This window comes from Pseudomonas nabeulensis (genome assembly GCF_004682045.1).
GTDB classification, from domain to species: Bacteria; Pseudomonadota; Gammaproteobacteria; order Pseudomonadales; family Pseudomonadaceae; genus Aquipseudomonas; species Aquipseudomonas nabeulensis.
On sequence record NZ_QUZT01000001.1, the window covers coordinates 1 to 56096 of the forward strand.

Sequence of the window (56096 nt, forward strand, 5' to 3'; positions counted from 1 at the left end):
CCCTAGGGGGAAGACGATAAATTTCCGAGCGATTCAATGCATCTAATTCATTGATCGCAGCTGGCCGTAACACGCTACTTACTTGATATCGCGGCGTTGCAAAAAAAATATATGCAACCGCAAGCAGCGCGCACACTCCGACTACCAATGCGATTAGTCGCTTTTGATGCCAGATAATTCTTACCAGCTCAGAAAGATCGGCTTCAACTAACGGAGAAACAGGAGGGATACGAAAGCTACTACTCACAACAAAAACCTGCCTTCAAAGAGAAACTGCGGGCTCGTTATGCAGACCAGATTGTGTATTTTTTATACTAATTAGATGACCGCAAAAATCCAGCGTCGCTGCCAAATCTTAAGCGCACAAAATGCCCGTTATCGAGAACAGATTTCATTTTGCCATCTCTCTGACATATTGCAAGCCTTGACAAATCTGTAGGGCAAATCCTAAACAGCGAGGAGTAGCCCTACAAGATGCGCCCGCACGGTATAAAAATCACAGGAGCCAGCGAATACTCAACGAGTCCGACCGGGTTACTGGATTTGCGAGCCGCAGACTGACGAAACAGCGCTTCGAGAAAAAGGCATGCCCTAGGAAATTTATCTGACAGACGGCGCCAATTTTCTTACTGGCCACCTTCATAAATAAGAGGCAGGAAGCTCTAAACGCGCGCCGTAGGAGCGAGTGTACGACGCCGCTTACGCACCATCGCGTTCAACAGCGGCCCCATCAGCATTCCCACAATCAAAGCCATAATCACAAACACCGATACTGGCATCTGCCTGGTAGCAAAGCCAAAGAAAGACAAAGTGGTGACCTGTTGGTTTTCCAGCACAAACGCTAAAACCACCAGCGCAACTACCAGCACCGCCAGCATAACAACAACGCGCTTAATGCCACGCATAACCCCCTCCCCCCAACAAAAACTCAGACGCCTTCTTCCTCTTCTTCATTCACCCGGTCCCGCAATTCCTTCCCCGGCTTGAAGTGAGGAACAAATTTCCCATCCAGGCTAACCGACTGGCCCGTCTTTGGATTACGACCCACACGCGGCGCACGGTAGTGCAGCGAAAAGCTGCCAAACCCGCGGATCTCAATGCGGTCCCCAGTCGCCAGGCACTGGGACATTTGCTCAAGCATGGTCTTGATAGCCAGCTCCACATCTTTGGATGAGAGCAGCCCTTGATGGGTGACAATTCGTTCGATCAACTCCGACTTCGTCATATTTTTCCCTTCTTTTTCAAGCAGCTAGGAAAAGCGCTTCGAAGGTTTTAGCATGACTTGATGAATTTGAACAGTCCGACGGGCAACTTATCTACTGGATAAATGGCGCAGCGCCACATCCTCAATTACAGATCACCAACATGGTGCGAGTCACTGCGCCGGCGGGGTTCCAGCCGAAGAGGTAGTCGCCCTCTTCATCCTTGGCATCACTGGAACGGGTGATCACTTTATAGCCCTGCATTTTGCACTCGCGGGCGGCGCGACTCTCGCACTTACCCCAGTTGTTGCCCAGACCTGAGCAATCGATCTCGATACCACTCACACCATGCCTGGCGTGAGTCTTGGCGCTGGTGGCAGCGCACCCTGCAAGCATTACGACCACGAATACAACGATAAGCCTGTTCATTCAGATCCTTATTGAAGCCACATCACGAGAACCGTTTTTATGAAGACTATATTCAGTTCTGACACTGAACTGTAATCCTTGGTTCTCGGTTGTTGATTCAAGGAATTGCAGGCACAAAAAAGGGCGACCGAAGTCGCCCTTTTTTAGCCTTACAGAACTTAGTTCTGTTTAGCCATTGCTTCGCGCAGCAGGGAGGCCATAGTGGTCTCGCCTGGAGCAGCAGCTTCCGGAGCAGATTTCAGGCTCTGGATGGCTTCTTTCTCTTCAGCATCGTCTTTCGACTTGATGGAGAGTTGGATTACACGGCTCTTGCGGTCAACGCTGATGATCTTGGCTTCTACTTCCTGGCCTTCTTTCAGAACGTTGCGCGCGTCTTCAACGCGGTCACGGCTGATTTCGGAGGCTTTCAGAGTCGCTTCGATATCGTCGGCCAGAACGATGATGGCGCCTTTGGCGTCAACTTCTTTCACGGTGCCTTTAACGATTGCGCCTTTGTCGTTGTCCTGAACGTATTCAGAGAACGGGTCGCTTTCCAGCTGCTTGATACCCAGGGAGATACGCTCGCGCTCTGGGTCAACCGACAGGATAACGGTGTCCAGCTCGTCGCCCTTCTTGAAACGACGAACAGCTTCTTCGCCAACTTCGTTCCAGGAGATGTCGGACAGGTGAACCAGGCCGTCGATGCCGCCGTCCAGACCAATGAAGATACCGAAATCGGTGATCGACTTGATGGTGCCGGAGATTTTATCGCCCTTGTTGAACTGGCCAGAGAAATCTTCCCATGGGTTAGATTTGCACTGCTTGATGCCCAGGGAGATACGACGACGCTCTTCGTCGATGTCCAGAACCATAACTTCCACTTCGTCGCCGACTTGTACGACTTTCGAAGGGTGGATGTTTTTGTTGGTCCAGTCCATTTCGGAAACGTGTACCAGACCTTCAACGCCTTCTTCCAGCTCAGCGAAGCAGCCGTAGTCGGTCAGGTTGGTAACACGCGCGGTTACGCGAGTGCTTTCTGGGTAACGGGCTTTGATAGCAACCCATGGATCTTCACCCAGTTGCTTCAGGCCCAGGGAAACACGGTTGCGCTCGCGATCGTATTTCAGAACCTTTACATCGATCTCGTCGCCAACGTTGACGATTTCCGATGGATGCTTGATACGCTTCCAAGCCATGTCGGTAATGTGCAGCAGGCCATCCACGCCACCCAGGTCGACAAATGCGCCGTAGTCGGTGAGGTTTTTGACGATACCTTTGACTTGTTGGCCTTCCTGCAGGGATTCCAGCAGAGCTTCACGCTCGGCGGAGTTCTCTGCTTCCAGGACGCTGCGACGGGAAACGACAACGTTGTTGCGCTTCTGGTCGAGTTTGATGACCTTGAATTCGAGTTCCTTGCCTTCCAGGTGCGTGGTATCGCGCACAGGACGAACGTCGACCAAAGAACCTGGCAGGAACGCACGGATGCCGTTAACGTCGACAGTGAAGCCGCCTTTAACCTTACCGTTGATAACGCCCTTGACCACTTCTTCAGCTGCGAAGGCTGCTTCGAGAACAATCCAGCATTCAGCGCGCTTGGCTTTTTCACGGGACAGCTTGGTTTCACCGAAACCGTCTTCAACCGAGTCCAGAGCAACGTGAACTTCGTCACCGACATTGATAGTCAGGTCACCAGCATCGTTGTAGAACTGTTCCAGCGGGATCAGAGCTTCAGACTTCAGACCAGCGTGAACGGTTACCCAGCGAGCTTGGTAATCGATATCAACGATAACACCGGTGATGATGGAGCCTGCCTGAAGGTTCAGGGTTTTTAGGCTTTCTTCAAAGAGTTCCGCAAAGCTTTCGCTCATTTTAATTCCTGTTGATAAGGGCGAAGAATACGCCCATCTCCACACCCCAGACGGTGTGGGTCAGTTTCAGTTAAAAGAAGCCACCGCAGGACTATGACTGGTCCCCTGCGGCCTTCTTGATCACCCGGCGATATCGCGAATGGCGATTTCACTCAAGATGCGTTCCAGCACCTGCTCGATGGACAACTCCGTGGAATCCAGCTGTATAGCGTCAGCCGCCGGCTTGAGCGGGGCTACCGCACGCTGGGTGTCACGTTCGTCACGTGCACGGATCTCATCTAGCAGACTCGACAGACTAACACCATCGACTTTGCCCTTCAACTGCAAGTAGCGGCGGCGAGCACGCTCCTCGGCGCTGGCGGTCAGGAAAATCTTCAATGGCGCCTCGGGAAACACCACGGTCCCCATGTCGCGACCATCGGCCACCAGGCCCGGCGACTCCTGAAACGCGCGCTGGCGCTGCAGCAAGGCATCACGCACCGCGGGCAACGCGGCAACTTGCGATGCCCAGGAACCGACTTGTTCGTTACGCAGGTCATCGGTCACATCATCCCCTTCAAGGATGATGCGCTGAGGATGACCTTCCGTCGCGCCGACGAACTGCACATCAAGGTGCGCCGCCAGCAGCTTCAGGGATTCTTCGTTGGTCAGATCGACGCCATGGTTACGTGCGGCAAAGGCCAGCAAACGGTATAGCGCGCCAGAATCCAGCAGGCACCAACCCAGGCGCTTTGCCAGGATGCCGGCGATCGTGCCTTTGCCCGAGCCGCTTGGCCCGTCGATGGTAATCACCGGTGCTTTGATATTCACAATTGAGCCTCTTGGGCAACACGGATGCCGACTTGGGCACACAGTGTAAGAAAATTCGGAAAAGACGTAGCTACATTGGCGCAGTCACGGATGCGAATCGGTGCCTCCGCCCGTAAGGAAGCCACACTGAACGCCATGGCGATCCGGTGATCACCATGGGCATGGACCTCACCACCACCCATTACGCCACCCTCAATGATAATCCCATCAGGTGTCGCTTCACACTTAACCCCCAGCAGCAGCAGACCATCGGCCATGACCTGGATACGATCGGACTCCTTCACACGCAGCTCTTGTGCACCGCGCAATACGGTCCGACCTTCGGCACAGGCAGCCGCGACGAACAGCACCGGAAACTCATCAATCGCCAACGGCACCAACGCTTCTGGGATTTCAATTCCTTTCAACGCTGCCGCACGTACCCGCAGGTCAGCCACGGGCTCGCCGCCGACTTCGCGTCGGTTTTCCAGGGTGATATCCGCGCCCATCAGCCGCAGGATATCGATCACCCCGGTGCGCGTCGGGTTAATACCGACATGCTCCAGCAACAACTCAGAACCCTCGGCAATCGACGCGGCCACCAAGAAAAACGCGGCGGAGGAAATATCCCCCGGCACTTCGATATGCGTCGCCGTCAGTCTGGAACCGGACTCCACCGACGCCGTAGCCCCCTCCACCACCACCGGATAACCGAAACCACGCAACATGCGCTCGGTATGGTCGCGAGTCGGAGCAGGCTCGGTCACCGACGTTTTGCCTTCGGCGTAAAGCCCAGCCAGCAGCAGGCAGGATTTGACCTGGGCACTGGCCATCGGCATCGCATAGCTCACACCTTTGAGCACCTTACCGCCGCGAATGGTCAGCGGCGGGCGCCCCTCCGGTCCGGTCTCGATCACTGCGCCCATTTCCCGCAGTGGCTTGGCCACGCGACTCATCGGACGCTTGGACAGCGAAGCGTCGCCGGTCAATACACTGTCAAAGCTCTGCGCCGCCAACAAACCAGAGAGCAAGCGCATGGACGTACCCGAGTTACCGAGATAAATCGGCCCCGGCGCGGACTTCAAACCATGCAAGCCCACCCCGTGAATAGTCACGCGCCCATGGTGCGGGCCTTCAATGACCACGCCCATATCGCGAAACGCCTGCAAGGTCGCCAGGGCGTCTTCGCCTTCCAGGAAGCCTTCGATCTCGGTCACGCCGTCGGCCAGTGAACCCAACATGATCGACCGGTGGGAGATCGACTTATCACCCGGCACCCGGATGCGCCCGCTCAAGCGGCCGCCCGGATTGACGAGGAAGGTCAACTCTTCTGCGCTCACTGCGGTTTCCACGTAAGCCCGGCGCGCCAGGATCTTGCTGAAATGTTCACGCGCCATCCGCGCACGGGTGAACACGCCCAATAACTGATGGCCATCCCCGGCATCGACCGCATCACGCAAGGCGTCGAGATCACTGCGGAAGGTGTCCAGGGTGCGCAACACGGCCTCGCGATTGGCGAGGAAGATGTCGTGCCACATCACCGGGTCGCTGCCGGCAATGCGCGTGAAATCGCGAAAACCACCGGCGGCATAACGGAAAATCTCGAGGTTTTCGTTGCGCTTGGCCAGGGAATCCACCAGGCCGAACGCCAGCAGGTGCGGCAAATGACTGGTCGCCGCCAACACTTCATCGTGGCGCTCAACCTGCATATGCTCCACATCCGCACCCAGCTCGCGCCAGAGACGATCCACCACCGCCAGCGCTGCGGGGTCGGTCTGCTCAAGCGGCGTAAGGATGACTTTATGACGACGGAACAGCTGTGCATTGGAGGCTTCCACCCCACACTGCTCGGATCCGGCAATCGGATGCCCCGGCACGAACCGCGCAGGCATACCGCCAAAGGCCAGCTGCGCAGCACGCACCACATTGCCTTTGGCACTGCCGACATCCGTCAGGATCGCTTGACCCAGGTCCATCCCCGCCAACAACCCCAGCACCTTCTCCATCGCCAGGATCGGCACCGCGAGCTGGATCACGTCCGCGCCCTGGCACGCCAGCGCCAAGTCCGCCTCACAGCGATCCACCACACCCAACTCGACCGCCAGCTTGCGCGATTGCGGGTCCAGGTCCACACCGACCACTTCGCCACACAGCCCGCTTTCACGCAGGCCTTTGGCGAAGGAGCCACCGATCAACCCCAGGCCGACCACCACCAGGCGACCGATCATAGGCACAGCAGGTTGCAATGCAGTGACATCAACCACGAGCCAGAACCTTGGCCAGCGCCTCCAGGAAGCGGGTGTTTTCGGCCGGCAAACCGATGGTGATACGCAGGTGATTCGGCATGCCGTAGTTGGCCACCGGGCGCACGATCACGCCTTCGCGCAACAGGCCCTGGAACACTGGGGCCGCCACTTGGCCGAGATCGACGCAGATGAAGTTGCCTTTGGAGGGAATCCAGCCCAGGCCCAGTTCACGGAAACCGTCCTGCAACTGCAACATGCCGCTTTCGTTGAGGCGACGGCCTTCTTCCAGGTAGTCGGCATCCTTCACCGCCGCACAGGCTGCCGCCAGGGCGAGACTGTTGACGTTGAACGGTTGACGCACGCGGTTCAGCACATCGGCAACCACCGCAGTCGACAGGCCATAGCCCACCCGCAACGACGCCAGACCATAGGCTTTGGAGAACGTGCGCGACACCAGCAGGTTCGGGTAGGCCGCCAGGAAGTCCAGGCCATCGGGCAGGTCGCTGCCTTCGGCGTACTCGATGTAAGCCTCGTCCAGCACCACCAGCACGTGCTCGGGCACGTCTTGCAGGAAATCGTCCAGCGCTTGCGCGTCGAACCAGGTGCCGGTTGGATTGTTCGGGTTGGCGATAAACACTACGCGGGTCTGGGCGTCGATGGCTGCCAACATGGCCGGCAGGTCGTGACCCCAGTCCTTGGCAGGAATGACCCGTGCGTCTGCGCCAACCGCCTGGGTGACAATCGGATACACGGCAAACGCGTGCTCGCTGAACACGGCGTTCAAGCCGGGTGCCAGATAGGCGCGACCGACCAGCTCAAGAATGTCGTTGGAGCCGTTGCCCAAGGTGACCTGGTTCAGCTCAACCCGGCACTTTTCAGCCAACAACGACTTAAGGGCAAAGCCATTGCCATCGGGATAGCGAGTCAGTTCGGCCAGCTCTTCACGAATCGCCGCCAGTACTTTAGGGCTCGGGCCCAGCGGGTTTTCGTTGCTTGCCAGCTTGACGATCCTGGACGGATCCAGATTCAACTCACGCGCCAACTCGTCCACAGGCTTACCCGGGACGTAAGGCGACAGTTGTTGCACGCCCGGCTGTGCCAGGGTGAGGAAGTTGCCACTCATGTTAAAGCCTCACAAAACCGCTTTCGGGTAAGAGCCCAGCACCTTGAGTGCCACGGCTTCCTGACTGATTTGCTCCAGCACACCTTTGACCAGCGGGTCGCGATGGTGGCCAACGAAGTCGATAAAGAACACGTAGGTCCATTTACCGCTGCGCGAAGGACGCGTCTCGATGCGTGTCAGGTCAATCCCGTTATCGTGGAACGGCACCAGCAGTTCATGCAGCGCGCCAGGCTTGTTACTCATGGACACGATGATCGAGGTCTTGTCGTCGCCGGTCGGAGGCACTTCCTGGTTACCGATCATCAGGAAGCGCGTGGAGTTGTCCGGACGGTCCTCGATTTTCTCGGCCAGGCGCGTCAGGCCGTACAGGCTCGCCGACATATCCCCGGCGATGGCTGCCGAGTTCCACTCGCCCTTGACCCGCTTGGCCGCTTCGGCGTTGCTGGACACCGCCACGCGCTCGACATTCGGGTAGTGGGCGTCCAGCCACTTGCGGCACTGGGCCAGGGACTGGGCGTGGGAGTAGATGCGGCTGATGCTGTCGGTCTTGGTGTTCTCGCCCACCAACAGGTGGTGGTGGATGCGCAGCTCGACTTCGCCGCAGATCACCATGTCGTGTTCAAGGAAGCTGTCCAGGGTGTGGTTGACCGCGCCTTCCGTGGAGTTTTCCACCGGCACCACGCCAAAGTTCACCGCACCGGCAGCCACTTCACGGAACACTTCGTCAATCGCAGCCATCGGCTTGCTGATCACGGCGTGACCAAAGTGCTTCATGGCGGCGGCCTGGGTGAAGGTGCCTTCCGGGCCGAGATACGCCACTTTCAGCGGCTGCTCCAGGGCCAGGCACGACGACATGATTTCACGGAACAACCGCGCCATCTCTTCGTTGCCCAGCGGGCCCTTGTTGCGTTCCATCACGCGCTTGAGCACCTGGGCTTCACGCTCAGGGCGGTAGAATACTGGCACTTCGCCTTCCGCCAGGGACGCCATCTTCACCCGCGCTACTTCCTGGGCACAGCGCGCACGCTCACTGATCAGTTCCAGGACTTTCTCGTCCAGGCTGTCGATGCGTACACGCAGGGCCTTGAGTTCTTGCTCAGACATTAGCCGTGTTCCTTTTCGAACTCTGCCATGTAGGCAACCAGCGCGTTGATCGCGTGGATGTCGACGGCATTGTAGATAGAGGCGCGCATGCCGCCGACGGAACGGTGGCCCTTGAGGTTCAGCAGGCCGCGGGCGTCGGCACCGGCCAGGAACGGCTTGTCCAGGCGGTCGTCAGCCAGGCGGAACGGCACGTTCATCCACGAGCGGTCGGTCAGGTTGATCGGATTGCTGTACAGGCCACTGGCGTCGATGAAGTCGTACAGGGTGCGCTTCTTCTCTTCGTTCAGTTTGCCCATGGCCGCCACGCCGCCCTGCTCCTTGAGCCACTCGAACACCAGGCCGGACAGGTACCAGGCGAAGGCCGGCGGCGTGTTGTACATCGAGCCGTTGTCGGCCGCGACCTTGTAGTTGAGCATGGTCGGGCACAGCGCGCGCGCGCGGCCCAGCAGGTCCTCGCGGATGATGTTGACCAGGATGCCGCTCGGGCCGATGTTTTTCTGGGCGCCGGCGTAGATCATGCCGTACTTGGACACATCGATTGGGCGCGAGAGGATGTCCGAGGACATGTCGCACACCAGCGGAACGTCGCCGACTTCCGGCACCCAGTCAAACTCCAGGCCGCCGATGGTTTCGTTGGCGACGTAGTGGACGTAGGCCGCGTCCTTCGACAGCTTCCACTCGTTCTGACCGGGGATGGCGAAGTAATCGTACGGCTTGGCGGTGCCGGCGACATTGACGTTGCCGTAGCGCGAGGCTTCTTCGATGGCCTTCTGGCCCCAGATACCGGTGTCGATATAGTCGGCAGTGCCGCCTTCCGGCAGCAGGTTCAGCGGCAGCTGGGCGAACTGCTGGCTGGCGCCGCCTTGCAGGAACAGCACTTTGTAGTTGGAGGGGATGTCCAGCAAGTCACGCAGATCCTGCTCGGCCTTGTTGGCAATGGACACGAACTCGTCGCTGCGATGGCTCATTTCCATCACGGAGAGGCCTTTTCCATGCCAGTCGAGGAGTTCACCCTGCGCACGCTGCAGGACTGCTTCAGGAAGCGCCGCGGGACCGGCACAGAAGTTATAGGCTCTCTTGCTCACATCCAATCTCACTCTGATCTGGTGGGGCTGCAATCATGTTCGGCAACGACCTTTCTCTGGAGCGAACCCTTGTGGGAGCTGGCTTGCCTGCGATAAGGGCGCCTCGGTAGCACAGTGATACCGCGGCGCTGCCATCGCAGGCAAGCCAGCTCCCACATTGACCGCGTCCAGCCAAAGGACGTGTTATTTCAGAAGGGACAAACAACAAGGGGGCGAATCTTCATCCGCCCCCTGTGTGTCCGCTTATTCCTGCGGTTCTTCTTCGTCTGCGGCAGCGTCGAGTGTTGGCTCGTCGACGTTGTCATCGCCAGCGGCGATCACCTCGCCGTCAAATGCCTCGCCTTCCAGCTCCTCGCCTTCGACTTCCGACGGTTCCTGCACGCGCTCCAGGCCCACCAGCGTCTCGTCGCTGGCCAGCTTGATCAAGGTCACGCCCTGAGTGTTACGGCCCAGGCTCGACACTTCATCCACACGGGTACGTACCAGGGTGCCCTGATCGGAAATCAGCATGATTTCCTCGCCATCGAGCACCTGCACCGCGCCGACCAGACGGCCGTTACGGTCGTTGCTGACCATGGCGATAACGCCCTGGCCGCCACGCTTGTACTCAGGGAACTCGCTGATGGCGGTACGCTTGCCGTAGCCACGCGCCGAAGCGGTGAGGATCTGGCTGCCTTCTTCCGGGATCAGCATCGAAATCAGCTTCTGCCCTTCCGGCAGACGCATGCCGCGCACACCGCGGGCGGTACGGCCCATGGCACGCACGTCGGATTCCTTGAAGCGCGTGACCTTGCCACCGTCGGAGAACAGCATGACTTCACGCTCGCCATCGGTGATGGCAGCGGAGATCAACACGTCGCCTTCGTCCAGCTCAAGGGCGATCAGGCCCACGCTGCGCTGGCGGCTGAAGGATTCCAGCGGGGTCTTCTTCACGGTGCCTTTGGCGGTGGCCATGAAGATGAAGTGACCTTCGGTGTATTCCTCGACCGGCAGCATGGTGGTGATGTATTCATCACTGTCCAGCGGCAGCAGGTTGACCAGTGGGCGACCACGGGCGGCACGGGAGGCTTCCGGGATTTCGTAAGTCTTGAGCCAGTACACCTTGCCCTTGCTGGAGAACAGCAGCAGCGTGGTATGGCTGTTGGCGACCAGCAGGTGAGCGATGTAGTCCTCATCCTTCACGCCGGTAGCCGATTTACCTTTACCACCACGGCGCTGGGCCTGGTACGCAGCCAGCGGCTGGGTCTTGGCATAGCCACCGTGGGAGATGGTTACCACGCGCTCTTCTTCCGGGATCATGTCGCCCAGGGTCAGGTCGAGGCGCGCATCGAGGATCTCGGTGCGACGCACATCGCCGTATTCGGCGCGGATCACTTCCAGTTCTTCGCGGATCACTTCCATCAGGCGCACGGCGCTACTGAGGATGCGGATCAGCTCGCCGATCTGGTTGAGGATCTCCTGGTACTCGGCCAGCAGCTTCTCGTGCTCCAGGCCGGTCAGACGGTGCAGGCGCAGTTCCAGGATGGCCTGAGCCTGTTCCGGCGACAGGAAGTACTTGCCTTCACGCAGACCGTATTGCGGGTCCAGGGTCTCTGGACGGCACGAGTCGGCGCCGGCACGTTCAACCATGGCCACCACGGCGCTGGATTCCCAAGGCGTGCTGATCAGCGCTTCCTTGGCTTCCGATGGAGTTGGCGAGGCTTTGATCAGGGCGATCACCGGGTCGATGTTCGACAGCGCAACCGCCTGGCCTTCCAGGATGTGGCCGCGTTCGCGAGCCTTGCGCAGTTCGAAGACGGTACGGCGGGTGACCACTTCGCGACGGTGACGGACGAAGGCTTCCAGCAGATCCTTGAGGTTCAGGATGCGCGGGCGGCCGTCGATCAGTGCAACCACGTTGATGCCAAACACACTTTGCAGCTGGGTCTGGGCGTAGAGGTTGTTGAGGATCACCTCAGGCACTTCGCCACGGCGCAGCTCGATCACTACGCGCATACCGTCTTTGTCGGACTCGTCGCGCAGTTCGGTGATGCCTTCGAGCTTCTTCTCTTTAACCAGCTCGGCGATCTTCTCGATCAGACGCGCCTTGTTCAGCTGGTACGGGAGTTCGGTGATGACGATCTGCTGGCGGCCACCGACCTTGTCGATGTCTTCGATGATCGAACGGGCGCGCATGTAAATACGGCCACGACCGGTGCGGTAGGCTTCGATGATGCCGGCACGACCGTTGATGATCGCGGCGGTCGGGAAGTCTGGACCGGGGATGTATTGCATCAGCTCATCGACGGTCAGCTCAGGGTTGTCGATGAGGGCCAGGCAACCGTCGATGACTTCACCGAGGTTGTGCGGCGGGATGTTGGTGGCCATGCCCACGGCGATGCCGCTGGAACCGTTGACCAACAGGTTGGGAATCTTGGTCGGCATGACGGCCGGGATCATTTCGGTGCCGTCGTAGTTCGGCACCCAGTCCACGGTTTCTTTGTGCAGGTCGGCCAGCAACTCGTGCGCCAGCTTGGTCATGCGCACTTCGGTGTATCGCATGGCCGCAGCGTTGTCGCCGTCGACCGAACCGAAGTTACCCTGGCCGTCTACCAGCAGGTAGCGCAGGGAGAACGGCTGGGCCATCCGAACGATGGTGTCGTACACCGCAGTGTCGCCGTGAGGGTGATACTTACCGATCACGTCACCGACAACACGGGCAGATTTCTTGTACGGCTTGTTCCAGTCGTTACCCAGCTCGCTCATCGCGAACAGCACACGCCGGTGCACGGGCTTCAAGCCATCGCGCGCATCAGGCAGTGCCCGACCGACAATTACGCTCATCGCGTAGTCGAGGTAGGACTGTTTCAGCTCGTCTTCGATATTGACCGGGAGGATTTCTTTGGCCAGTTCGCCCATGAGAAGCCTGATTCCTTTTTCGGGTGAAACCTCGTCACATCCATATGGGACGAACGAAGCTCGCCGCTGCCGGCACGGTGCCTGACAACGACTTACGACAAATCAACGAGTTATGACACGGATCTGCACGTTTAAGGCCTCCCCTCGGGGCGGCCCTGGAAACCGCCGGATGTTATCACAATCGCCGCCACGCACCTATCCCCCTGATGCGCATGGAGCATAGTTAGTTGACGGGTGACAGGCTTGAGGGGGACGAGAGGGGCTCAGAGCTGGGTTGGGGTGGTTTTCCGGGGGCAGATCCGAGGGATTTATTGACCTTGAGGGCCAATCGGGGGCACGCCCCCTCCCACACTTGAATTGTGAATGCATTCAAAATGTGGGAGAGGGCTTGCCCCCGATAGCTATCTAACAGACACCAACGCCATCAATGCAGCCGCTTACGGCACATCAACCTGGCCAATTTGGCCACATCCGGCCGCTCGACAATGCCCTTTTCGGTCACGATCACATCGATCAAATCGGCTGGCGTCACGTCGAAAACCGGGTTGAGCGCCTCCACCCCCAATCGCTGCCCAACGATGTCCAGCAACTCGCCCGAGTCCCGCTCTTCCAGCGCGACGTCATCGCCAGTTGCCATCATCAAGTCAATGGTCGAACTCGCCGCCACCACCATAAAGCGCACCCCATGGTGCATGGAGCACACGGCCAGTTGGTAGGTGCCGATCTTGCTGATCACATCGCCATTGGCCGCAATGCAGTCGGCGCCGACAATCACCCAGGTCACGCCCTTGGCCTTGAGGATATGCGCGCCTGCCGAGTCCGCATTCACCTTGACCGGGATGCCCTCGCCCGCCAATTCCCAGGCCGTCAGCCGCGAGCCTTGCAGCCAGGGCCGGGTTTCGTTGGCGTAGACCTGCTCGACCATGCCTTCAAGGTAAGCCGCGCGAATCACGCCAAGGGCCGTACCGACGCCGCCCGTAGCCAAAGCGCCAGCATTGCCATGGGTGAGGATCGCCTGCGCGTTACCCTGGTGCTTGCGGATCAGTTCGGCGCCCAACTGGGCCATGGTGAGGTTGGCTTCGCGGTCGCTTTCATGAATCGCGATGGCTTCGGCCTCTAGCACCGCCAGCGGATCAGCGTGCTTCTTGACCCGGTCCAGACGGTCGCGCATGCGCTTCAGCGCCCAAAACAGATTCGATCCGGTCGGTCGGGTATCGGCCAATAGTGCGTAGTCCTCTTCCCACGCCGCTTGCCAGTCAACGCCTTCGGCAATTCGCTCGCGGGCGGCGATCACCAAGCCATACGCAGCACTGATACCGATGGCCGATGCACCGCGCACTGTCATCGAGCGGATGGCCGCAGCCACCTCATCAACCGTGGAGCAGGCGACCCAGCTTTCCCGGGACGGCAAGGCACGCTGATCGAGCAGGTGCAGCACGCCATCGCGCCAATCGATGGCCTTCACTTTCTCCGCAGCCAACAGCCGATCGCGCATTCCCTACTCCGCACTCATGAACAAAGCCGCCGATTATAGCGATCCGCCAGCCAGGACGCTCGGGTATACTTCGCCCTTCTTTTATAGCTGCCTGGGAAGAAGCCTTCGATGACCGCCACTGCCGCCCCGCTCGACTTGTTGCTATTGCCGACCTGGCTGGTACCCGTCGAACCTGCTGGCGTGGTGCTCAAGGAGCATGGCCTGGGCATCCGTGACGGGCGTATTGCCTTTATCGGCCCACGGGCGGCGGCGCTGAAGCTTTCAGCAACAGAAACACGCGAGCTACCGGGCATGCTACTCAGCCCCGGCCTGATCAACGCCCACGGGCATGCGGCGATGAGCCTGTTTCGCGGCCTGGCCGATGACCTGCCGCTGATGACCTGGCTGGAAAAGCACATCTGGCCCGCCGAAGCCAAATGGGTCGACGAGGCGTTCGTGCGTGATGGCACCGACCTGGCCATCGCCGAGCAACTCAAGGGTGGCGTTACCTGTTTCTCCGACATGTACTTCTACCCCAAGGTCGCCAGCGACTGCGTACACAACAGCGGCATGCGCGCGCAGATCGCGATTCCGATCCTCGACTTCCCGATCCCCGGCGCCAGTAGCGCCGATGAGGCGATCCGCCAGGGTATCGAGTTGTTCGGCGACCTCAAGCACCACCCACGTATCAAGATCACCTTCGGCCCTCACGCGCCATACACCGTGTGCGATGACAACCTGGAGAAAATCCGGGTGATCGCCGAGGAGCTGGACGCCGCGATCCATATGCACGTTCACGAAACCGCCTTTGAAGTGCAGCAAGCTGTCGAGCAGACCGGCGAGCGACCATTGGCGCGCCTGGGCCGCCTTGGGCTCTTGGGCCCACGCTTCCAGGCCGTTCACATGACCCAAATCAGCGAGGACGACCTGGCTTTGCTGGTAGAAAGCAACACCAGCATCATCCATTGCCCGGAATCGAACCTGAAACTGGCCAGCGGCTTTTGCCCGGTGGAGCGCTTGTGGCAGGCTGGCGTCAATGTGGCCATCGGCACCGATGGCGCCGCCAGCAATAACGACCTGGACCTGCTGGGTGAAACCCGCACAGCAGCGATGTTGGCCAAGGCCGTCGCCGGCTCTGCCACTGCACTGGACGCCCACCGCGCGCTGCGCATGGCTACGCTCAACGGCGCGCGGGCCATGGGCCTGGAGAACGAGATTGGCTCGCTTGAAGTGGGCAAGGCCGCGGATATCGTCGCCTTCGACCTGTCGGGGCTGGCGCAACAACCGATCTACGATCCGGTCTCACAGCTTATATATGCCACCGGACGCGATTGTGTGAAACACCTTTGGGTCGCCGGCAAGCAGTTGCTCGACGACCGGCAATTGACCCGCATAGATGAACAACAGCTGACCGCCACGGCCATTGCCTGGGGCCAGCGCATCAGCGGACACAGCGAATAACGAAGGTTTTGAACCCCTGAGTTCAGGACTGACAACCCGATTTATCAGATTTAGAGGATTCACCATGAGCAACGTCGACCACGCCGAAATCGCCAAATTCGAAGCCCTGGCTCACCGCTGGTGGGACCGCGAAAGCGAGTTCAAGCCCCTGCACGACATCAACCCGCTGCGGGTCAACTGGATTGACGAACGCGTCAACCTGGCCGGCAAAAAGGTGCTGGACGTGGGTTGCGGCGGCGGCATCCTCAGTGAAGCCATGGCCCAGCGCGGCGCTACCGTGATGGGTATCGACATGGGCGAAGCGCCGTTGGCCGTGGCCCAACTGCACCAGCTGGAATCCGGCGTGAGCGTGGAATACCGCCAAATCACCGCCGAAGCCCTGGCCGAGGAAATGCCCGAGCAGTTCGACGTGGTCACCTGCCTTGAGATGCTGGAACACGTGCCGGACCCGTCGTCGGTGATTCGCGCCTGCTTCCGCATGGTCAAGCCGGGTGGCCAGGTGTTTTTCTCCACCATCAACCGCAACCCCAAGGCCTACCTGTTCGCGATCATCGGCGCCGAATACATCATGAAGCTGCTGCCGCGCGGCACCCACGACTTCAAGAAATTCATCCGTCCGTCCGAGCTGGGCGCGTGGAGCCGTCAAGCCGGCCTGACCGTCAAGGACATCATCGGCCTGACCTACAACCCGCTGACCAAGCACTACAAGCTGGCCAACGACGTTGACGTCAACTACATGATCCAGACCCTGCGCGAGGAGTAAGCCTGTGAAGTTGCGAGCGGTTCTCTTCGATATGGACGGTACCTTGCTGGACACCGCGCCGGACTTTATCGCCATCTGCCAGGCCATGCGCACCGACCGCGGCCTGGCGCCGATCAACCCCGAGCATATCCGCGACGAAATCTCCGGCGGTGCGCGGGCGATGGTCGCCGTGACCTTTTCCATGGACCCGGAATCCCCAGGCTTTGAAGAACTGCGCCTGGAGTTCCTGGAGCGCTACGTCAAAGGTTGTGCGATCCACAGCAAACTGTTCGACGGCATGGCCGAGCTGCTGGAAGACATCGAGAAGTCCAAGCTGATCTGGGGCGTGGTCACCAACAAACCGCTGCGTTTTGCCGAACCGATCATGCAGCAGTTGGGCCTGGCCCAGCGCTCGGCGCTGTTGATTTGCCCCGACCATGTGAAAAACAGCAAGCCGGACCCGGAACCGATGATTCTGGCCTGCAAGATGCTCGACCTGGACCCCGCCAGCGTGCTGTTCGTGGGCGATGACCTGCGGGATATCGAGTCTGGGCGTGATGCGGGTACGCGCACCGCAGCGGTCACTTACGGCTATATCCACCCGGACGATAACCCGCGCCACTGGGGCGCCGATGTGGTGGTGGATCACCCGCTGGAACTGCGCAAGGTGCTGGATAACGCGTTGTGCAGTTGCTGATGGCGCACTGAATCTACAGACCAATGAAGATCCAATGTGGGAGGGGCGGCGCGACGGTTCGACTTGCCCCCGATAGCGGTGGGTCAGCCTGCACCTCTATTGCTGACAGGCCCTCATCGGGGGCAAGCCCCCTCCCACAGGGGACCTGTGCTGTTTCCAAATTGGGTGTTTGCAACCTGCTGAATTTTGTCGAGGCTATTTATGTTTGATTACTCCGCACGTCCAGAATTGCTCAAAGGCCGGGTCATCCTGGTGACCGGCGCCGGTCGCGGGATCGGCGCGGCGGCGGCGAAGACCTACGCCGCCCACGGCGCCACGGTATTGCTGCTGGGCAAGACCGAAGCCAACCTGGCCCAGGTGTATGACGAGATCGAAGCCGCCGGCCAGCCTCAGCCAGTGGTGATCCCGTTCAACCTGGAGACCGCCCTGCCCCATCAATACGATGAGCTGGCAGCGATGATCGAGAAAGAATTCGGCCATCTCGACGGCGTCCTGCACAACGCGTCGATCATCGGCCCGCGTACGCCAATCGAGCAGTTGTCCGGCGAGAACTTCATGCGCGTGATGCATGTGAACGTCAACGCGATGTTCATGCTGACCAGTACGTTGCTGCCGCTGCTCAAACTGTCCCAGGATGCGTCGGTGGTGTTCACCTCCAGCAGCGTTGGGCGCAAGGGCCGGGCGTATTGGGGGGCTTACGGCGTGTCGAAATTTGCGACTGAGGGCCTGATGCAGACCTTGGCCGATGAGCTGGAAGATGTTGCGGCAGTCCGCGCCAACAGCATCAACCCAGGCGCTACGCGCACCAGCATGCGCGCCCAGGCGTATCCGGGGGAGAACCCGACGGATAACCCGACGCCGGAAGAGATTATGCCGGTGTACCTGTACCTGATGGGGCCGGACAGTACGGGAATTAATGGGCAGGCGTTCGACGCGCAGTAGTCGGAACGCAGCAAGATTAAATGTGGGAGGGGGCTTGCCCCCGATGGCGGTGGGTCAGTTGAACAATTCTTCACTGACCCACTGCAATCGGGGGCAAGCCCCCTCCCACATTTGTATTGCGGTGTGCTTGAGGGGTTAGTTTTTTACTACTTCCTCGAGGGTAAAGCGGCCCAACGGGTTTTGCAGGAAGTTGCTGATATTGCTGCGCGAGATGTTGATGTACGGGCTGTAGTACAGGTCAATCCAGTTCACGTCCTGCTTCGCCAGCTTCTGCAATTCCACATACATTTGCTCACGCTTGACCGGATCGGCCTCGATGCGCGCTTGTGCCACCAGCTCCTTGACCTTGTCGTTCTTATAGCGGGTCATGTAGTTCTGGTTGGTGTCGTGGCCCAGCACGAACGTGGTTTTCTGGTCCGGGTCGAGGATGTCGTTGGTCCAGTACATCACCGAAATATCGTACTCACCGTCCACCAGCATCTGCCAGCTTTGGGTCGGGTCGACCTTTTGCAGGTTGGCGGTCACACCGACCTTGGCCAACTGGTCCTTGATGATCACCGCGATTTGCTCGTCGGCTTCGTTGCCGGCGTTGACCACATAGTTGAGCTTCAAGTCCTTGGCGCCGGCCTGCTCCAGCAGCTTCTTGGCAGCGGTAGGGTCGTACGGGCGTTGCAGGTTGTTGGCGTAGTGGTACAGCGAGCCTTTCGGGATGTAGGAATAGGCCACAGTGCCTTGACCGAAAGTGGCGGTCTTCACCAACGATTGTTTGTCGATGGCCATGTCCAGCGCTTGGCGCACCTCGGGCTTGGCCAACAAGCCGTGCTCGTGGTTGATCAACAGGTGATCTTCACGGGTCGATGGGTCGGAATGCACCACCACGTTCTTGTCTTTCTTCAGCTCTTCAACCCGGGAGAAAGGTACAAAGATCGCGGTGTCCAACTCGTTGTTCTGCACCATGCGCATGCGGGTATTGTCGTCGGTCACCGAGACCCACTCCACGCCGTCCAGGCTGACGTTCTTGGCTTGCCAGAAGTTCGGGTTCTTCTTGAGGATGACGCGATCGCCTTTGCGCCACTCGTCCACGGTAAACGCACCGGAAGTCACCGGGTTTTCCGAGTAGGCGTCTTCGCCCAGCTTGGTCATGGCTTTTTCCGACAGGATCGACACCGTCGGCGAAGCCAGTTGGGAAAGGAAAGCTACAGCCGGAGTCTTCAGCGTAACCACCAGGGTTTTCGGATCAGCCGCCTTGGCCGTGTTGATCAGGTTGAAGGGGTCAGCCCACAGCGAGGCCTTGTTGTCACGGATACGCAGCAGGCTGAACGCCGCATCGTCAGCGGTGATCGCCGAGCCATCCGAGAACTTCGCATCACGCAGCTTGAAGGTGTAGGTCAGGCCATCCTTGGAAATTTCCCAACTTTCTGCCAGCCCTGGTTCCATCTTGGTGCCCAGGTTATCCACGCGCACCAGGGTGTCGTAGACGTTGGCGAATACCCAGGTGTCGCGGTTTTGCGCGCTTTTGATCGGGTCGAACGTGGTGCTGTCTTCACGGCAGCCGATGGTCAATACACCGGCGGCTTGCGCCAGCCCAGCGGTGAGGGACCAGGCGGTCAACGTGGCGGCGGCAAGCAACTTCAAGTGGCGCGATTGCATGTCATAACTCCTTGTTTATAACGGCAGAAAGGTTCAACGGTTGTGCAAGCACGCAACTGTACCGATGCTCGTGCAGGAAATGGGTCGGCGGCAACACCACGGAACACAGGGTTTGCGCATGCCGGCAGCGCGGGTGAAAGGCGCAGCCTGTAGGCAAATTCAACGGGCTGGGGGGTTCACCCGGCAAAGGCTCTGTAGGCAATGGACGATGAGGATCGATCTCGGGGATCGCCTCAATCAATGCGGCGGTGTAGGGATGACGCGGCGCGGTAAACACCGCTTCCACCGGCCCTTCCTCGACAATCTTGCCCAGGTACATTACTGCCACGCGGTCGCACAGGCGGCGCACGATGGCCAGGTCATGGGCGATAAACAGGATCGCCAGGTTCATGCGCTGTTGCAGCTCCAGCAACAGATTGATGATTTGCCCCTGGATCGACACATCCAGCGCCGCCACGCATTCGTCAGCGATGATCAACCGTGGCTCAACCGCCAACGCACGGGCGATGCCAACGCGCTGGCACTGGCCGCCACTGAGGGAGCCGGGTTTGCGGCTGGCGAGTTCGGGGCGCAGCCCCACCAGGTCGAGCAACTCGTTGACGCGCGCCGGGATCTGCTGCGCCGTGACCTTGCGCTGTACCCGCAACACTTCGGCCAGGGTTTCGCCGATGGTATGGCGCGGGTTCAGCGCTGCGTAGGGGTCCTGGAAGATCATCGCGGTTTCATGCCGCAGCCGGGCAATGTCGATGGCACTGCCATGGGCCATGTCGATGCCATCGAACAGCACCTGGCCAGCACTGATGGGGTTGAGGTGCAAAATCGCCCGGCCCAGGGTGCTCTTGCCGCTGCCGGACTCCCCCACCAGCCCAAGGGTTTCGCCCGCCGCCAGGTTCAGCGACACACCATTCACCGCCCTCACCCATTGCTTGTTCAACCCGAACAGGCCGGTGCCGGACGCCGCAAATTTCACCTCCAGATTTTTAATCTGCAACAGGCTCATGGGTGCGCTCCCAAGGGGTAGTGACAGGCAACCCGCGCACCTTCCGGCAACTGTTCAGTGCACAGGGCGCCGACTTGCGGACAGCGCGGATTGAAGCGACAGCCAGCGGGCAATGCATCCAGCAACGGCGGCTGGCCAGGAATGGTACGCAGCAAGGCGTGGCCGCTGCTGTGGGCCGGTTGACAGTCGATCAGCCCGGCGGTGTATGGGTGCCGGGGATGGGCCAGCAGGTCGTACTTGCTGCCGTGTTCGCACAGGCGCCCGGCGTACATCACCGCAATGGAATCGCAGGTCTGCGCCACCACGCCGAGGTCGTGGGTGATCATGATGAGCGACAGGCCACGCTGATCCCGCAGGTCCAGCAGCAGGCGCAGGATTTGCGCCTGCACGGTGACGTCGAGCGCAGTGGTCGGCTCATCGGCGATCAGCACTTTAGGGTTACAGCCCAACGCGACGGCAATCATTGCGCGCTGGCGCATACCACCGGAGAACTCATGGGGGTAGTTATCGATACGCGCCTTGGGGTCGGGGATGCCCACTTGGCGCAAGACGTCGATGGCCTGCTGGCGTGCGTCTTTTTTCGACGCGCCCTGATGCAGGCGGATGCCCTCGGCGATCTGCTCGCCAATGCGCATTAGCGGGTCGAGGTGGCTGCTGGGATTTTGGAAGATCATACCCAGTTGCCCACCCCTGACGGCGCGCATCCCGGCATCATCCAGTTGCAATAAATCCTGACCGGCCAGGCGCACCGCGCCACCTTGCACCCGCAGATTGGGCGATGGCAGCAGGCGCATCAGGCCGCGACAGGCCATGGTTTTGCCTGAGCCGCTCTCCCCCACCAGGCCGAGGATCTCGCCTTCGGCCAGATCGAACGACACGCGCTCCACCAGGGTCACATCGCGCCCCGCGTTATTGGCGATCACGCTCAGGTCCCGCACCTGTAACAGACTCATGAGCGATCCCCCAGCACTTGCGCCACGCCATCGGCAAGCAGGCTGAAGCCCATGGCCAGGGTCACAATGGCCAGCCCCGGAAAGGTACAGATCCACCACGCCGTGGTGATGAAGGCCTGACCTTCGGCCACCATCGTGCCCCACTCGGCGGTGGGCGGTTGCACGCCCAGGCCCAGGTAGCTCACGGCGGCGCCATTGAGCAGCACCAACACCGCGTCGGACATGGAAAACACAATGGAGCCAAACATCGCATTCGGCAGCAAATGCCGAAACAGAATGCGCCCGTGACCAAAGCCCAGGCTCTTGGCCGCCAGGGCAAAGTCACTTTCCTTGAGCACCAGGATCTGTGAGCGGATCAACCGCGCATACGACACCCAGCCCACCAGCGCCATGGCGATGTAAAAACTCTTCAAGCCCGGGCCGAGGATGGCCATGATCGCCAGCATCAACACCAGGAACGGGAACGCCAGGATCACGTCGATCACGCGCATGCAGAAACTGTCGAAACGCCCGCCGATATAACCGGACACCGCGCCGATAAAGGTGCCGATCATAAACGGGAAGATCACGCCGATGATCGCCAGTTGCAGGTCGATGCGCGCGCCCCAGATCACCCGCGAAAGAATGTCGCGACCATAATTATCCGTGCCAAATGGATGGGCCAGGCTGGGACCGAGCAGACTGATATCGGTGTTCTGCGCAATCGGGTCATAAGGCGCGACCCACGGTGCAAACAGCGCGAGTGCGAACCACGCCAGCAGAATCAACAACCCCCATGCAGCAGTCAGGCGGCCATTGCGAAAACCAAAGCGCAAGCGCAAACGCCATGGGGCGATCAAGGGGCGGCTGGTCATTGCATCTTCACCCGCGGGTCGAGGGCCACTGTGACCACATCGGCGATAAAGTTCACCACCACCGTGGCACAGGCCAGCACCATGGCGACGCCCTGCACCACCATGTAATCGCGGGTGAAGATGCCGCGCACCAGCAATTGGCCGATGCCGGGGATAGCGAACAGGCTTTCGATCACCACCGTGCCGCTGATCAGCCAGCCAATATTCACCGCCAACAGGTTGACCGCAGGCACCAGAGAATTAGGCAGTACATGACGTCGGAACACTTGCGCCTCGGACAATCCACGCGCACGCGCAGCGGTGACGTGGTCCGCCTGCAACTCCATCAACATACTGGCCCGCAGGTTGCGTACCAGCACCGCCGACAGCGCGAGAGCGATGGTCAGGCACGGCAGCACCATGTGGTGAGCCTTGTCCAGCCAGGTGCGACCGTAGCCAGACACGGGGAACAGGCCCCATTGCACGCTCAACAACAAGATCAACATCAAGCCCAGCCAGAACGCCGGCATGCCCAGGCCGACGGTGGTGAACACGCGGATCAGGTTATCTGCCCAACCGCCCTTGTTGCGCGCGGCGACGGTTGCCAGCGGCACCGCGATCAACAGTGCCAGCACGACGCTGCCGAGTACCAGTACCAGCGTCGGCTCGATGCGGGTGACGATCAGTTTCAGCGCATCGACCTTGTACAGCAGGGATTGACCAAGATCGCCCTTGAGCAGGTTCTTCAGGAAATAGAAATATTGCTGCCACAACGGCTGGTCGAGGCCGTACTGGGCGCGGATTTTCAGCAAGGCGTCGGGCGTGCTGCGTGAACCCAGCAGCGCGCGCGCCGGATCGCCGGGAATCGAGCGCACCAGCACAAAGGTGATCAGGCTGATGCCAAACAGCACCGGCAGCAATTGCAGCGGCCGGGACAGTACAAAGCGGTAGCGCGCCAGATTCATCCGTCAGCCTCGGTGACGCGCAAGAAAGTCCAACAGGACCGGGAAATACGCCTGGGGTTCTTCGTAGAACGGCATATGGCTGCTGTTGGGGAACACATGCAATTCGGCGTGCCTGGCGGCCATCTTCATGCGCATGGCGCAGGCCGGGGTGAGTTCGTCGTGCTGGCCGGTGGTGATCAGGATCGGCATGTTGAACGCGGCCATCTCCGGGATGCGATTCCAGTCCTTGAGGTTACCGACGTAGAGAAATTCGTTGGGGCCTTGCATGGTTTCGTAAGGGCCCATGTTCCAGTCGCCAAGGGAGCGCTGGACCGGCGCTGGCCACTCGTCGAGGCGGCACACGTGGCGGTAGTTGAGCAAGGTGATCGCGGCCTGGTACTGCGGGTGGTCCAGGGTGCCCATGGCTTCGTGGCGCTGCATCATGGCCACCGTTTCGCTGCCGAGGGCGCCGCGCAGGCGTTCGAGTTCTTGAGACAGGTGCGGGATGTCGCCGACGGTGTTTTCGAGGATCAGGCTTTTCAGGGCATCGGGGTAATGGATGGCGTATTCGATACCGAGCCAGCCGCCCCAGGAGTGCCCGAGCAAATGCACGCGTCCGAGGCCCAGGGCCTGGCGCACGGTTTCGACTTCTTCGACATATCGGCGGATTTCCCACAGGGAAACGTCGGTGGGTCTGGCTGATGCACCCGTGCCAAGCTGGTCGAATGCAACCACTCGCAGGTTATGCTCTTTGAGCCAGCCATGGGCGTCGCGCAAGTAGTCACACGGCAGGCCCGGCCCGCCGTTGAGGCACAACAGCACCTCATCGCCTTCGCCAAAGCTGTAGACCACGAGGTTATAGCCGTCGACTTGCACGTTGTACTGCTGGTCGGGGGCAATTTCACGCCACATGCATACATTCCTTGTGTTGTATCGGCCTGGCAGGTAGCGGCCGTTTATCGGGCCAACACTACCGAGGATGCCGTGCGTCCATAACCTAGTAGTTCTTATAGGTTTGGCCTGGCAGTCCTTCGCCGGGGCGTGGCATTCTACTTGCAGCAAGTCGAGATTCAAATGAATTCGGGAGCAGAACGGATGCTGGCCAAGCTAACTGCCTTCAATCACCGTCTGATGCCGGGCAGGAGCCTGGATGAGCAGATGGACAATACCTTTATCCTCGCCCAACAGTTGGGCTTCGATGCCTTGGTGTACGACTACACCCCCGTGCCGATGGACCAGGATGGTGCACTTATCACCCCCTCGGTGCTGGCACTGCGCAATACCCCGCCCGGCTGGCACACCTTGTGGTGCAGCGAAGGGTTCTACCAGATTGATCCGGTGCAGCATCTGGCCTTGAGCACGGTATCGCCGTTCGTGTGGTCCTACGACGTCAAGGCCGATACGCCACTGCAAAAGATCATCGATCCCTGCCACGCCCCGGTTTCGTCTTACCTCCACGACCAACAACTGACCTGTGGGGTCAGCGTCCCCATCCATCTACCCCGAGGCGGCTTTGCTTCGTTGACCGGCCTGCGCACTGGCAAGGCCCGAACCGTACTACAGGATGCACAGCAGACCTTGTCGGATTTCAGCCTGATTTCCCATGCCTTGCAGGAAGCGGCCTACCCGCTGTTCAGCAAAGAGCTGCGTACCTACCCCCATATCCACCTGACCAAACGGGAACGCGAATGCCTCAAATGGGCCGCCGAAGGCCTGACTGCCGCCGAAATTGCCGCGCAACTGAGCCGTTCACTGGCCGTGGTCACGCTGCATCTGGCCTCGGCGATGCACAAACTAGGGGCCAAGAACCGCGTACAAGCGGTAGTGCGCGCCACCCATTACCGCCTGCTGGAAGACTGAGCCGTCAGCAAAACCTAGCTGTTTTGCTAGTTACTTAAACGGCCTGCGCAGACTATCGTGTCCCTGATCCTTTTTTTTCAGAGCAGGGTACGAAATGGAATTCATCGAAAAAATCCGCGAAGGGTATGCGGCGTTCGGCGCCTACCAAACCTGGTACCGCGTCACCGGTGACCTGGCCAGCGGCCGCACACCGCTGGTGATCATCCACGGTGGCCCCGGCTGCACCCACGACTATGTCGACGCGTTCAAGGATGTCGCCGCCAGCGGCCATGCGGTGATCCACTACGATCAACTGGGCAATGGCCGTTCGACCCACTTACCCGACAAAGACCCGTCGTTCTGGACCGTCGGCCTGTTCCTCGAAGAACTGAACAACCTGCTGGACCACCTGCAAATCAGCGAAAACTACGCGATCCTCGGCCAATCCTGGGGCGGCATGCTCGGCAGCGAACACGCGATCCTGCAACCCAAGGGCCTGCGCGCCTTTATCCCGGCCAACTCACCGACCTGCATGCGCACCTGGGTCAGCGAAGCCAATCGCCTGCGCAAATTGTTGCCCGAAGGTGTGCATGAAACCTTGCTCAAGCACGAAGCGGCGGGCACCTACCAAGACCCGGAATACCTCGCTGCATCGCGGGTGTTCTACGACCAGCACGTCTGCCGGGTCAACCCATGGCCGGAGGAAGTGGCACGCACCTTTGCCCAGGTCGACTCGGATCCCACCGTTTACCACGCCATGAGCGGCCCCACCGAATTCCATGTGATCGGCAGCTTGAAGGACTGGAAGTCCATTGGCCGCCTGTCGGCAATCAACGTGCCGACCCTGGTGATTTCCGGTCGCCATGACGAGGCCACGCCCTTGGTGGTCAAGCCGTTCCTGGATGAGATCGCCGATGTGCGCTGGGCGCTGTTTGAAGACTCCAGCCACATGCCCCACGTGGAAGAACGCCAGGCGTGTATGGGGACTGTGGTGAAGTTTTTGGATGAGGTGTGTGCGGTGCCGAACCCAATTCTTAAGGCCAGCTGAAATCAAATGTGGGAGGGGGCTTGCCCCCGATTGCAGTGTGTCAGATGAATGATAGGCAACAGGCACACCGCTATCGGGGGCAAGCCCCCTCCCACACTCAGACCTGCGAAGTTTCAGGTTTTGCGGCCTTCTTCGAAACTTCGGCCACCACCGGAATCTCCCTGCCCTCGGCATCAAACAATTTGCCGCCCTTGAAATAATCCCCATCACGCAGTTCCGAAACATCGCTGAAGCACAAACTGCGTTCAGTGCCTGCCACAAACACCGACTGCTGGTCCGAGTTACCGGCGGTGAAGTGGTTGAACGCCAGGTTCAGCAGGATCGCCATGATCGCGGATGAACTGATGCCCGAGTGGAAAATGGTCGCGAACCAGCTCGGGAAGTGATCATAAAAGTTCGGCGCAGCAATGGGGATCATGCCAAAACCGATGGAAGTAGCGACGATGATCAAATTCATATTGTTGCGATAATCCACTTTGGAAAGCGTGCGAATACCGCTGGCCGCCACGGTGCCGAACAGCACGATCCCTGCCCCGCCGAGCACTGAGGTCGGCACCGCCGCGATGACCCGCCCCATAAACGGCAGCAGCCCAAGAATCACCAAAAACATCCCGCCCGTAGCCACGACAAAACGACTTTTCACCCCGGTAACCGCCACCAGGCCAACGTTCTGGGCGAAGGCGCTTTGGGTAAACGAGCCGAAGATCGGCGCCAACATGCTCGACAGCATATCGGCGCGCAAGCCATTGCCCAGGCGCTTGGAGTCAACCTTGGTGTCGATGATCTCACCCACCGCCAGGATGTCCGCCGAGGTTTCCACCAGGGTCACCATCACCACGATGCACATGGAAATGATCGCCGCCACATGGAAGGTTGGCATGCCGAAATGGAATGGCGTAGGAAAACCAAACATCGGCCCCTGAGTGACATTGGAGAAATCGGCCATGCCGAGGAACACCGCGATCACGGTGCCGATCACCATCGCCAACAGGATTGACAGACGCGAGATGGTCGCGCTGCCAATCTTGCTCAACAGCAGCACCAACACCAGGGTCAACGCGGCCAGGCCGATATTCGGCATGCTGCCGAAATCCGCTGCGCGGCTATTGCCGCCCATGGCCCAGCGCGCGGCGACCGGCATCAGGGTCAAACCAATGGTGGTGATCACGATACCGGTCACCAAGGGCGGGAAAAACTTGGTAATCCGCGAAAACACCGGCGTGATCAATAGCCCGATCAACGACGCGGCCATCACCGCCCCGAGAATCACCGGCACCCCGCCGGCGCCGTCGCCGCCGACAATCGCCACCATGGTTGCCACACCGGCAAACGACACGCCCTGCACCAGCGGCAACTGACAGCCAAAGAACGGTAGGCCAAGGGTTTGCAACAGCGTGGCCAGGCCGCCGGCAAACAACGACGCGGCAATCAACAGGCCAATATCCGCCGGCGACAACCCGGCCGCCTGGCCAATGATCAGGGGCACGGCAACGATACCGCCGTACATGGTGAGCACATGCTGCAGGCCGTAAGCCATGTTGGCGGCGACGCCGAGATTTTCATCTTCCGGCCGCTGCGGTGACGCCTTCGGGATAGTCATGGTGAGGGGATCTCTGTTTTTGTTGTGCATTCACTGTATGCAAAGGAAACAAGAGATGTCCATAGAGTTGTATACAATCAATTCGACAATGAAGCCTTTTCATTCGCCACAAAAAACCATTCAGCCGCCCTGCCCTATGGCTTGAAGTCGTGTGTCAAAGGACCTGAAAAAAATGCTCAACCGCAAATTGCGAATTCACGCCCCGGCGATCTACTACTTCGACATGGTGCGGCGCTGCCACTCGATCCGCGAAGCGGCCCGGCGGCTGAACGTGGCGTCGTCGGCCGTGAACCGACAAATCCTCAAACTCGAAGAGGAGATGGGCGCCGCCCTGTTCGAGCGGCTACCCGGCGGGCTGCGGGTGACGGCTGCTGGGGAGATCCTCACCCGCCACGTCACCCTGCTGTTGCAAGATGTGGAGCGAATGCGCGGCGAACTGGACGGTTTGCACGGCGTGCAGACTGGCCACGTGGAAATTGCCACGGTGGAAGGCGCCGCCGTCGAACTGCTGCCCGCCGCCCTCAAGCGCATGCGCGAGCGCTATCCGCAGGTGACGATTGGCGTCACCGTGCAAGGCTCGCAGTCGATTCCCCGCGCCGTGATCAATGGCCAGGCGGATTTGGGACTGGCATTTGCCCTACCGCGAAATAGCGAAATCACGCAGCTGTGTGTCGGACATTTTCGCCTGGGCGCACTGATGACGCCGGCCCACCCGTTGGCGGCTGAAAACCAGGTCAGCTACGGGCAATGTTGTGAGCATGGGGTGATCCAGGCCAAGAGCGAGTTGTCGGTACACCACCTGATCGCCCCGCTGCACAAGCGCGCAGCGGCGCACAAGCCGCTGCTGCACAGCAACTCCATGGAACTGGCGCGGCAGTTGGCGCGCCAGCAATTGGGCATCGCGTTTCAGACGCGCATCGGCATCGAGGCCGACCTGGCGCGAGGCGAACTGTTGCATATCCCCTTGAGTGACCAGGGCGGCATCTTCAGCGACCTTGGCGTGTATGCCCGCAAGGAGCGTGACTTGCCGGTGGCAGTACAAGCCCTGACGCATTTGCTCGGCGAAGAAATTGCGTTGCGCGAGCGTGAAGAAACGCCCTGGACACCGCGCATTTCCTGACACTCACTGCTGCCGTTTCGGCATCGGCCCAGGCGAGATTCTGTTCTTTGGTGTGCACCAGCCTTGTGCTGATACTGCGCCCGACGGCCCCTGCAAGGCCGTCATGAGCCAAACGCCAAAGGAACTAAAACAATGAAAAAGGCACTGCACGGCGCAACCGTATTGCTCACTCTCCTCGGCGGCGGGGAGGCTGTCGCGGTGGAATGGATGAACAACAGCGTAGGATTTCGCTACGGCCAACACTTCACCAATCCGAATAACCCCGACGATTTCAGCAAGCGCATCTACAGCTTCACCCACGCCAGCGGCTACCAGTACGGCAGCAACTACCTGAACCTCGACGTGTTCCTTTCCGACAGCCGCGACCCACGCAAAGGCACCGACCACGGTGGCAGCGAGGTGTATGCGGTGTATCGGCACCAGTTGTACGCGTCGCGCGTGTTTGATATGCCGTTGGGGACCGGGGTGATCAAGGATTACGCGCTGACCCTGGGCTTTGATGCCAACCGCAACAACAACTTCGCCTCCGCCAAAAAACGCGCACTGGTGATTGGCCCGACCTTGAAATTCAACACCGTCGGCGTGCTCGACCTGAGCCTGATGTACTACAAGGAAAAGAACCACACCGGCATCCCTGGCGCGCAGGAGTCGAACCACACCTTTGACGATACCTACATGCTCAACCTGACGTGGATGCGCCCGTTCGAAATCGCCAACCACAGCGCAAAATTCCAGGGGTTCATCAATTACGTCGGGGAAAAAGGCGAGGACTACCATGGCCGTGATACAGCGCCGGAAGCGTTGATGCGCACGGCGTTGATGGTGGCAGTGCGACCAGGCAAAAGCGTGAAGCCGAACCTGTACCTCGGAGTGGGTTACGAATACTGGCATAACAAATTCGGCGTGGACGGCGGCCGGGGTAGCCGCACGTCGACGCCGACGGTGAATATGGAAATCACCTTTTAGGGCATCGCACCTGCAACTGAAGAAACCGAATCAAACTGTGGGAGCAAGCCCCCTCCCACAGTTTGAAATGCATTGTCACTTCAGATCAGATACCAATTCCGAGCGATCTGCCTTCGGCCGCGCTAGCCAGTACCCCAACACCGCCAACGGCGCCGTGGCCAACATCACGATCACAGTAATCAGCAGCGGCTGCTCAATCAGCGACGACACCAACAAGCTGCTTAAAAAGCACAGGCCCAGTTGCAGGGTGTTTTGCAGTGCCGCCGCCTTGCCGGAATTTTCCGCAAACGGCATCAGTGCATTCGCTACAACGATGGGGTAGCTCGCACCATTGACCAGCGCCATCAGGCAAAACGGAATCAACAAGGTGGTCAGGGTCGGCACGGTCAACGTGGCCACCAGGTACAACGCCACCATGCTGATGCAGTAGGCCAACAACAACCACGGCAGCAGCGTCTTGCCCTGGAAATGTTGCAGGGCGCTGCGGCAACTGTAGCCGCCGACCAAAAACGCCAGCGTCGGAAGCACATAGCTCAGGCCGATGTCATTCGGGCTGTAGCCCATATCACCCAGGATGAACGGAGAGGCTGTCAGCCAGGCGAAGAAACTGGCCGAGCACGCGGCAAAGATCATCACGTTGCCGGTGAACACGCGAGAGGTCAGCAACTGGCCATAGCCCAGGCGTGTGGTTTCTCCTTCGACCGCCGGACGTTTCGGCACGGTGCGCAAGAATAATGTCGGCAGCAGCAACAATAGCGACACCCCCAACAACACCCCGAAGATCGCCTGCCAGCCAAAGTGGTTGAGCACCATCGCCCCCAGCAACGGCGCCAACGCAGGTGACAACGACATCAACGGCATGATGCTGGCGAACACGCGGTGCGCCTTGTCCGCCGGGTAGCGATCAATCACCAGCGCCTGCCAGCTCACGGCGGCGGAACACACGCCTATCGCCTGTATAAAGCGCAGTGCCAGCAACTGCGGCGCGGTCTCGACCCAGAACATCCCGGCACATCCCAACACGAACAGGCTCAATCCCGCGAGCAGGATCGGCTTGCGTCCCAGCCGGTCGGATAACGGCCCCCACACCAGCTGGCCCACAGCAAAACCGGCCAGGAAGATGCTCAAGCTGGCGCCCACTGCGCCCGCACCTATCTGCAACTGTTCGCCCATGGCGCCGAACGCGGGCAAGTACATGTCCATGGCGAGGTAACCGAGCATGCTCAGCCCCGCCAAATACCCGGTAAAACCAAAAGAATTTTTCATCGAAACCTTGTAGATCCTGCCATCAAACTATTTGCTGACTGGCGGCCATTATGAAGCTGACATTTTTTGTGTGAAGCGATAATAATTGAACACTCCAATCAATAATTTTGAAGGCAGCTTCCATGTGGTCTGAATACTCCCTGGATGTAGTCGATGCGGTGGCGCGCCATGGCAGTTTCAGCGCCGCCGCGCAGGAATTGCACCGCGTGCCGTCGGCCATCAGCTATACGGTGCGTCAGATCGAGGAATGGTTGGCAGTGCCGCTGTTCGTAAGGCGCCATCGCGACGTCGAACTCACCCCTGCCGGCCGTCTCTTTATAGAGGAGGCCCGCAGCGTAATGAAGAAAATGCTCGGCACCCGACGCCTGTGCCAGCAAGTGGCTAATGGCTGGAGTGGCCAGTTGAAAGTGGCGGTGGACTCCATCGTCAAACCCCAGCGCTGTCGGCAATTGGTCATGGATTTCTATCGGCAGTTTCCCGAGGTGGAGTTGCTGTTGGAGTACGAGGTGTACAACGGTGTGTGGGATGCGTTGGCGGATGAGCGCACGGACATTGTGATCGGCGCCACCAGCGCAGTGCCGGTGGCCAGCCGCTTTACGTTCCGAGACATGGGTTTGCTGAACTGGCTATGCGTGGTCAGCGCGAAGCATCCATTGACGGCCGTGGACGGTTTGCTCAGCGATGATCAATTGCGCCCCTTTGCCTCGCTGTGCATGACCGACACATCGCGCAACTTGCCCAAACGCGACACCTGGACCCTGGATAACCAACGGCGGCTGGTAGTACCCAATTGGCCGTCAGCCATCGATTGCCTGCGCGAGGGCCTGTGCGTCGGCATGGCGCCGGCGCATCAGGTGTTGCCATGGATCGAGCGCGGGGAGTTGGTGGCACTGCAATTGAGCCGACCGTTTCCGGCCAGCCCATCATGTGTGGCCTGGGCCCAGGACAAGTTGTCACCGGCGATGGCGTGGTTGCTGGATTATTTAGGCGATAAAGAGACGCTGAACCAGGAATGGCTGAATGGGCCTGATTCCTGAAATGAATGGAGATCCCTTGTGGGAGCATTTCAATCCAGCAGGCGGGTGATGGCCCGCACGATCATCTCGACTTCCTTGGCATCCAGCGTCAGCGGCGGCAACAAACGAATGATCTTGCCCCGCGTCACGTTGATCAATAGCCCATGCTCACGTGCTGCGCGCTCGGCCAGGTCGCGGTAGGGGCTGGCCAACTCGATACCGATCATCAGGCCCTGCCCACGAATGGCCAGTACCTGTGGGTGATCCGCCAGTTCGACCCGCAACCGCGCCAGCAAACGTTCGCCCTGCTGCGCTGCGTTCTGTAGCAAGCCTTGCTCTTCGATGATCTCCAGCACCGTGCAACCGACCCGACAGGCCAGCGGATTACCGCCGAACGTGCTGCCGTGGCTGCCTGGCGTAAACAGCTCGGCTACAGCCGAGCGGGCCAGGCAGGCGCCGATGGGGACGCCGTTGCCGAGGCCTTTGGCCAACGTCATGACATCCGGCACGATGCCAGCGTGCTGGAAGGCAAACCAGGCGCCGGTGCGGCCAATGCCTGTCTGGATTTCATCGAGCATCAGCAGCCAGCCGTGGCGGGTGCAATGGTCGCGCAGGGCTTGCAGATATCCCGGCGGCGCCGGTAGTACGCCGCTTTCGCCCTGGATGGGCTCCAGCAAGACAGCGGTGATGCGCGCTCCAAACGTATTGGTGATGGTTTCCAGGGCGGCGATATCGCCAAAGCGAACCTTGAGAAAATCCCCCGGCAACCGTTGAAAGCCCAGGCGCACCGAAGGCCCGTCACTGGCCGCCATGGTGCCCAGCGTGCGGCCGTGAAAAGCATTCTCCATCACCACGATCAACGGCTCCTCGATGCCCTTTTTCCAGCCGTGCAACCGTGCCAGTTTCAGCGCCGTCTCGTTGGCTTCGGCACCGGAGTTATTAAAGAAGGCACGGTCGAGGCCCGAGAGGTGGGCCAGTCGCTGAGCCAACCGCTGCTGCCAGTCAATGCTGTAGAGGTTGGAGGTGTGGAGCAACAACCCCGCTTGCTCACTGATGGCGCTCACCAACCTGGGGTGAGAATGGCCTACGTTGGTCACCGCGACACCGGCCACCGCATCCAGGTATTCGCGGCCTTGTTGGTCCCACAGGCGCGTGCCCAGGCCACGGGTAAAACTCAGGGCCAAGGATTGGTAAGTGGACATCAGGCAGGCGGCGGTCATGGTGGCGGGCTCCGTTCAATCAGGGTGATAGCGCCAGTATCGTTAGCCACCCTGACTGGATAAACTGCACTTTTCTGCAATGACTTTAAACCAGGGATTGATAATGGATTTGTTCCAGGCGATGTCGGTGTACGTGAAGGTGGTGGAGACAGGCAGCATGACTGCCGCCGCCCAGGCTTGCGGGATGTCGACCACCATGGTCGGCAATCATCTGCGCGCCCTGGAGCAACGGCTGGGCGTCAGCCTGCTCAAGCGCACCACGCGCAAACAAAGCCTCACGGAGTTTGGCGGCCAGTATTACCAGCGCTGCCTGGAAGTGCTGGGTTTGGTGGCCGACTCAGAACAGCTCGCCGAACAGGCCCACAGCGATATTCCCCGGGGCACCCTGCGCATCACTGCCCCGCCAGCATTTGGAACCGAACGCCTGGCACCCGCCTTGAGCGAGTTCTCCCAGCGTTATCCGCTGATCAAACTGTACGTGGTACTCAGCAACCAGCGCATGGACATGGTCGACAGCGGCTTCGACGTGGCGATCCGCCTGGGCGAATTGGAGCCCTCCAGCCTGATCGCCCGCCCCATGCAGGACTACACGATCACCCTCTGTGCCGCTCCGGATTACCTGGCACGGCGCGGCACGCCGCGAACACCCGATGACCTGCAGCAACATGACTGCCTGGCCTTCGCCTACCCCTCCACCGACGATTGGCGTAACGCCGACAAGCTGTGGCGCATGACCGGCGCAGAAGGTGAAGTGGAAATCCCGGTGTCCGGCTCATTGACCATCAACAGCTCCCAAGCCCTGCGCCAGGCGGCCGTGCAAGGCATGGGCATCGTGATGTTGCCCGATGCCCTGGTGCAGCCCGACCTGCAGAGCGGAAAACTGGTGGCGTTGCTGACCGCCTATCAACTGCCTAGCCGACCCATGCACCTGCTATACGGCCAGGACCGTTATCGCCTGCCCAAACTGCGAGCGTTCGTCGATTTCGCCATGGAAAAGTGGGCGCGCTAGAAGCCCACGCCCAGTGCACGCAACTGCGCGGTGGTGCGTTCGGCGGACACGTGGTGAATCCCTTGCCAGCCCAGCGCTACCGCGGCCTCGATATTGCCGGCCACATCATCAATGAACACCACCTCAGCCGGCTGGATATCCGGCAGGTGGGCGCGAACCTGACCGAGGCTGGCGTTATAGATCGCCGCATCCGGCTTGATCAGCTTCAACTCGCCGGACACCACGATATCCCGGAAACACTGTAGGAACGGGTAGTTGGCACGGGCATAGGGAAAGGTCTCCGCCGACCAGTTGGTGAGCCCGAACAGCGGCATATTGGCGTCATGCAATGCGCGCAGGATCGCCACGCCGTCCGGCAACGGGCCGCGCAGCATCTCGTGCCAGCGATCGTAGTAAGCCTGGATCAAGGCTTCATGGTGGGGATATTGCTCGATGAGGCTGAGCGTGCCTTCGGCCAGGGAGCGACCGGCGTCTTGCTCGGTGTTCCAGGCCTGGGTGCAGATGTTGTCGAGGAACCACTGCCGCTCATGGTCGTCGGCAATCAGCTTGCGGTACAGATGTTGCGGGCTCCAGTCGAACAGGACACCGCCGAAATCAAAAACTACTGCACGAATCGTCATCAGATCCTCCGTTAGCGTGAGTGATAGCGGATGGAGTCTGGCAGATTTGAAAGGCGGGAAATATGCGCTAGAGCGTAAGAAGATTCCGAGAATACACACATTCAATGTGGGAGGGGGCTTGCCCCCGATAGCAGTGGATCAGTGACAGATATGTTGCCTGACACTCCGCTATCGGGGGCAAGCCCCCTCCCACATTTAGTTTCGACCGCGCGTCTTAGGCTTGGATCAAGCCATTGATCTTCACGGTCGGGTTCACGTCTGCTTCGTAGTCCACGCCGTCGACTTCAAAGCCGAACAAGCGCAGAAACTCAGCCTTGTAGCCGGCAAAATCGCTGATCTCGTTGACGTTCTCGTCGGTCACCTGATTCCACAACGCAGCCACGGCGTCCTGAACCTTAGGCTCAAGCTCAGCCAGGTCGGCACGCAGGCGGCCGTCGGCGTCGAGTTTCGGCTCGCTGCCGTACAGGCTGTCCTTGAACAGGCCGTAGACCTGCTCGATGCAGCCTTCATGGGTGCCCTGCTCTTTCATCACTTTGAACAGCAGCGACAGGTACAGCGGCATGATCGGGATTGCCGAGCTGGCCTGGGTGACTACGGCCTTGAGCACCGACACACGGGCGTCGCCCTTCAGCGCAGCGAGGTTGTCGCGCAGGGTCAGGACTTTCTTGTCCAGGTCTTTCTTGGCTTCGCCGATGGAGCCGTTCCAGTAGATGTCCTGGGTCAGCTTCTCACCGAGGTAGGTGAACGCGGTGGTCTTGGCGCCTTCGGCCAGCACATCGGCGTCACGCAGGGCGTCGATCCACAGCTGCCAGTCTTCGCCGCCCATCACTTTGACGGTGCCGTCGATTTCTTCCTGGGTCGCCGGCTCGAGGGTGGTGTCGACCACAACGCCCTTGTCGGTGTTGATACCGCGCAGGGTCACGGCCTTGCCGATCGGCTTGAGCGTGGAGTTGTGCACGACGCCTTGCGGGTCGGTACGGCGTGGTGCGGCCAGGCTGTAGACCACCAGGTCGATCTTGCCGAGGTCTTTCTTGATGGTTTCAATGGTCAGGCGCTTGATCTCGTCAGAGAACGCGTCACCGTTGATGCTCTTGGCGTACAGGCCTTTCTCGACGGCAAACTTCTCGAACGCGGCGCTGTTGTACCAGCCGGCCGAGCTCAATTTGCCTTCTTCGCCTTCTTTCTCAAAAAACACGCCCAGGGTGTCGGCGCCGCAGCCAAACGCGGCACTGATGCGCGCGGCCAGACCGTAGCCGGTGGAAGCGCCGAGGACCAGCACCTTCTTGGGGCCACCTTCGATGGCGCCGTGCTGGGTGACGTAGTCGATCTGCTCTTTGACGTTCGCTTCACAGCCAACAGGGTGAGCGGTCACACAGATAAAGCCACGAACCCGCGGTTTGATGATCATAAAATTTCTGCCTCTTCCAAGGGGTCGACGGCCAGTGGTGGCCATTCAACTTCAATCGTACCGGTCTATGACGTCCGAAAAACCGAAGCGTCACGATAGTCGCAAATGTTCTGTTTACAAAATCCAATCAACAAAACGCTGAACGGGTTAAAAACTGTGTAAGGCCTTCACAATTTTGCAATATTTAAAACGCCTGACCAGGGAATAAAGCCCTATCATAAGGAGAATGTTTCAACATGTTTCAGCGCTTCGCACCGCTCGGCGTCGAAGGGCTGCCGCCTGCGTATCTTCCCCGCTGGAGCTGAGTTTCATGAGTGCGAGTGTCATCCGCAAGAAAATGGTGTCGGCCGCCTGGGTCATCGGTGTGCTGCTGATCATTTATTGCTTCCCGGTCACGACCCTGGTGTTCCTGGGCTTGGTGCTGGTGTGCGGTGTCTACGATTTTCTGCGCAATGGATTGTACGATCGCAGGACTATCGAGAAATACTTTATCGGCAGTGGACGCAACACCTGGCTGCTGGCGCCGTTCAACACGCTGTTTGACCTGCTGAGTTCGCGTAACCGTCACGTTTACACGATGCGCGACCTGCCACCCACCTGGCGCGAAGACCTGCAACAGGTCATTGATGAGGCCATGGCCCACAAGGATGAAATCATCGGCTATCTGGACGAGCGCATGGCCGAGAAAAAGCGTGGCATGTTGTTTTTCCAATGGTACGGGCGCCCCATCGAAACCGCCCTCGATATTCCGAAACTGCGGGAAAAACTGCCGTTCGTGAAGACCATCGGCGTGTCGGTGTTCAACGAAAACCGCTCGACCTCCTTTCACTTCGGCCCGCTGCGCATGATGTTCCGCGTGCTCTACAACATGGCCCCGGCGCCCCATCATGAAGGCGTGTATATCCAGGTCGGCAAGCACAAACATTACTGGCACGACGATCCGTTGTTCATCTTCGATGACACGCTGATGCATGCGTCTTTCAACAAAAACGATGCAAAACGCTACTGCCTGTTTATCGATATCGTGCGGCCTACGCCGATGCCTGCACTGCTCAACGCCATAATTGCGGGCTTTGCCCGGATGGTCTTTACCCTGCGTCGGGTTTTCTACAAAAACTGGAAGCTGATTCAGTAAGTTCTGCGGCATGATGGTGCTGGACGGTGTTTGCACTCGGCCCTGCGGCTGGGGTAAAAAACCGTCTCGTGCGACCGTATCGGCGCCGACCATTCTCAAGCCATCGCAGCGTCTTGCAGGTGCGGTGGCTGCGCTTTCAAGGAATCAGAATGCCCCAACGTCAAGTCATCAACGCGTCCGTCAGCCCCAAGGGCAGCCTCGAAACCCTGTCCCAACGTGAAGTGCAGCAACTCAGCGAAGCCGGCACCGGCAGCATCTACACCCTGTTCCGCCAGTGCGCCCTGGCCATCCTGAACACCGGCGCGCATATCGATAACGCCAAGACCATCCTTGATGCGTATAAAGACTTTGAAGTGCGCATCCACCAGCAGGATCGCGGCGTGCGCCTTGAACTGCTGAACGCCCCCGCCGACGCCTTCGTCGACGGTGAAATGATCGCCAGCACCCGCGAGATGCTGTTCAGCGCCCTGCGCGACATCGTCTACACCGAGAACGAGCTGGACAGCCAGCGCATCGACCTCAGCAACTCCCAGGGCATCACCGACTACGTATTCCACCTGCTGCGCAACGCCCGCACGCTGCGCCCCGGTGTCGAGCCAAAAATCGTGGTGTGCTGGGGCGGACACTCGATCAATACCGAAGAATACAAATACACCAAGAAGGTCGGCCATGAACTGGGCTTGCGCAGCCTGGACGTTTGCACCGGCTGTGGCCCTGGCGTGATGAAAGGTCCGATGAAGGGCGCGACCATTTCCCACGCCAAGCAACGCATCGTCGGCGGCCGCTACCTGGGCCTGACCGAGCCGGGTATCATCGCGGCCGAGGCGCCGAACCCGATCGTCAACGAACTGGTGATTCTGCCGGACATCGAAAAACGCCTTGAGGCCTTCGTCCGTGTGGGCCACGGCATCATCATCTTCCCCGGCGGCGCGGGTACGGCCGAAGAATTCCTGTACCTGCTGGGTATCCTGATGCACCCGGACAATCGGGACGTGCCCTTCCCGGTCATCCTCACCGGGCCGAAGCACGCAGCGCCTTACCTGCAACAACTGCACGCGTTTGTCGGCGCCACATTGGGCGAGGCTGCACAAGCGCACTACCAGATCATCATCGATGATCCGGCGGAAGTGGCACGCCAGATGACGGCTGGGCTTAAAGCGGTGAAGCAATTCCGACGCGAGCGCAACGATGCCTTCCACTTCAACTGGCTGTTGAAGATTGATGAGAGCTTCCAGCGTCCGTTCGACCCGACCCACGCCAACATGGCCAGCCTGCAACTAAACCATGCACTGCCACCCCATGAGCTGGCGGCCAACCTGCGCCGCGCGTTCTCGGGGATTGTGGCGGGCAACGTGAAGGACAAAGGCATTCGCCTGATCGAACAGCATGGCCCCTACGAGATCCACGGCGACCCGGCCATCATGAAACCGCTGGATGAGCTGTTGCAGGCGTTCGTTGCCCAACACCGCATGAAGTTGCCGGGCGGCGCGGCGTATGTGCCGTGCTATCGCGTAGTGCAATAGGCCAGCAGTCGGTCATAAGTTGTAGCGCTTTGGAGCCCTTCCCAGGCGTGCGAACGGCGTGAATCGGACTAGGGTTTTATTGACTCCGATTCACCTACAACGAATGAGCGACCTATGGACCAACGGATCTTGTCCTCCATAATTCCTTACCCTAAGGTAAGGAATATCACGATGGAGATCTTCACTATGGCAACCGCCACACTTACCTCAAAAGGGCAAATTACCATTCCCGTTCAGGTCAGGACCGCGCTTGGCCTGGAAACCGGGGACCGCGTTGAGTTTGTCGAAATGGAAGACGGCAAGTTTTCCATCATCGCCGCCAGCAAAACCGTGCATGACCTCAAGGGCCTGATCCAAAAGCCAGCCAAAACTGTTTCCCTTGAAGAAATGAATCGTGCCATCGCCGCGCAAGGAGCGAAGGCGGGATGATCGGGCTGGATACCAATGTGCTGGTGCGCTATGTCACCCAGGATGATCCCGTGCAATCGCCCAAGGCATCCGAACTGATCGAATCACTCACCAGCTTTACACCCGGTTTTGTCAGCCTGGTGTCCGTGGTGGAGTTGGTATGGGTTCTACAAAGCTGTTATCAGTCCGCCAAGGGCGACATAGTCACTGTCCTGGAAACGTTGCTACGCACCCGCGAACTGACTATCGAACATGCTGAAATTATCTGGCAGGCGCTTCGACGGTTCACTGCCAGCAAGGCCGATTTTGCCGACTGCCTCATAGAGCGTTGTGCCCATGCAGCAGGCTGCGAATATACCGCTACGTTCGACCTGAGCGCCGCCAAGGCAGCCGGCATGAAGCGCCTGGTCTAGCTGTCGCATTGCGACTACATCCAGGCTTTGGTAAAAACCGTGTTCAACCCGATTGAGAGAAAGCCCTACGTGCGCACGTTTGTTTTCGCAGCCCTGACCATGGCTTCCACACTGGCCAACGCTACCGCCATCAACTGGCCTGACCTGCCGCAAACCTGCTTCGTCAGCGGCCGCCCGGCTACCAGTGCAGATGTCGAGACAGGCTGCGCGGCGTTTCTGATCAATGTAAAAGGTGAGGCCGCAGGTACGCCCATCAAGCTGGACATCCCGCAGTACGCGCTGCATATCGACGAAGCCACCGGTAAGGAAACCCCGGTGATCATTATTCAGGCAGAAGAGAACGGCGAGATAAAGGCCGTGGGCTACAGGGAGTTGGGTACTGATCAATTGGGCGCGGCGCTGTTGCGGGAAGTACGCTTGCTAGGTACGGAAAAACCGATTTAATTCGCATGACGCAATACCCCATCAAGACGTGATCGCGAATCAGCGCCCATAAAAAAGCCCACTGACCGTTACCGGTTCAGCGGGCTTTTCATTGCGTATTGCTTACAAAGCCAGGTCAGACGCTGGCTTGCTCGGCTCTGCCGCAGGCTTGGCAGCCTCGGTCGCCGTTGGCGCAGCGCGCTGCGGAATCACAGGCGGGGTAGGCAGTTGCAGGACACCGGCGGTGTAGGCCCATTCCTTGGCAACCGCTTCCGGGCTGTCGTTCAGCTTGGTGCCGTAGCTCGGTACGATCTGGTGCAGTTTGGCCTGCCACTCAGGTGTCGCAACCTTGTCCTTGAACACTTTCTGCAGCACGGTCAGCATGATCGGAGCCGCGGTGGACGCGCCTGGCGATGCACCCAACAGGCCGGCGATGGTGTTGTCGGCGGAGCTGACCACTTCGGTGCCGAGTTTCAGGACGCCGCCCTGCTCTTCGTCACGCTTGATGATCTGCACGCGCTGACCGGCTTGCCACAGGCGCCAGTCTTCTTTCTTGGCGTTCGGGAAGTACTCTTTCAGGGCGTTGAAGCGGTCGTCATCCGACAGCATCAGTTGGCCGGCAAGGTACTCGACCAGTGGGTATTCACGAATACCGACTTTGGTCATTGGCCAGATGTTGTGGGTGGTGGTGCTGGTCAGCAGGTCCAGGTACGAGCCTTCTTTCAGGAACTTGGTGGAGAAGGTCGCGAATGGGCCAAACAGGATCACGCGCTTACCGTCCAGCACGCGGGTGTCCAGGTGCGGAACCGACATCGGCGGTGCGCCAACCGACGCCTTACCGTAGGCCTTGGCCAAGTGGGCTTCGGCCACGGTTGGGTTGTCGGTCACCAGGAACGAACCCCCGACCGGGAAGCCTGCGTATTCCTTGGCTTCAGGAATGCCGGACTTTTGCAGCAAGTGCAGAGCACCGCCGCCCGCGCCGATGAACACGAACTTGGCGTCGGTTTCGGTCTTGGTACCGTCTTTCAGGTTTTTGTAGCTGACGCGCCACGAACCGTCGGCGTTCTTGGTGATGTCCTGCACTTCGCTCGACAGTTTCAGGTCGAACTTAGGCGTGGTTTGCAGGTGAGCGACGAACTGGCGGGTGATCTCGCCGAAGTTCATGTCGGTACCCAGCGGGCTCCAGGTGGCCGCGATCTTCTGGTTCGGGTCACGCCCTTCCATCATCAGCGGAACCCACTTGGCGATCTGCGCCGGGTCTTCGGAGTACTGCATGCCGGCGAACAGCGGGCTCGCCTTCAGGGCTTCGAAGCGCTTTTTCAGGAACTTGATGTTGTCATCGCCCCACACAAAACTCATGTGCGGAGTGGTGTTGATGAACGAACGTGGATTCTTCAGCACGCCCTGCTGGACCTGCCAAGACCAGAACTGACGGGAAATCTGGAACGCTTCGTTGATCTCGACCGCTTTCGGGATCTCAACGTTGCCGTTCTTGTCTTCCGGGGTGTAGTTCAGCTCAGCCAGGGCCGAGTGACCGGTACCGGCGTTGTTCCAGCCGTTGGAGCTTTCTTCGGCCACGCCATCGAGGCGCTCGACCATTTCCATCGACCAGTCCGGTTCCAACTCATTGAGCCAGACACCCAGGGTTGCACTCATGATGCCGCCGCCGATCAGCAGCACATCGACTTTCTTTGCCTCTTGCGCGTGAACGGAACTCATCCCCAGCGACAAAGCGAGCCCTAGCAAGGCAGTGTTTACTTTCTTAAACATCTGTAGCACCTATGATAAAACGCCATCCGCCCTACCACCCCGGATCATGAGCACACCATCATCGCTACGCCAGGCAACGTACGCGGGGCTTGCACATTCACTTGAGGGCCGCAGGGTGGGCACACAAGGTCGACGTGTCGACCTCACTTTTATGTCCCTTCTGCGCTGACTTTTTATCATTATTGGCTTCAGCTACCTGGGCGACAGCGACTCTCCGGGACGTATACGGGTGTACGTACCAGAAAGAGACTAGCCCAGGACGGCGCGGAGAATATCACGCCAAACAGCGTTTATGCGCCGTTTGGCCAATTGACAGCTCTAAAATGAGGATTTTGGCAAGTCCGGCAGACGCGACCAGAGGTCACAGGCCTGGAACTCTCGCGCAAACGGCTGTTCTAGACACCTTTGTCGCCTCTTGCGTAGCATCGGCGACTGTCCTTCGTGCCACCCCTCCACACAGAGCTACCCATGACTATCCAGCAAACACCCGGGCATGTGCTGCCCGCGCGCAGCGCCGCCAAAATGGAAGCGGCCATGGCCGTGGGCGCTTTCGCTATCGGTACTGGCGAATTCGCCATCATGGGCCTGATGCCCGACATCGCCCAGAACCTGGGTTTGAGCGAGCCCCAGGTCGGCCACGCCATCAGCGCCTACGCACTGGGCGTGATGGTCGGCGCCCCACTGCTGGCCATCCTCGGCGCCAAGTTGCTGCGTAAACACATGCTGCTGTTGCTGATGGGCCTGTATGCCCTGGGCAACTTCGCCACGGCCTTCACCCCAACGTTCGGCTCGCTGGTGGCCTTCCGCTTTATCAGCGGCCTGCCCCACGGCGCCTACTTCGGCATCGCCGCCGTGGTCGCCTCGAGCATGGTGCCCAGCGACAAACGTGCGGGCGCCGTCGCGCGAGTCATGATGGGCCTGACCCTGGCCATGCTGCTGGGCAACCCCATCGCCACCTTCCTCGGCCAGCACCTGGGCTGGCGCTCGGCGTTTGCCTTGGTCAGCGTAATAGCCTTGTGCACCATCGCCCTCGTCTGGCAGTTCGTGCCCCATCGTCACGATGAGCAACGCAGCGACCCGCGCAAGGAACTGCGCGCCTTCACCAAACCCCAGGTGTGGATGGCGCTGTCCATCGGCGCGATTGGGTTTGCCGGGATGTTCTGCGTGTTCAGCTACCTGGCGCCGACCATGCTTGAAGTGACCAAGGTATCGCCGCAATGGATTCCCTTCGGGCTAGCCGCATTTGGTGTAGGCGGAATCATCGGCAACATTGCCGGTGGCAAGCTGTTTGATCGCATGCAGTTTCGCGCGGTGGGCTGGATTATGGTGTGGTCGATGGCCGTGCTGATCTTCTTCACCTTCGCCGCCAGCTCGCTATGGAGCGTACTGCTGGGTATCGGCCTGGTCGGCACCATGATCGCCATGGCCGCACCGTTACAGATCCGCCTGATGGACATCGCACACGAAGCGCCGAGCCTGGCTGCAGCCTCGAACCATGCGGCATTCAACCTGGCGAACGCACTGGGCCCGTGGTTGGGAGGGATGGCGATTACGGCCGGATATGGCTGGACCAGCACCGGCTACATCGGCGCCGCGACGGCGCTGGCAGGCCTGGGCATCTACCTGATCGCCCGCCGCATGAAAGGTGGCCACTGAGACGTCTCAGACCACCTCAATTCCAATGTGGGAGGGGGCTCGCCCCCGATGGCGGGGGCTCAGTCAACACACGACTGACTGCCCCACCACCCCATCAATCATCATGCAACAACCCCGACCCATACTCCCCATAACTACTTCCCAAGCCACTGCCGCCAAAATTCATCTTGGCGGCTTTGCTGGGGCTATGGTCCCCGAATGCCTGGCATCCGCCTGAAAAACAAGGGTCACTGCTCACGCCGGACGATCCCGTCGAACAAGCGGTCAGCAGCAACGTGCCAGCAATCATCACGACTTTAGTGAGGTTCGAGATCATGTTTTGAGTTCCCTGTGGACTGGAGGCGCGGGAGTCCTCTGTTGAAGAGGATCGTAGACCTCAAAAGCGCGGGGAATGATGAAATTTTGCGGGGTGACAGGAGGGGTTCAGGTTGCCGCCTTGAGGTAAGGCGGCGGGGTTGGGGGTCAGGCTGCGGCTGTACCGGCGGCAGGCGCAACTTGCTCTTGCGCTCGGTCAACGAGCAGAACACTTAGATCGATTAGTTGTTGGATGCCCAAGACGATGGCGCGGTGGGGGTCTTCGAGATCGAACGCTAGGGAGGCAGCCATTTGGTTGGCGGACTCCAGGTTTTCGGCGGCGTTGGCTAGGAGGGTTTCGGTGTCGACGTTGGGGCTGACTGAGAACAGTTTGTTAACTCGCTGATCGACGGGTATCGCGTCGTCAGATTCAGGCAAGCAATGGTGAATAGCACGCTGGGCCGCCATATGTAGCTTGGTATCGACGGGAGCAGTTTTGTGATCGACAAAAGGGTTACGTGACTTGTTGGACATGGGCGAAGCTCCAAATATTTCCGGGAGTTAAAACGCCTTAGCAATACGGACTTCCACCTCCGGCCGCTGAGTTTACAGCGGCTTGCGGAGGTTAGCGATGGGTGGTCTGAGGGGCAAGCCGAAAGGAGAGTAGGAAGTTTCCCCAGAATGCCCTCAGACCAAATCGATAAAACCACGATGCTCTGAATTGAGGTTAATAACCTCTGGATACACCTCGCGACGATCTGCTGATTCAAGCCAACGATCCTCGGTGTAAGATGCCCACACCCCCCATCATCGAGGCCGCCATGACTGGAATCTCCCTAAATTTGCCGGAAGATCTATCCAACTCCCTAGCGGACCTGGCCAAAACCAACGGCCAGACTGCGAGCTATCTAGCGATGGACGTTCTTCGCGACTACATCGAGCACGAAAAAACACTGACGGCTCAGATCGAGTTGGCAGTGAAAGAAGCCGACGAAGGAAAATTCGCAACCGACGACCAAGTGGCAGCCATGCGCGCTAGGCGCTGGAGTCGGAACGCGGGTTGAGTGGCTTGAAAAAGCACTCAAAAACCTGGAAGACGAGGCTAACTATATCGCTCTCGAAAATCCAAAAGCGGCCGACGATTTCTCCGATGCCATTTTCACCAACGTCGACAAGCTCGCTCAATTTCCTTCTATGGGCCGTGAAGGCCGGGTCAAAAACACCCGAGAATGGGCAGTACCCAATTGGTCATATCTGATTCCGTATCGGGTACGCGGTGATCGCCTGCAGATCCTCGGCGTATTTCATACGCGGCAGCGTCCCCGTTCAAAGTGGTGAATACAGGAAACAGTGCCCTCGAACAATCAACATCCATCCCTGATAAACTGCGCCCCATTCGCCTCGTTGACTCAGATTCCCCAATGCCCCTACAAACCGCTCCCCTCTCCCGCCGCTTTTCCGTCGCCCCGATGATGGATTGGACGTAGTCCGTACGCTTCCTGCTGATTTGGCTGGTCGCACTACACCTGCCGACTTCTCTCGTAGCAATTTCTAAGCAATTACGTATCAATCTCCATTCTGCGCATGAGATAGGGTCAAGGTGGCTCCAAGCAGTTCTAGTGGTCGGCAAAACAAAACATACCTGACTGCTACAAGTGGAAAATACTCTTTCAGCCGCTCTAAAAGACGCGATCTAGCACCTGAACATCTCTAGGATCACGCACATGAACGGCTCTACCTGGACACCACCAAAAATGATATCGTTTCGCCTTCACCATGAAGGACTGTATACATATGATGGAAATCACACTCGATGCCGTGGTGAAGGTTGCGGCACCTTTTTTGACAGCAGTCGTCGGTCTATTGGCAAAAATCTATCTAGACGCCAAACCAAAACTTGTATTTTACATGATTCAATCTTTTGCAATCCCTACACGAAATCAGAACACTCCAAATGCTCAACCGATAACAGTCCACACTCATACCATTGCGGTTCGTAACTCAGGAAAAAAATCTGCTACAAATGTACGGATTGGCCACCACTACCTTCCTGACTTCCAAATCCACCCCCCGCTAGCTCACGAGGTAGTTAGAAACCTGGATAATACAGGAGAAATTTTAATTCCAACGCTAGTCCCAGGCGAGCAAATAATTGTCGGCTACTTATATTTTCCACCCCAGACCTATCAAAACATAAACAGCTATTGTAAATCCGATGAAGTACTTGCAAAATACTTAAATGTAACCCCAATGGTTCCCGCCGGAAAAATCCAACTTTTCACACTGTGGCTTTTAGTTTTTATTGGGGCATCCAGCCTTGTTTATTGGATACTTACCCTCCTCTTAATATGGGCACAATCCTCAACTTGACATAGACATTCGTGCCACACCGCCACTCCCAACTGCGCAGACTTAAGATTTACTAGCTACAGACTAGCACTCACTAATCATCACAAACAAGTGCGGAAAAGCCTAAAAAACTAAATATTATAATTTCATTTGCTTGCACCCAACTCAGAGTACCGGTCAAAAATCAACACTCAAGGAGGTTTTTTATGACAATATCAAACATGGATAGGCTTGAAAAAATTCTTGATGGATTAGGCCCAGGAATGGAGTCCATGCCCATATCGGTTCGAGAACTTATAAGTTGGTTTGGAGCCGAACGTAGAGGCTATATGGTAGCCTACAAAATCCGCAAAGCGCTAGAAGCTTTAGGTGTAACAACAAAGCCTGACTTTGATAGCGTCCCTTTAGACTCCAAGATTATTCTTTATGCTCCCACCCAAGAGGAGATAACTCAGCAAGACACTCTTGAAAACGCTGATAACCCAGTGAGTGAAACGGGCTCCGTGCCCGAAGCAAGCGAGTGCGAATCATCACCACAGAAAGAACTCATATCTGGAGCTGTATCAGAACCCGCATTTCGAGTAAGCCGGCTAGAAGCAGCGAACGTGAATCTCATAACGGTAAAACCAGACAGCAGCCTCAACGAGGCAATCACTCTAATGCTACGCCATGACTATTCACAGCTTCCTGTAATGACCAACGAACGCGATGTAAAGGGCGTAATTAGCTGGGAAAGCATCACCCCAAAACTGATCTTGGCAAACTCTCAATCCACATTCGTTCGGGACTACATGAAACCACACAGAGAGATAAATTCCGTAGACTCAATTTTTTCAGCACTCCCCAGAATTGTCGAGTACTCATACGTTCTAGTTCGCGCCCCCGACCAGCGTATAAGTGGAATAATCACCACAACCGATCTCAGCACTCAATTTAAACAACTTTCCGAGCCATTTCTTTTACTTTCCGAGATAGAAAACCATATAAGGAAAATAATAGATGGCAAATTCACGAAAGAAGAATTAATCAGCATTGTAAATCCTTCGGATAGTGAGCGGGCAATTGACTCGGTTGCCGATCTAACCTTTGGTGAATACATTCGCCTCTTTGAGGACCCAAGCCTGTGGCTAAAAACAAATCTTAAAGTTGACAAAAAAACCTTTACCAAAGAACTCGACAAAGTTCGTATAATCAGGAATGACGTGATGCACTTTGACCCTGACGGCATTTCAGAGGATGACCACGAACTTCTACACCACTTTGTTCGTTTCATTCATACAATACAAAGCTTAAGCATTAATCAAACCATAAAGTAAGTGACTGTATAAATCTTTGCATCGCGGTACACACTTACACACCGTCTAGCGGCGTTTTTGCAAAAATGAAAAAAATAGCTAAAACGCCTTCAAACTATTTACAATTCACTACCCAGAGCTGATCAAGCTTCGTTGTGAAGCTAGGGCTCATCATCTCGCGGCGCATAGCCCATGTGGGTTCTTTCGGTACACTAGCCGAGCGCAGAGTGTGCCTGCCCCAGCGTTCGTTGATTTGGTCCAAGACCTCCATCACCCGAGTTGCCTCAGCCGGCTGTGATAAAGCAAAAAAATCATCCGTGTATTCGCCAGGCTGACAGAGGCCGAGCAACATCACCTCAGCCTTGCTGTATTTGAAGCCTGGTCGAAATATCCGATCGAGCGCTCCCACCGCCGCTTGCGTAAGTAGCCGCACGTCATCAGTGGGATACGGCATATCCACCACCACCCCATTGGCATACTTCGCTTCCTCCGGGTTGAACATGCCAGTGCGGATGCACACGCGTACCTTTTTACACAGCGAGTTCTGAGCGCGGAGCTTCTCCGAGGCTCGCATCATGTAGGTGGCCACCGCCTCCTTGATGGGCGGCAGCTCCGTCAGCCTCTTACCGAACATGCGGCTGCAGCAGATCTCCTGCTTGGGCGGATCCGGTTCATCCAGCTCCAGACAAGGCGTGCCGCCTAACTCTCTGGCCGTCTTCTCGATCACAATGCTGAACTTCTTACGAAGCGTCCACGGATCGGCCCTAGCCAGGTCCATAGCCGACTTGATACCCATGGCATCAAGATGGAGTTTCATCTTGCTGCCAACACCCCACACCTCCGCCACATCCGTATTGCGTAGCACCCAGTCACGCTTAACCGGATCGGTGATGTTGACCACTCCACCGGTTTGGGCCTGCAATCGCTTCGCCGTATGGTTTGCCAGCTTCGCCAGGGTTTTTGTGTGAGCGATACCAACACCAACCGGGATACCAGTGCAGAGAAGCACCTGGGCCCGAATCTGCCGGCCTAAGGCATCCAGCCCACAGATACCAGTCAGATCGGCGAACGCCTCGTCAATGCTGTACACCTCCACCGCCGGCACCATCGCCTCGATCAGGCTCATGACGCGCTCGCTCATGTCGCCGTACAGCGCATAGTTGGAGGAGAACGGGACAATGCCGTGCTGCTTAAGCTTGTGCTTGATCTGGAAATACGGCTCGCCCATCTTGATGAAGGGTTTGGCGTCGTAGCTCCGAGCGATCACGCAGCCATCATTATTGCTCAGCACCACGATGGGCACCTTCGCCAGGTCGGGCCGAAATACCCGTTCGCAACTGGCATAGAAGCTGTTGCAGTCGATCAGTGCGAAGGTTGGCTGCTGCTTAGACATGGCTGCGCACTGTGCTGGTGATCACGCCCCAGATCGACAGTTCGTCGCCCTCAAGAACGTAGCGTGCCGGGAACTTGGGGTTTTCGGAAAGCAGGACTACTTCACGACCGCGCTTACACAGCCGCTTGCAGACGGGCTCATTGTTCAGCAGCGCCACAACCACATGCCCATGGACCGGCTCGATGGCACGATCCACCACGGCCAGGTCACCATCGAAGATTCCGACGCCCTGCATGCTGTCGCCGGTGATCGCCACCAGGTACACATGTGGCGCACGGATATTCAGAACTTCATCCAGCGAGATGTGCTGCTCAATGTGATCAGCCGCCGGCGACGGAAAGCCGGCAGGGACCTGGAACGAACACAGTGGCAGCTTAGAGCCGACCTCAGCGATGGGACCTAAAATGGTAAAGCTCATGGCGCGGCCTTTTACTTATACTGTACGAATGTACAGTTAACTTTGTAGGACGCACGCGGTCAATTTTTCTGTAGGGGATTTCGACAGGCGGAGAGGTGAGTATGTGTGGACGATTCGTGCAATACGAAGGAATGGCAATCTTTATTGAAGAACTGAGCCCGCAAATAGAGCTATTCAGCGGCTACGATGCCAAGCCTATCGAACGTTACAACATCGCTCCATCAACGCGGGTGCAGGTGCTGCACGCTGGAGAAGATGGACTGCATATAGATGCAGTCAAATGGGGATGGTCGCCTTTCTGGGCGAAGGGCAAACGCCCCGACCCGATCAACGCACGCGTAGAGACGGTCACCACGGGCAAGTTTTTTAAGCAACTCTGGCCGAATAGCCGCGCCCTGGTTCCTAGTGAGGGGTGGTATGAGTGGGTTAAAGACTCTCAAGATCCGAAAAAGAAGCAGCCCTATTTCATTCGATTGAAGAGTCAGAAACCCATGTTCTTTGGAGCACTGGCCCAAGTTCACCCCGGCCTTGAACCTCATGAGGGCGATGGTTTTGTGATCATTACCGCCGCCAGCGATCAGGGCATGGTGGACATCCACGACCGCAAGCCTTTGGTGCTCACACCCGAACATGCCAGGGAATGGCTTGACCCAAACCTTTCCCCTGAACGGGCGGAGGAAATAGCGAAGGAATGCTGTCAGCCAGTGGACGCATTTGAGTGGTATGCGGTTGGCAAAGCAGTTGGGAATGTGAAAAACCAGGGGGCCGAGTTGTTGCAGCCTGCGCCCCCCCAAAGATGGTTGATCTAATCAACATTGAGACTTGATCTTCAGAACAGCCCCCCCAACGCGGCGGGCTCCCAGTTCATGATCACCAACTCACCACTCAGATCGGCTTTACCTTGGCGCTGATTAGCGGTCGAGTATCGAATGTCGACCGTCTCGAAGTGGAACCCCTCAAACACGCGGCGGATATCAGGATGATCGTTGATACTGACCATCACCCGCCCCTTGCAGCGACGCATGAAGTCAGCCATCCGCTCGTAATTCTCGAAGGAGAAATCCACGCCATAGCCTGCCGTCTGCCAGTATGGAGGATCCATGTAATGAAACGTGTGCGCCCGGTCGTAGCGTTCAGCGCAGTCCAACCAAGGAAGGTTCTCAACGTAGGTGCCGGACAACCGCTGCCATGCTGCAGAAAGGTTCTCCTCGATCCGCAGCAGGTTAATGGCCGGGCCAGTGGTAGCAGTGCCAAACGTCTGCCCTGTCACTTTGCCCGCAAAGGCATGGTGCTGCAGGTAGAAGAACCGAGCGGCACGCTGGATATCGGTGAGGGTTTCAGGGCGGGTCATCTTCTGCCACTCGAACACCTGACGGGAACTGAGAGCCCATTTGAACTGACGCACGAATTCTTCCAGGTGATTCTGCACAACGCGGTACAGCGTCACCAGGTCGCCATTAATATCGTTGAGGACTTCAACCGGCGCGGCCTGGGGGCGCATGAAGTAGAGCGCGGCACCGCCGGCAAAAACTTCAACGTAGCATTCGTGTGGCGGGAAGAGCGGGATAAGGCGGTCGGCCAGGCGGCGTTTGCCGCCCATCCAAGGGATGATGGGTGTGGACATATAAAAGCAAGACCTTTGCTGTATGGATGAACAGTGCTAGGCTCGCTCCGCTTTGTGCACGAAGCAGGAGCCTTGGCTGGACTTGCAGGGATGTTCTGCAGGGAAGGTGACCGGGCTGGATGTTGACGCATCCTGCCCGGTCGCTCTTATTACTTGGGTGTAGAGGAGTCTTTTTTCGTGGACGCGACCATCCCGTAAGCCTTCAAGGCTCGGGTGGCTTACTGCAAAAAATTGTTGGGGAGAAACAGTGTCACATCGGTCGATGTATTCGATCGATCAAACCTATGTGCAAAAGATAGATAGCAAGGCTTGATACCGCACAGCGTGGTGCGCATATGCATAGTGTTCGGGAGTGCTCTCAACTCACCAAAGAAGGGGCATAACGCCCCTCCCCCGAAAGCTCAGATTACAGAGTTCTTTCCACTCGAGAGACAACATTGTCAGCAACCGGACCATTCCACTTGCTCGTCAGGCGCGCTCTGAAAAACCGCTGCATCGGGAGTTCAAAATAGTGGTAGCTCAACAAACAAAGCGGAATCAGGATCGCACCAAACAGCAACAGAGCATACTTACTGTAGAAAAATTCTCGATCAATCCCAAGATTCAGAGCTACAACAAAGAACACTAATTCCAATGGAAAGTGAAGAAGATACGACGAATAGCTTAAATGACCAATCACAGCAAACCGTTTACCAAGCCCACCGCGCAACGTTTCAACGAGCGCCAGTGCAAGTATTGAAAACGGAAAAACCACGCCAAATATCGACAGGTGCGAAATCCTATAAATCAATCCAGGAATAAATACGCTATAGCCGCCTGGTAGCACACTCTCTAGTAGTTGCTGTAATCCTGCAGTCAAATAGGAGTACTCATAATCGATAAACACACAACCCCATACCGCCAAAGCAAATATCGCAACGAGTGCAGTTAACGCTTTCGCACGAGCACATGTCGCAGCTTTGGAATAAATCCAAAATGTTAACCCGCCGACGAAAAACGAAAACATCCCGCGTCCAACCTCTGGCAGAAACTCATTTATAACTATTCCTGCCACCGCACATGCAGCAGCTACCAGGTACTTATTACTGAAGGTAAGACAAGTGACAAAAAATACAAAGTATAAGAGAACCTCGACAGAGACCGACCAGATTGGACCATTAAATGAGTAACCCGGCAGCACACCCCAGCTGCTAGCCAGAAATAAATTTAGGACCGCACGATAAACATCATTATTTTGATATACAAAATAGCTACCCGTCTTCGCATGCAAGAGAAGCTGCATAACCAACACAAAGACAAAGGTTACAAAGTGCAGGGGATACAACCTAGAAAACCGCACAACAAAGAAGGTAGCCCCTCCTATACGCTTGTTGGCGATAGAATCAGAATAAAGCCAGAAAAATACAAACCCAGATAAAGAGAAGAAGAAGTCGACCGCCATCCAACCATGATTATAAAAAATTGAAAACGCGCTATAGAACGGCTGATCCACGAGCCTGTACGAGGAACTAACGCCATCAGTATATAGAAGGTGCTGCCAGTGCCACAGCACAACAACCAAGGCTGCAAGGCCTCGAACTATGTCGAGGGAGTAAAGGTGCTTCGGCAGCTGCTTTCTATCAAGCATGTTCGTCCTTAATTGTAACCGTATGCAAACAAACGGAAATATTACCGTACATTCAATTCATCACGAAGCGGTTTTGATTTGGTAGGTAAACGGGGCGCCGATACGTCCCGTTCGTCTAAGCCATTTACTTCTGCGCGGAAACATCCTTCGCATAGGCCTGACAGGCCCGCAGCGCGATCAATCCCTGGTCGCCGGCATCGGTGATTCCGATAATTCGTTGAGCATGCGTTCGGTCAAGTTGGGCTCTTGCGGGGCCATGAACCACGCGGCCGGTGGAGGTGGTGGTTGGCACTGAACAACCGCTGGTGGCGTCGGTGGTGGCGAGTACGACTGACAACCGCAGATCAGCAGTAGCGAGGCGATCACGCAGGCGAGCTTGCTTGTTTTGTTCATCGGTCAATTCCTTGTAGTGCGTTTCGTCTTTGCTTTGCAGGCGCTGCTCCAGGGCGAAGCGCTTGTCTTGCTCTTTGCGTTGCTGGGTGGCAGCCGCCAGGGACAATTCCTTGAGGGTGTCCGAATGCAGTCGGGCCTGGCGCTCCAGCTGCTGACCGCAACGCCAGCCTTGAACGGTCCAGGCCAATGCAGCCGAGCCGGTAGCCAGCAGCACTAGCAACGAAGCGGCGGCAGCAATGCGGAACTGCGCGGGGATCAGGTCGAAGAGACGCATAACACCGCCCTCGCCCTGGCCCACAGTTGCAGACGATCCTCCAAGCCGTTGAGCCCGCCGTTAATCCGGCGGGTAATGGTGTTGAACTGATCGCTGTCCGCGAGCGCGTTCAATCCGTTTACCGACCAGAACCACGCCGCAGACTCTGCCGCCCATTGCGGCAGTTCCAGCAGCTCCGGCGTGCGCAACAATCGTTCATCACCGAACAGCGCCAGGCTGCAGCGCAGGTAGTTGTCGTGACCGGTGATCTGTATCAGCCCACGGCCGCGATAGCGTTGGCCGTCACCATCGGCTGCCGGCGTGTTCCCCAGCTTGGCAGCTAGCGCGCCGGTGTCGTACTTGCTGAGGTACTGATCGCCCCCCAGTTCACGCACGTACTGCAGTTGGCCGGACTCGTGGCCGATCTGGGCAAGGAAAGCCGCCTGACGTTTCGGTGTATCGATCTTGCGGTTGATCATGGCCGCATTTAGCGCGGATACAAAAACGCCCGCTTGGCGGCGGGCGTTAGGCATGATGCGTTGTAGTTGCTGCTCAGAGATGGACATCGCTTTTTCCCAAACAAAAAAATACCGCTCGATGGCGGCGGGTGGTGGAACACGTGCGATCAGTTACAGCTCCAGAACCTTGACCTCCTTGGACTTTTTCTTTTTCTTGCCGGCCGCCTTGGCCTTGCCCTTCTTCCCTGCGTTGCATTCCACCGTGGTGCTCCAGCCGGACTGGGTGAACACCTGCTCCACCGAGTCGACGAGGAACTCCCCGTCCAACCCATCCTTGAAGCCCAGCGCATTGATCTGCCGCTCAGCAAACAGGTCAGTGCGACCGACCATCTCCAGCCGAACCTCAGCAGTCGAGCGGTTGAACGCCGCGAGTCGTGCCTTGGCGGCCTGTTCAGCGGCGGATTTGTTCGGATGGATATGCCGGTCGGTATGAACGGGCGGCAAACCTGCCGGTGCGTCGTCGTTGTCCAAAGTCAGGTTGACCAGCTCGCCGGTTTTCTTGTCCTGGTACTTGGTCTTGACGGCCTTCTGAGTGGTACGGTCGGTGAAACGGAACTGCCAACGGCTAACGTCACTGCGGCGAATGGTGATCGCCGGCAGGTTCTTGCCGCTGGCTGTCTGCCCGCTTTGACGTGGCAGCACCAGCAGCTTGCCGTCGGCGACCTTGGCAGTGCAGTCATGGTCCTTGGCGAGCCGAGTGATAAAGTTGTAGTCCGACTCGTTCAACTGATCGGCCCTGGGCACGACCGTGGCTAAAGGGCATTCCGGCTTCCATCCGTTGCGTGCGGCAATGTCGCTGACGATCCTAGACAGCGGTGCATTTTCCCAACTGCCGCTGCGGGTAGTCTTGCCACTGCCGCGCATGTCGCTGGCCTTGCCGCGAATGACCAGGGTGTCAGGCGGACCAGAAACCTCGATGTCATCCACGGTATACCGACCCAAGCGCGCCATCGCTTTGCTGGCGTAGCCGAGGTAGACCTCGATCCCGGCGCCCTTCTTGGGGAGCGCGACGGCACCGTCACGGTCATCGATTCGCAACTCGAACTCGTCCGACTCCATGCCGGGTTTGTCCAATGTGCGCAGCAATAGCAGGCGGTCGTTGATCAAGGCGGTTATATCGGTGCCATCAGCTACGATTCGAAAGATGGGCTTCATATGTAGTCCTCGACATTCAATCCCACAACTGCACCTGCTCAACCGTAGGCCGCTCAATATCCGGGAACGTAATTAACAAGCCAGTACGCAGAGGTTGCGGCTCATCCGCTAACAAACGGTTGGCCGCAAGCACCGCCTCGACCGTGCCATTGAGGTGTCCGTAATGCTGATGACACAGGGTATCCAGCAGGTCGCCATCAGACGTTCTGCATATCATCGCCATAGCGCGAGAACTCCAAACTAAAGGTTTGCTTGCGCGGGATCCCGCCGGCCAGCAGCGCGCCCTGCTCTTCCTCCATACTGCGTAGGCACCAGGTGCCGAGGACAACGCCGTAGCCAGTGGTCAGATTCAACGGCAGCAACTGCCCGCCGATTGAACGCAGTGTGTCGAGTTGCTTAAGCCCACCTTTGAACGTGGGGAAAATCACACCCTTCAGACTGAGCTTATCTTCCCCTATGCCCACTGCTTGCTGCGCCGGCCGACGACTGAGGCGCTCTTGCGAGGCCCAGCGGAATTCCGTCTGCCGGCGTAGCTCGTTAAACGCCGCGGTGTCCAGGTTGAAGTAGAACGGCTGCGCATTCGCCTGCAGCGGCTGCAGGATCAGCAGGTGCGGAAACGGTTTGACCGCTTCCGCCAGAGGCGTGGCATTGGGCGCCAATGCTCTGGTAGGCAAGATGTTCGCCAGGCGCGGACTGACCTTGCCAGCGATCTGATTGATCGCGGTGCTGGCCCTAGCAGCTTGTTCCTTCAACGTGCCCAAGCGCTCGTCAATTGCCGACAACGCACGCGTGGCTTTGCTATAGGTCGCCAGCACCGTACCGACCTTGGACTGCGCCGCGTTGATCCCGCGCATAACCCGCTGCAGCTTCTCGCCGACACCAGGTGGCACGCCGGGAATGCTGGACAGTTCATCAGCC

56 protein-coding genes (1 of these 56 running past the window's edge) are annotated in these 56096 nt (G+C 58.3%); 21 read left to right on the forward strand and 35 right to left on the reverse strand.

Translation table 11 applies throughout. From position 1 onward, the window contains the following. The 12 genes from DYL61_RS00005 to mtnA form a co-directional block, all read right to left on the reverse strand. Nucleotides 1–247: Wzz/FepE/Etk N-terminal domain-containing protein (locus DYL61_RS00005; RefSeq protein ID WP_238704506.1), on the reverse strand; the 247-nt coding region annotated here is incomplete at its 3' end. A gap of 415 nt (nt 248–662) precedes the next feature. Continuing rightward, nucleotides 663–905, reverse strand: a complete 243-nt coding sequence (locus DYL61_RS00010) for a lipopolysaccharide assembly protein LapA domain-containing protein (protein WP_135306681.1) — start codon at nt 903–905, stop codon at nt 663–665. Nucleotides 906–928: 23 nt separating this feature from the next. Further along, nucleotides 929–1225 (reverse strand): integration host factor subunit beta, encoded by a 297-nt coding sequence (gene ihfB, locus DYL61_RS00015; protein WP_003189779.1) that lies wholly within the window; start codon nt 1223–1225, stop codon nt 929–931. Nucleotides 1226–1346: 121 nt separating this feature from the next. Next, nucleotides 1347–1631: a hypothetical protein gene (locus DYL61_RS00020; RefSeq protein ID WP_135306682.1), complete on the reverse strand. Its 285-nt coding sequence runs from the start codon at nt 1629–1631 to the stop codon at nt 1347–1349. A gap of 158 nt (nt 1632–1789) precedes the next feature. Next, nucleotides 1790–3478, reverse strand: a complete 1689-nt coding sequence (gene rpsA, locus DYL61_RS00025) for a 30S ribosomal protein S1 (RefSeq protein ID WP_135306683.1) — start codon at nt 3476–3478, stop codon at nt 1790–1792. A 120-nt stretch (nt 3479–3598) separates the two neighbouring features. After that, a complete protein-coding gene (cmk, locus tag DYL61_RS00030; protein WP_135306684.1) occupies nt 3599–4288 on the reverse strand; it encodes a (d)CMP kinase in 690 nt (229 codons plus the stop codon). After that, a complete protein-coding gene (locus DYL61_RS00035; RefSeq protein WP_238704510.1) occupies nt 4285–6495 on the reverse strand; it encodes a bifunctional prephenate dehydrogenase/3-phosphoshikimate 1-carboxyvinyltransferase in 2211 nt (736 codons plus the stop codon). Before DYL61_RS00035 ends, cmk begins: the two co-directional genes overlap by 4 nt. A gap of 28 nt (nt 6496–6523) precedes the next feature. Next, complete coding sequence (gene hisC / locus DYL61_RS00040) at nt 6524–7636, reverse strand: histidinol-phosphate transaminase (RefSeq protein ID WP_135306686.1); 1113 nt, start codon at nt 7634–7636, stop codon at nt 6524–6526. A gap of 9 nt (nt 7637–7645) precedes the next feature. Further along, nucleotides 7646–8740, reverse strand: a complete 1095-nt coding sequence (gene pheA, locus DYL61_RS00045; RefSeq protein WP_033902524.1) for a prephenate dehydratase — start codon at nt 8738–8740, stop codon at nt 7646–7648. Continuing rightward, nucleotides 8740–9825, reverse strand: a complete 1086-nt coding sequence (gene serC, locus DYL61_RS00050; RefSeq protein WP_135306687.1) for a 3-phosphoserine/phosphohydroxythreonine transaminase — start codon at nt 9823–9825, stop codon at nt 8740–8742. The genes pheA and serC overlap by 1 nt, the downstream gene beginning before the upstream one ends. A gap of 243 nt (nt 9826–10068) precedes the next feature. After that, nucleotides 10069–12723 (reverse strand): DNA gyrase subunit A, encoded by a 2655-nt coding sequence (gene gyrA, locus DYL61_RS00055; RefSeq protein ID WP_135306688.1) that lies wholly within the window; start codon nt 12721–12723, stop codon nt 10069–10071. Nucleotides 12724–13147: 424 nt separating this feature from the next. After that, nucleotides 13148–14218 carry an S-methyl-5-thioribose-1-phosphate isomerase gene (mtnA, locus tag DYL61_RS00060; RefSeq protein ID WP_135306689.1) on the reverse strand — a complete coding sequence of 357 codons (1071 nt, stop codon included), beginning with the start codon at nt 14216–14218 and terminating at the stop codon, nt 13148–13150. A 108-nt stretch (nt 14219–14326) separates the two neighbouring features. On the opposite strand from mtnA, the gene DYL61_RS00065 reads away from it, so the two are divergent. The 4 genes from DYL61_RS00065 (at nt 14327) to DYL61_RS00080 (ending at nt 18039) form a co-directional block, all read left to right on the forward strand. Further along, nucleotides 14327–15658 (forward strand): TRZ/ATZ family hydrolase, encoded by a 1332-nt coding sequence (locus DYL61_RS00065; protein ID WP_135306690.1) that lies wholly within the window; start codon nt 14327–14329, stop codon nt 15656–15658. 64 nt (nt 15659–15722) lie between these two features. Continuing rightward, nucleotides 15723–16421, forward strand: coding sequence for a bifunctional 2-polyprenyl-6-hydroxyphenol methylase/3-demethylubiquinol 3-O-methyltransferase UbiG (gene ubiG / locus DYL61_RS00070; protein WP_003189760.1), 699 nt, complete (start codon nt 15723–15725; stop codon nt 16419–16421). Nucleotides 16422–16425: 4 nt separating this feature from the next. After that, nucleotides 16426–17097, forward strand: a complete 672-nt coding sequence (mupP, locus tag DYL61_RS00075) for an N-acetylmuramic acid 6-phosphate phosphatase MupP (RefSeq protein WP_135306691.1) — start codon at nt 16426–16428, stop codon at nt 17095–17097. Nucleotides 17098–17298: 201 nt separating this feature from the next. Continuing rightward, the gene (locus tag DYL61_RS00080; RefSeq protein ID WP_135306692.1) at nt 17299–18039 is read left to right on the forward strand and encodes a YciK family oxidoreductase; all 741 of its coding nucleotides are present in this window, start codon (nt 17299–17301) and stop codon (nt 18037–18039) included. A gap of 135 nt (nt 18040–18174) precedes the next feature. Here DYL61_RS00080 and DYL61_RS00085 read toward each other — a convergent pair whose 3' ends face one another. Genes DYL61_RS00085 through DYL61_RS00110 form a run of 6 tightly spaced genes read right to left on the reverse strand, consistent with a single transcriptional unit; the run spans nt 18175 to nt 24331 of the window. Continuing rightward, nucleotides 18175–19689: an ABC transporter substrate-binding protein gene (locus DYL61_RS00085; RefSeq protein ID WP_105696673.1), complete on the reverse strand. Its 1515-nt coding sequence runs from the start codon at nt 19687–19689 to the stop codon at nt 18175–18177. A 1-nt stretch (nt 19690) separates the two neighbouring features. Further along, nucleotides 19691–20689 carry an ABC transporter ATP-binding protein gene (locus tag DYL61_RS00090; protein WP_135306693.1) on the reverse strand — a complete coding sequence of 333 codons (999 nt, stop codon included), beginning with the start codon at nt 20687–20689 and terminating at the stop codon, nt 19691–19693. Continuing rightward, the gene (locus DYL61_RS00095; protein WP_135306694.1) at nt 20686–21642 is read right to left on the reverse strand and encodes an ABC transporter ATP-binding protein; all 957 of its coding nucleotides are present in this window, start codon (nt 21640–21642) and stop codon (nt 20686–20688) included. Before DYL61_RS00095 ends, DYL61_RS00090 begins: the two co-directional genes overlap by 4 nt. Beyond that, nucleotides 21639–22496, reverse strand: coding sequence for an ABC transporter permease (locus DYL61_RS00100; RefSeq protein WP_135306695.1), 858 nt, complete (start codon nt 22494–22496; stop codon nt 21639–21641). Before DYL61_RS00100 ends, DYL61_RS00095 begins: the two co-directional genes overlap by 4 nt. Then, nucleotides 22493–23440, reverse strand: a complete 948-nt coding sequence (locus tag DYL61_RS00105; RefSeq protein WP_105696677.1) for an ABC transporter permease — start codon at nt 23438–23440, stop codon at nt 22493–22495. Before DYL61_RS00105 ends, DYL61_RS00100 begins: the two co-directional genes overlap by 4 nt. Before the next feature lie 3 nt (nt 23441–23443). Beyond that, nucleotides 23444–24331 carry a proline iminopeptidase-family hydrolase gene (locus tag DYL61_RS00110; protein ID WP_105696678.1) on the reverse strand — a complete coding sequence of 296 codons (888 nt, stop codon included), beginning with the start codon at nt 24329–24331 and terminating at the stop codon, nt 23444–23446. Between the two features lie 183 nt (nt 24332–24514). Between DYL61_RS00110 and DYL61_RS00115 the strand changes: the two genes are divergently transcribed. Together DYL61_RS00115 and DYL61_RS00120 are read left to right on the forward strand one after the other, a co-directional pair. Further along, nucleotides 24515–25279, forward strand: coding sequence for a LuxR family transcriptional regulator (locus DYL61_RS00115; RefSeq protein ID WP_135306696.1), 765 nt, complete (start codon nt 24515–24517; stop codon nt 25277–25279). A 94-nt stretch (nt 25280–25373) separates the two neighbouring features. Next, on the forward strand, nt 25374–26306 hold the full coding sequence (locus DYL61_RS00120) for a proline iminopeptidase-family hydrolase (RefSeq protein WP_135306697.1): 933 nt from the start codon (nt 25374–25376) through the stop codon (nt 26304–26306). A gap of 97 nt (nt 26307–26403) precedes the next feature. Here the strand turns inward: DYL61_RS00120 and DYL61_RS00125 are convergent, their stop codons facing one another. Beyond that, nucleotides 26404–27906: a nucleobase:cation symporter-2 family protein gene (locus DYL61_RS00125; RefSeq protein WP_135306698.1), complete on the reverse strand. Its 1503-nt coding sequence runs from the start codon at nt 27904–27906 to the stop codon at nt 26404–26406. 172 nt (nt 27907–28078) lie between these two features. Between DYL61_RS00125 and DYL61_RS00130 the strand changes: the two genes are divergently transcribed. Continuing rightward, nucleotides 28079–29026 (forward strand): LysR family transcriptional regulator, encoded by a 948-nt coding sequence (locus DYL61_RS00130; RefSeq protein ID WP_135306699.1) that lies wholly within the window; start codon nt 28079–28081, stop codon nt 29024–29026. A 132-nt stretch (nt 29027–29158) separates the two neighbouring features. Next, on the forward strand, nt 29159–29992 hold the full coding sequence (locus DYL61_RS00135) for a nucleoside-binding protein (protein ID WP_135306700.1): 834 nt from the start codon (nt 29159–29161) through the stop codon (nt 29990–29992). 75 nt (nt 29993–30067) lie between these two features. Here DYL61_RS00135 and punC read toward each other — a convergent pair whose 3' ends face one another. Further along, nucleotides 30068–31258 carry a purine nucleoside transporter PunC gene (gene punC, locus DYL61_RS00140; RefSeq protein ID WP_135306701.1) on the reverse strand — a complete coding sequence of 397 codons (1191 nt, stop codon included), beginning with the start codon at nt 31256–31258 and terminating at the stop codon, nt 30068–30070. Between the two features lie 122 nt (nt 31259–31380). Here punC and punR point away from each other — a divergent pair, with 122 nt between their 5' ends. Beyond that, nucleotides 31381–32295 carry a DNA-binding transcriptional activator PunR gene (gene punR / locus DYL61_RS00145; protein ID WP_135306702.1) on the forward strand — a complete coding sequence of 305 codons (915 nt, stop codon included), beginning with the start codon at nt 31381–31383 and terminating at the stop codon, nt 32293–32295. Nucleotides 32296–32324: 29 nt separating this feature from the next. Here the strand turns inward: punR and DYL61_RS00150 are convergent, their stop codons facing one another. Further along, nucleotides 32325–33494, reverse strand: coding sequence for an aspartate aminotransferase family protein (locus DYL61_RS00150; RefSeq protein WP_135306703.1), 1170 nt, complete (start codon nt 33492–33494; stop codon nt 32325–32327). Between the two features lie 103 nt (nt 33495–33597). Here DYL61_RS00150 and DYL61_RS00155 point away from each other — a divergent pair, with 103 nt between their 5' ends. Then, the gene (locus DYL61_RS00155) at nt 33598–34503 is read left to right on the forward strand and encodes a LysR family transcriptional regulator (RefSeq protein ID WP_135306704.1); all 906 of its coding nucleotides are present in this window, start codon (nt 33598–33600) and stop codon (nt 34501–34503) included. Here the strand turns inward: DYL61_RS00155 and DYL61_RS00160 are convergent. Both DYL61_RS00160 and fabV read right to left on the reverse strand, forming a co-directional pair. Then, complete coding sequence (locus tag DYL61_RS00160; RefSeq protein WP_135306705.1) at nt 34500–35123, reverse strand: HAD family hydrolase; 624 nt, start codon at nt 35121–35123, stop codon at nt 34500–34502. The two genes, DYL61_RS00155 and DYL61_RS00160, sit on opposite strands and share 4 nt — an antisense overlap. 214 nt (nt 35124–35337) lie before the next feature. After that, complete coding sequence (gene fabV, locus DYL61_RS00165; protein ID WP_135306706.1) at nt 35338–36531, reverse strand: enoyl-ACP reductase FabV; 1194 nt, start codon at nt 36529–36531, stop codon at nt 35338–35340. A gap of 310 nt (nt 36532–36841) precedes the next feature. On the opposite strand from fabV, the gene DYL61_RS00170 reads away from it, so the two are divergent. The 5 genes from DYL61_RS00170 to DYL61_RS00190 all read left to right on the forward strand — a co-directional run bounded on the left by DYL61_RS00170 (nt 36842) and on the right by DYL61_RS00190 (nt 40454). Further along, nucleotides 36842–37666, forward strand: coding sequence for an aspartyl/asparaginyl beta-hydroxylase domain-containing protein (locus DYL61_RS00170; RefSeq protein ID WP_135306707.1), 825 nt, complete (start codon nt 36842–36844; stop codon nt 37664–37666). 149 nt (nt 37667–37815) lie between these two features. Beyond that, complete coding sequence (gene ppnN, locus DYL61_RS00175) at nt 37816–39189, forward strand: nucleotide 5'-monophosphate nucleosidase PpnN (protein WP_135306708.1); 1374 nt, start codon at nt 37816–37818, stop codon at nt 39187–39189. A 171-nt stretch (nt 39190–39360) separates the two neighbouring features. Beyond that, the gene (locus DYL61_RS00180; RefSeq protein ID WP_135306709.1) at nt 39361–39618 is read left to right on the forward strand and encodes an AbrB/MazE/SpoVT family DNA-binding domain-containing protein; all 258 of its coding nucleotides are present in this window, start codon (nt 39361–39363) and stop codon (nt 39616–39618) included. Further along, nucleotides 39615–40010 (forward strand): PIN domain-containing protein, encoded by a 396-nt coding sequence (locus DYL61_RS00185; RefSeq protein WP_135306710.1) that lies wholly within the window; start codon nt 39615–39617, stop codon nt 40008–40010. The genes DYL61_RS00180 and DYL61_RS00185 overlap by 4 nt, the downstream gene beginning before the upstream one ends. Nucleotides 40011–40109: 99 nt before the next feature. After that, nucleotides 40110–40454, forward strand: a complete 345-nt coding sequence (locus DYL61_RS00190) for a hypothetical protein (RefSeq protein WP_135306903.1) — start codon at nt 40110–40112, stop codon at nt 40452–40454. Between the two features lie 102 nt (nt 40455–40556). On the opposite strand, the gene mqo is transcribed toward DYL61_RS00190, so the two are convergent. Further along, the gene (gene mqo, locus DYL61_RS00195) at nt 40557–42203 is read right to left on the reverse strand and encodes a malate dehydrogenase (quinone) (RefSeq protein WP_135306711.1); all 1647 of its coding nucleotides are present in this window, start codon (nt 42201–42203) and stop codon (nt 40557–40559) included. Between the two features lie 468 nt (nt 42204–42671). Here mqo and DYL61_RS00200 point away from each other — a divergent pair, with 468 nt between their 5' ends. Continuing rightward, complete coding sequence (locus DYL61_RS00200) at nt 42672–43859, forward strand: MFS transporter (RefSeq protein ID WP_135306712.1); 1188 nt, start codon at nt 42672–42674, stop codon at nt 43857–43859. Nucleotides 43860–43953: 94 nt separating this feature from the next. Here DYL61_RS00200 and DYL61_RS00205 read toward each other — a convergent pair whose 3' ends face one another. Beyond that, entirely contained in the window at nt 43954–44175 is a 222-nt protein-coding gene (locus tag DYL61_RS00205) for a hypothetical protein (RefSeq protein ID WP_135306713.1), read from the reverse strand. Between the two features lie 146 nt (nt 44176–44321). Continuing rightward, nucleotides 44322–44687 (reverse strand): DUF6124 family protein, encoded by a 366-nt coding sequence (locus tag DYL61_RS00210; protein WP_135306714.1) that lies wholly within the window; start codon nt 44685–44687, stop codon nt 44322–44324. A gap of 287 nt (nt 44688–44974) precedes the next feature. Between DYL61_RS00210 and DYL61_RS00215 the strand changes: the two genes are divergently transcribed. The 4 genes from DYL61_RS00215 (at nt 44975) to DYL61_RS00230 (ending at nt 47818) form a co-directional block, all read left to right on the forward strand. Next, nucleotides 44975–45217, forward strand: a complete 243-nt coding sequence (locus tag DYL61_RS00215; protein ID WP_032902648.1) for a CopG family ribbon-helix-helix protein — start codon at nt 44975–44977, stop codon at nt 45215–45217. A gap of 25 nt (nt 45218–45242) precedes the next feature. Further along, nucleotides 45243–45491, forward strand: coding sequence for a type II toxin-antitoxin system RelE/ParE family toxin (locus tag DYL61_RS00220; RefSeq protein ID WP_135306904.1), 249 nt, complete (start codon nt 45243–45245; stop codon nt 45489–45491). A 456-nt stretch (nt 45492–45947) separates the two neighbouring features. Next, a complete protein-coding gene (locus tag DYL61_RS00225; RefSeq protein ID WP_135306715.1) occupies nt 45948–46523 on the forward strand; it encodes a hypothetical protein in 576 nt (191 codons plus the stop codon). Nucleotides 46524–46708: 185 nt separating this feature from the next. After that, the gene (locus DYL61_RS00230; RefSeq protein WP_135306716.1) at nt 46709–47818 is read left to right on the forward strand and encodes a CBS domain-containing protein; all 1110 of its coding nucleotides are present in this window, start codon (nt 46709–46711) and stop codon (nt 47816–47818) included. Between the two features lie 94 nt (nt 47819–47912). Here DYL61_RS00230 and umuC read toward each other — a convergent pair whose 3' ends face one another. Continuing rightward, complete coding sequence (gene umuC / locus DYL61_RS00235; protein ID WP_135306717.1) at nt 47913–49190, reverse strand: translesion error-prone DNA polymerase V subunit UmuC; 1278 nt, start codon at nt 49188–49190, stop codon at nt 47913–47915. After that, nucleotides 49183–49608, reverse strand: coding sequence for a LexA family protein (locus DYL61_RS00240; protein WP_135306718.1), 426 nt, complete (start codon nt 49606–49608; stop codon nt 49183–49185). Before DYL61_RS00240 ends, umuC begins: the two co-directional genes overlap by 8 nt. 101 nt (nt 49609–49709) lie before the next feature. On the opposite strand from DYL61_RS00240, the gene DYL61_RS00245 reads away from it, so the two are divergent. Then, a complete protein-coding gene (locus DYL61_RS00245) occupies nt 49710–50417 on the forward strand; it encodes an SOS response-associated peptidase family protein (RefSeq protein WP_135306719.1) in 708 nt (235 codons plus the stop codon). A 20-nt stretch (nt 50418–50437) separates the two neighbouring features. Here DYL61_RS00245 and DYL61_RS00250 read toward each other — a convergent pair whose 3' ends face one another. The 7 genes from DYL61_RS00250 to DYL61_RS00280 all read right to left on the reverse strand — a co-directional run. Further along, entirely contained in the window at nt 50438–51232 is a 795-nt protein-coding gene (locus DYL61_RS00250; RefSeq protein ID WP_135306720.1) for a DNA adenine methylase, read from the reverse strand. A gap of 406 nt (nt 51233–51638) precedes the next feature. Then, nucleotides 51639–52859, reverse strand: a complete 1221-nt coding sequence (locus tag DYL61_RS00255) for an acyltransferase family protein (RefSeq protein WP_135306721.1) — start codon at nt 52857–52859, stop codon at nt 51639–51641. Nucleotides 52860–52983: 124 nt separating this feature from the next. Further along, nucleotides 52984–53526: a lysis system spanin subunit gene (locus DYL61_RS00260; RefSeq protein ID WP_135306722.1), complete on the reverse strand. Its 543-nt coding sequence runs from the start codon at nt 53524–53526 to the stop codon at nt 52984–52986. Beyond that, nucleotides 53508–54071 (reverse strand): glycoside hydrolase family 19 protein, encoded by a 564-nt coding sequence (locus tag DYL61_RS00265; protein ID WP_135306723.1) that lies wholly within the window; start codon nt 54069–54071, stop codon nt 53508–53510. The genes DYL61_RS00260 and DYL61_RS00265 overlap by 19 nt, the downstream gene beginning before the upstream one ends. Nucleotides 54072–54134: 63 nt before the next feature. Beyond that, complete coding sequence (locus DYL61_RS00270) at nt 54135–55178, reverse strand: phage late control D family protein (protein WP_135306724.1); 1044 nt, start codon at nt 55176–55178, stop codon at nt 54135–54137. A 16-nt stretch (nt 55179–55194) separates the two neighbouring features. Further along, the gene (locus tag DYL61_RS00275) at nt 55195–55401 is read right to left on the reverse strand and encodes a tail protein X (protein WP_135306725.1); all 207 of its coding nucleotides are present in this window, start codon (nt 55399–55401) and stop codon (nt 55195–55197) included. Then, nucleotides 55376–56096, reverse strand: partial view of a phage tail protein gene (locus DYL61_RS00280; protein ID WP_135306726.1) — the 3' portion only. 125 nt of this gene lie beyond the right edge of the window; 721 of the gene's 846 nt are visible here — the last part of the coding sequence; the start codon falls outside the window, past its right edge; it ends in the stop codon at nt 55376–55378. The genes DYL61_RS00275 and DYL61_RS00280 overlap by 26 nt, the downstream gene beginning before the upstream one ends.

What these genes read in the sequence shown, in the direction of transcription:
- DYL61_RS00010 (WP_135306681.1), bottom strand. Translation starts at nt 905, where the DNA reads ATGCGTGGCATTAAGCGCGTTGTTGTTATGCTGGCGGTGCTGGTAGTT.
- ihfB (WP_003189779.1), bottom strand. Translation starts at nt 1,225, where the DNA reads ATGACGAAGTCGGAGTTGATCGAACGAATTGTCACCCATCAAGGGCTG.
- DYL61_RS00020 (WP_135306682.1), bottom strand. Translation starts at nt 1,631, where the DNA reads ATGAACAGGCTTATCGTTGTATTCGTGGTCGTAATGCTTGCAGGGTGC.
- rpsA (WP_135306683.1), bottom strand. Translation starts at nt 3,478, where the DNA reads ATGAGCGAAAGCTTTGCGGAACTCTTTGAAGAAAGCCTAAAAACCCTG.
- DYL61_RS00035 (WP_238704510.1), bottom strand. Translation starts at nt 6,495, where the DNA reads ATGATCGGTCGCCTGGTGGTGGTCGGCCTGGGGTTGATCGGTGGCTCC.
- hisC (WP_135306686.1), bottom strand. Translation starts at nt 7,636, where the DNA reads ATGAGTGGCAACTTCCTCACCCTGGCACAGCCGGGCGTGCAACAACTG.
- pheA (WP_033902524.1), bottom strand. Translation starts at nt 8,740, where the DNA reads ATGTCTGAGCAAGAACTCAAGGCCCTGCGTGTACGCATCGACAGCCTG.
- gyrA (WP_135306688.1), bottom strand. Translation starts at nt 12,723, where the DNA reads ATGGGCGAACTGGCCAAAGAAATCCTCCCGGTCAATATCGAAGACGAG.
- mtnA (WP_135306689.1), bottom strand. Translation starts at nt 14,218, where the DNA reads ATGCGCGATCGGCTGTTGGCTGCGGAGAAAGTGAAGGCCATCGATTGG.
- DYL61_RS00065 (WP_135306690.1), top strand. Translation starts at nt 14,327, where the DNA reads ATGACCGCCACTGCCGCCCCGCTCGACTTGTTGCTATTGCCGACCTGG.
- ubiG (WP_003189760.1), top strand. Translation starts at nt 15,723, where the DNA reads ATGAGCAACGTCGACCACGCCGAAATCGCCAAATTCGAAGCCCTGGCT.
- DYL61_RS00080 (WP_135306692.1), top strand. Translation starts at nt 17,299, where the DNA reads ATGTTTGATTACTCCGCACGTCCAGAATTGCTCAAAGGCCGGGTCATC.
- DYL61_RS00085 (WP_105696673.1), bottom strand. Translation starts at nt 19,689, where the DNA reads ATGCAATCGCGCCACTTGAAGTTGCTTGCCGCCGCCACGTTGACCGCC.
- DYL61_RS00090 (WP_135306693.1), bottom strand. Translation starts at nt 20,689, where the DNA reads ATGAGCCTGTTGCAGATTAAAAATCTGGAGGTGAAATTTGCGGCGTCC.
- DYL61_RS00095 (WP_135306694.1), bottom strand. Translation starts at nt 21,642, where the DNA reads ATGAGTCTGTTACAGGTGCGGGACCTGAGCGTGATCGCCAATAACGCG.
- DYL61_RS00100 (WP_135306695.1), bottom strand. Translation starts at nt 22,496, where the DNA reads ATGACCAGCCGCCCCTTGATCGCCCCATGGCGTTTGCGCTTGCGCTTT.
- DYL61_RS00105 (WP_105696677.1), bottom strand. Translation starts at nt 23,440, where the DNA reads ATGAATCTGGCGCGCTACCGCTTTGTACTGTCCCGGCCGCTGCAATTG.
- DYL61_RS00110 (WP_105696678.1), bottom strand. Translation starts at nt 24,331, where the DNA reads ATGTGGCGTGAAATTGCCCCCGACCAGCAGTACAACGTGCAAGTCGAC.
- DYL61_RS00115 (WP_135306696.1), top strand. Translation starts at nt 24,515, where the DNA reads ATGCTGGCCAAGCTAACTGCCTTCAATCACCGTCTGATGCCGGGCAGG.
- DYL61_RS00120 (WP_135306697.1), top strand. Translation starts at nt 25,374, where the DNA reads ATGGAATTCATCGAAAAAATCCGCGAAGGGTATGCGGCGTTCGGCGCC.
- DYL61_RS00125 (WP_135306698.1), bottom strand. Translation starts at nt 27,906, where the DNA reads ATGACTATCCCGAAGGCGTCACCGCAGCGGCCGGAAGATGAAAATCTC.
- DYL61_RS00130 (WP_135306699.1), top strand. Translation starts at nt 28,079, where the DNA reads ATGCTCAACCGCAAATTGCGAATTCACGCCCCGGCGATCTACTACTTC.
- DYL61_RS00135 (WP_135306700.1), top strand. Translation starts at nt 29,159, where the DNA reads ATGAAAAAGGCACTGCACGGCGCAACCGTATTGCTCACTCTCCTCGGC.
- punC (WP_135306701.1), bottom strand. Translation starts at nt 31,258, where the DNA reads ATGAAAAATTCTTTTGGTTTTACCGGGTATTTGGCGGGGCTGAGCATG.
- punR (WP_135306702.1), top strand. Translation starts at nt 31,381, where the DNA reads ATGTGGTCTGAATACTCCCTGGATGTAGTCGATGCGGTGGCGCGCCAT.
- DYL61_RS00150 (WP_135306703.1), bottom strand. Translation starts at nt 33,494, where the DNA reads ATGACCGCCGCCTGCCTGATGTCCACTTACCAATCCTTGGCCCTGAGT.
- DYL61_RS00155 (WP_135306704.1), top strand. Translation starts at nt 33,598, where the DNA reads ATGGATTTGTTCCAGGCGATGTCGGTGTACGTGAAGGTGGTGGAGACA.
- DYL61_RS00160 (WP_135306705.1), bottom strand. Translation starts at nt 35,123, where the DNA reads ATGACGATTCGTGCAGTAGTTTTTGATTTCGGCGGTGTCCTGTTCGAC.
- fabV (WP_135306706.1), bottom strand. Translation starts at nt 36,531, where the DNA reads ATGATCATCAAACCGCGGGTTCGTGGCTTTATCTGTGTGACCGCTCAC.
- DYL61_RS00170 (WP_135306707.1), top strand. Translation starts at nt 36,842, where the DNA reads ATGAGTGCGAGTGTCATCCGCAAGAAAATGGTGTCGGCCGCCTGGGTC.
- ppnN (WP_135306708.1), top strand. Translation starts at nt 37,816, where the DNA reads ATGCCCCAACGTCAAGTCATCAACGCGTCCGTCAGCCCCAAGGGCAGC.
- DYL61_RS00180 (WP_135306709.1), top strand. Translation starts at nt 39,361, where the DNA reads ATGGAGATCTTCACTATGGCAACCGCCACACTTACCTCAAAAGGGCAA.
- DYL61_RS00185 (WP_135306710.1), top strand. Translation starts at nt 39,615, where the DNA reads ATGATCGGGCTGGATACCAATGTGCTGGTGCGCTATGTCACCCAGGAT.
- DYL61_RS00190 (WP_135306903.1), top strand. Translation starts at nt 40,110, where the DNA reads ATGGCTTCCACACTGGCCAACGCTACCGCCATCAACTGGCCTGACCTG.
- mqo (WP_135306711.1), bottom strand. Translation starts at nt 42,203, where the DNA reads ATGTTTAAGAAAGTAAACACTGCCTTGCTAGGGCTCGCTTTGTCGCTG.
- DYL61_RS00200 (WP_135306712.1), top strand. Translation starts at nt 42,672, where the DNA reads ATGACTATCCAGCAAACACCCGGGCATGTGCTGCCCGCGCGCAGCGCC.
- DYL61_RS00205 (WP_135306713.1), bottom strand. Translation starts at nt 44,175, where the DNA reads ATGATCTCGAACCTCACTAAAGTCGTGATGATTGCTGGCACGTTGCTG.
- DYL61_RS00210 (WP_135306714.1), bottom strand. Translation starts at nt 44,687, where the DNA reads ATGTCCAACAAGTCACGTAACCCTTTTGTCGATCACAAAACTGCTCCC.
- DYL61_RS00215 (WP_032902648.1), top strand. Translation starts at nt 44,975, where the DNA reads ATGACTGGAATCTCCCTAAATTTGCCGGAAGATCTATCCAACTCCCTA.
- DYL61_RS00225 (WP_135306715.1), top strand. Translation starts at nt 45,948, where the DNA reads ATGATGGAAATCACACTCGATGCCGTGGTGAAGGTTGCGGCACCTTTT.
- DYL61_RS00230 (WP_135306716.1), top strand. Translation starts at nt 46,709, where the DNA reads ATGACAATATCAAACATGGATAGGCTTGAAAAAATTCTTGATGGATTA.
- umuC (WP_135306717.1), bottom strand. Translation starts at nt 49,190, where the DNA reads ATGTCTAAGCAGCAGCCAACCTTCGCACTGATCGACTGCAACAGCTTC.
- DYL61_RS00240 (WP_135306718.1), bottom strand. Translation starts at nt 49,608, where the DNA reads ATGAGCTTTACCATTTTAGGTCCCATCGCTGAGGTCGGCTCTAAGCTG.
- DYL61_RS00245 (WP_135306719.1), top strand. Translation starts at nt 49,710, where the DNA reads ATGTGTGGACGATTCGTGCAATACGAAGGAATGGCAATCTTTATTGAA.
- DYL61_RS00250 (WP_135306720.1), bottom strand. Translation starts at nt 51,232, where the DNA reads ATGTCCACACCCATCATCCCTTGGATGGGCGGCAAACGCCGCCTGGCC.
- DYL61_RS00255 (WP_135306721.1), bottom strand. Translation starts at nt 52,859, where the DNA reads ATGCTTGATAGAAAGCAGCTGCCGAAGCACCTTTACTCCCTCGACATA.
- DYL61_RS00260 (WP_135306722.1), bottom strand. Translation starts at nt 53,526, where the DNA reads ATGCGTCTCTTCGACCTGATCCCCGCGCAGTTCCGCATTGCTGCCGCC.
- DYL61_RS00265 (WP_135306723.1), bottom strand. Translation starts at nt 54,071, where the DNA reads ATGTCCATCTCTGAGCAGCAACTACAACGCATCATGCCTAACGCCCGC.
- DYL61_RS00270 (WP_135306724.1), bottom strand. Translation starts at nt 55,178, where the DNA reads ATGAAGCCCATCTTTCGAATCGTAGCTGATGGCACCGATATAACCGCC.
- DYL61_RS00275 (WP_135306725.1), bottom strand. Translation starts at nt 55,401, where the DNA reads ATGGCGATGATATGCAGAACGTCTGATGGCGACCTGCTGGATACCCTG.